Origin of the sequence: Roseateles aquatilis (assembly GCF_002205645.1) — a bacterium.
GTDB classification, from domain to species: domain Bacteria; phylum Pseudomonadota; class Gammaproteobacteria; order Burkholderiales; family Burkholderiaceae_C; genus Roseateles; species Roseateles aquatilis.
On record NZ_NIOF01000002.1, the window covers coordinates 113,429 to 169,183 of the forward strand.

Sequence of the window (55,755 nt, forward strand, 5' to 3'; positions counted from 1 at the left end):
CGCGGCGCGCCGATCCAGGCACACGAGAACACGCGCATGCCGACCGCCTTCCTGATGGAGCAGATGGAATGGCGCGAAGGGCTGGACGAGGCCCAGGGCGCCGCGGCGGTGATGAAGATCGACGACGAGGTCGCCGCCCGCGAGCGCGCGCTGCTGGCCCAGGCCGGCCGGCAGCTCGACGACGACCAGGATCCGGCCGCGGCGGCCGAGACGGTGCGGGCGCTGATGTTCATCCATCGCTTCCGCGAAGACCTCGACCGCCGGCTCGAAACAGAAACGTGAGCTGACGCGGCCCCGGCATCGCGCCGACCGCGTCACCGTCCGACAGAACAACCACAACGATCGTTGGTGCACCGACACCCCCCGACACCATGGCCCTGCTGCAGATCTCCGAACCCGGCGCCTCGCCTGATCCCCATCAGCGCCGCATTGCCGTGGGCATCGACCTGGGCACCACGCATTCGCTGGTCGCCGCGGTCCGCCACGGCATCGCCGAATGCCTGCCGGACGAGCAGGGCCGCGTGATCCTGCCGTCGGCGGTGCGGGTGATGCCCGAGGGCCGCCGCCAGTTCGGCTACGACGCGCTGGCCGCGCAGGCCGAGGATCCGGAGAACACCATCGTTTCGGTGAAGCGCTTCATGGGTCGCCGCGTCGCCGACATCGCGGGCCGCGAGAAGCTGCCCTACCGCTTCGAGGACACGCCCGGCATGCTCAGCCTGGCCACGCGCGAGGGGCCGAAGTCGCCGGTGGAGATCTCCGCCGAGATCCTGGCGACGCTGCGCCAGCGCGCCGAGGACACCTTCAACGACGACCTGTTCGGCGCCGTCATCACGGTGCCGGCCTACTTCGACGACGCCCAGCGCCAGGCGACCAAGGATGCCGCGCAACTGGCCGGCCTGAACGTGCTGCGCCTGATCAACGAGCCGACCGCCGCCGCCATCGCCTACGGCCTGGACAACGGCAGCGAGGGGCTCTACGCCGTCTACGACCTGGGCGGCGGCACCTTCGACATCTCGCTGCTGCGCCTGACGAAGGGCGTCTTCGAGGTCGTGGCGACCGGCGGTGACGCGCAGCTCGGTGGTGACGACTTCGACGGCCTGCTGGCCGACTGGGCGTTGCAGCAGGCCGGCCTGAACATCGACAGCGCGGCGGACAAGCGCCGCGTGCTGGTCGCCGCGCGCCAGGCCAAGGAAGCCTTGACGGACAACGCCAGCGTCACGCTGAGCGCCGCGCTGGACGGCGGCACGTTGAGCGTCGTGGTCACACGCGAGCAATTCGACGCGCTGGCCCAGCCGCTGGTGGCCAAGACGCTGCTGGCGGTGCGACGCGTGCTGCGCGACGCCAAGGTCGGCGCCGACGAGGTGCAAGGCACCGTGATGGTGGGCGGCTCGACCCGCATGCCGATCGTGCGTCGCGTCGTCGGCGAGCTGTTCGGTCGCGAGGTGCTGACCAACCTGAATCCCGACGAGGTGGTGGCGCTCGGCGCCGCCGTGCAGGCCAATCAACTGGCCGGCAACAGCTCGGACGGCGAGATCCTGCTGCTGGACGTGATCCCGCTGTCCCTGGGGCTGGAGACCATGGGGGGGCTGGTCGAGCGCATCATCGAGCGCAACGCCACCATCCCCGTGGCCAAGGCGCAGGACTTCACCACCTTCAAGGACGGCCAGACCGCGCTGGCGGTCCACGTGCTGCAGGGCGAGCGCGAGTTGGTGAGCGAGTGCCGCTCGCTGGCGCGCTTCGAGCTGCGCGGCATTCCGCCGATGGTCGCTGGCGCCGCGCGCATCCGCGTGGCCTTCCAGGTCGACGCGGACGGCCTGCTGAGCGTGTCGGCGCGCGAGCTGGGCTCGGGCGTCGAAGCGACGGTGCAGGTCAAGCCCAGCTACGGCCTGTCCGACGACCAGATCGCGACCATGCTGCGCGAGGGCTTCGCCAGCGCCGAGACCGACATGGTGACCCGCAAGCTGCGCGAGGCGCGCGTCGATGCCGAGCGCATGATCCTGGCGACCCAGTCCGCGCTGCGCGCCGACGGCGACCTGCTGAGCGACGCGGAACGCGCCGACATCGCCGCGTTGCAGACCGAGTTGCTGGCCCGGGCGCAGGCCGAGGATGGACTGGCCGACCCGGACGCGATCACCGCCGCCGTCGAGGCGCTGGCCAAGGGCACCGAAGCCTTCGCCGCCGCGCGCATGAACCGCGGCATCCAGCAGGCGTTGACCGGTCGCAGCATCGACCAGATCTGACCGCCCGCCGCCACGCACGCCCGACGACGCCCCAAGACTCCACAAGACGCCACCCGCGACGCTCCCCAGCCAGCCGCCGCCGCAAGCTCCAAGGACATCCCCATGCCTGTCATCAAGATCCTTCCCCATCCCGAGTACGCGCCCGAGGGCAAGACGATCCAGGCGCCGTCCGGCACCACGATCTGCGAGGCGCTGCTGGACAACCACATCGACATCGAGCACGCCTGCGATCAGGTCTGCGCCTGCACGACCTGCCACGTGATCGTGCGCGAGGGCTTCGCCTCGCTGTCGGAGATGGAAGAGAACGAAGAGGACATGCTGGACCGCGCCTGGGGCCTGGAGCCCAACTCGCGCCTGTCCTGCCAGGCCATCCTGGCCAACACCGACGTGACGGTCGAGATCCCGAAGTACTCGATCAACCACGCCAAAGAGAACCATTGAGGCGCGGCGCCCGGCGCGCCGCCCCGCATCGATTCGAGTCGGGCCGATTCGGATCGCATCGTCCAGTCATCGAGTCAACGGCCTGTTGATCGGCCCGCTCCGGAGTTCCTGAAGTCATGCGCGTCCTCGGCATCGAATCCTCCTGCGACGAGACCGGCGTGGCGCTGGTCGACGCCTCCGGCGACGGCGTGCCGACGCTGCTGGCGCACGCGTTGCACAGCCAGATCGCCATGCATCAGGCCTACGGCGGCGTGGTGCCCGAACTGGCCTCGCGCGACCACATCCGCCGCGTGCTGCCGCTGACGCGCGAGGTGCTGGCCACGGCCGGGCTGGCGCTGTCGGACATCGACGTCGTGGCCTACACGCAGGGACCGGGCCTGGCGGGGGCGCTGCTCGTCGGCGCCGGCGTGGCCGCGTCGCTGGGCGCGGCGCTGGACCGGCCGGTGATGGGCGTGCATCACCTGGAAGGCCATCTGCTGTCGCCCTTCCTGTCGGCGGATCCGCCGGAGTTCCCGTTCGTGGCGCTGCTGGTGTCCGGCGGTCACACGCAGCTGATGCGCGTCGACGACGTCGGTGCGTACGAGCTGCTCGGCGAGACCATCGACGACGCCGCCGGCGAGGCCTTCGACAAGTCGGCCAAGCTGCTCGGCCTGCCGTATCCCGGCGGCCCGCACCTGTCCCGGCTGGCGGAGCAGGGCAACCCCGAGGCCTTCGCGCTGCCGCGCCCGCTGCTGCACAGCGGCAAGCCGGACTTCAGCTTCGCCGGCCTCAAGACGGCGGTGCTGACGCAGGTCCGCAAGCTGGAGCAGCAGCCCGGCGGCATCACCGAGCCGCAACGCGCCGACCTGGCCGCATCCACGCAGGCGGCCATCGTCGACGTGCTGATCAAGAAGTCGCTGATGGCGCTGAAGGACACCGGCCTCAAGCGGCTGGTCGTCGCGGGCGGCGTCGGCGCCAACACGCGGCTGCGCGAGCAGTTGAACGCGGCCTGCGAGAAGCGCCGGGTCCGCGTCCACTATCCCGAGCTGCACCTGTGCACCGACAACGGCGCGATGATCGCGCTCGCCGCGGCGCTGCGACTGCAGCGCGACATGGCGAAGCTGGAGCGCGGCGGCGGCTTCGAGGTCAAGCCGCGCTGGGATCTGGCGCAGTTGTCCGAACCGTCGCGGCTGTGAAGGTCCGGTCGGGCGGGGCGGTGGCCGCGATGGCTGCCGCGATCGGCGTTGCCGCCGTCATGGGGGCGTCGATGGCCTGGGCGGCGCAGGCCGCTTCCTCATTCGCGGGAAGGGCAACAGCAGCGGCAACTGCCGCCACGGACCCAGTCCAGGCCACGGCCAAGGCCGTGGCAACGCCGGTGTCGTTGGCGAAGCCCGCCCCGACGGCGGGCGCGCCGATCCGGCTCGCGCTGATCGAGGGACTCTCCGGTCCGCTGGGCAACGGTGGCGAGGCGGTGTTCCGCAACCTCGTCTGGGCCACCGAGCGCGTCAACGCGCGCGGTGGCGTGAAGCTGCCCGGCGGCGCGCGGCCGCTGGAGATCGTGCGCTTCGACAGCAAGGGCTCCGTCGAGGAATCCCTGTCGCTGCTGCGTGGCGCCACCGACCAGGGCATCCGCGTCGTCCTGCAAGGCAACAGCTCGGCGGTGGCCGGCGCGCTGATCGCGGCGCTCGACAAGCACAACGCGCGGGAGCCGGGGCGTCGCGCGCTGTTCCTCAACTACGCCGCCGTCGATCCGGTGCTGACCGGAGCGCAGTGCAGCTTCTGGCACTTCCGTTTCGACGCCCACACCGACATGCGGCTGGCCGCGCTGGTCGAGGTGATCGCGCAGGACCGCCAGCTCAAGCGCCTTTACCTGATCGGCCAGGACTACAGCTTCGGCCAGCACCTGCGCGAGCAGGCGCGCGCGATGCTCGCGCGGCGGCGGCCGGACCTGCAGGTCGTCGGCGACGAGCTGCATCCGCTCGGCCGGGTGAAGGACTTCATGCCGTACGCGTCGAAGATCCGCGCCAGCGGCGCCCAGGCGGTGCTGACCGGCAACTGGGGCAACGACCTGACGCTGCTGATCAAGTCGGCCCGGGACCTGGGGCTGGACACGCGCTTCTACACCTTCTACGGCAACGCGCTGGGTGTGCCGGGCGTGCTCGGCGAGGCCGGCGTCGACCGCGTGCTGGCGGTGGCGGAATGGCATCCCAACGTCGGCACGGCCGATTCGGAGCGCTTCTACGCCGCCTTCCGCCAGCGCTTCCCCAGGCCGGAGCACGACTACCTGCATGCGCGCATGCAGTTGATGGTCGAGATGCTCGTCGCCGCGATGGAGAAGGCCGGCGGCGACGACCCGAAGGCGGTCGCCCTGGCGCTGGAGGGATTGAGGCTGGACGCTCGTCCGCTCGGCGTCGCGCACGAGGGCTGGATGCGCCCGGCCGATCATCAGCTGCAGCAGCCGCTGTATGTCAGCGTCATGCGCCGCGCCGGCGAGGCGGGCGTCGCGCATGACAACGAGGGGTCGGGCTACGGCTTCCGCACCTTGCGCTACCTGGACCCGGCCCGGGCGGAGCAGCCGTCGACCTGCCGGATGGCGCGGCCGGGCTGACCCGCCTCCCAAGGGCGCGACGCAGGCTCTGCCTGACGGCGGGGCAGGGCGTCCCTCGATCGTGGCGTTCGATTCCTGTATACTCCACCAGTTCTTCCGCTCGCACTTCCATGTGGGCGGGGAACTTCAAGCACGGCACGGGTCGGTTTCACCTGTGTCCGCAAGTCCACCTCGGAAACCGTCTGCGCAATCGCTGCCTTCATTGGCCATGCCGGCGGACCTTCCGAATCATTCCGGAACAAGGAACGCATCATGTCCAACTTCGACCAAAACAAGGCGGAGATCGTCAAGGCCAACGCCCGCAGCGCCAACGACACGGGATCCCCCGAAGTCCAGGTCGCCCTGCTGACCGCGCGCATCAACGAACTGACCCCCCACTTCAAGCTGCACGCCAAGGACCACCACGGCCGTCGCGGTCTGCTGAAGATGGTCAACGCGCGCAAGAGCCTGCTGGCCTACCTGAAGAAGAAGGATGCCGAGCGTTACACCGCCCTGATCCAGAAGCTGGGTCTGCGCAAGTAATCGGCGCATGAAAGCAAAGAGCCTGTCTGGTCTGATTCCAACAGGCTCTTTGTCGTTTCTGCACGGCCCGGTGTCATGCGATGCCGGGTCGATGTCACCGGCGGAATCGCTGGTGGGACAAGTACAACGGAGTCGGGCTGACGTGGCGCTGCTGTGTCATTCCAGGGCGCTTGCCGGCGAGGCAGGCGCGCTGGAATGGCATCCCGCCAAACCCAGCTTCACTCCCGGTTCCGGGCCGCACCGCAAGCGGCCGAACAACTGAGGGGATGCCATGAGCATGTTCAACAAGGTCGTCAAGAGCTTCCAATGGGGTCAGCATCAGGTCACGATGGAGACCGGCGAGATCGCCCGTCAAGCCAGCGGTGCCGTGCTGGTCAACATCGAGGACACCGTGGTGCTGGCCACCGTGGTCGCCAAGTCCGCGCCCAAGGCCGGCCAGGACTTCTTCCCGCTGACCGTCGACTACATCGAGAAGACCTACGCCGCCGGCAAGATCCCCGGCAGCTTCTTCAAGCGTGAAGGCCGTCCGAGCGAGCTCGAGACCCTGACCTCGCGCCTGATCGACCGCCCGATCCGCCCGCTGTTCCCGGAAGGCTTCTTCAACGAAGTCCAGGTCGTCATCCACACGCTGTCGCTGAACCCTGAAGTCCAGGCCGACATCGCCGCGATGATCGCCACCAGCGCCGCGCTGGCCATCTCGGGCATCCCGTTCAGCGGCCCGATCGGCGCCGCCCGCGTCGGTTACGTCAACGGCGAGTACGTGCTCAACCCGGGCAAGACGCAACTGCTCGACTCCAAGCTGGACCTGATCGTCGCCGGCACCGAAGCCGCCGTGCTGATGGTCGAGTCCGAAGCCGACCAACTCAGCGAAGACATCATGCTGGGCGGCGTGGTCTACGGCCACGACCAGGGCAAGATCGCCATCGCCGCGATCAACGAGCTGGTCCGCGAAGCCGGCAAGCCGGCCTGGGACTGGGTCGCCCCGGCCAAGGACGAGCCCTTCATCGCCAAGGTCACCGGCCTGGCCGAGGAAGCGCTGCGCGCCGCCTACCAGATCCGTTCCAAGCAAGCCCGCACGCAAGCCTGCCGTGACGCCTACGGCCAGGTGAAGGCCGCGCTGACGGCGGACGGCGTCGAGTTCGACGGCGTCGAAGTCGACGGTCTGCTGTTCGAGATCGAAGCCCGCATCGTCCGCAGCCAGATCCTGGCCGGCGAGCCGCGCATCGACGGTCGCGACACCCGCACCGTGCGCCCGATCGAGATCCGCAACAGCGTGCTGCCGCGCGCCCACGGCTCGTCGCTGTTCACGCGTGGCGAGACGCAGGCGCTGGTCGCCGCGACGCTGGGCACCGACCGTGACGCGCAGACCATCGACGCGCTGGCCGGCGAGTACTCCGAGCGCTTCATGCTGCACTACAACATGCCCCCGTTCGCCACCGGCGAAACCGGCCGCGTGGGTAGCCCCAAGCGCCGCGAGATCGGCCACGGCCGCCTGGCCAAGCGCGCGCTGGTCGCCGTGATGCCGAGCAAGGAAGACTTCCCGTACTCGGTGCGCGTGGTCTCCGAGATCACCGAATCCAACGGCTCGTCCTCGATGGCCTCGGTCTGCGGCGGCTGCCTGTCGCTGCTGGACGCCGGCGTGCCGCTGAAGGCGCACGTCGCCGGCATCGCCATGGGCCTGATCAAGGACGCCAACCGCTTCGCCGTGCTGACCGACATCCTGGGCGACGAGGACCACCTCGGCGACATGGACTTCAAGGTCGCGGGCACGACCACCGGCATCACCGCCCTGCAGATGGACATCAAGATCCAGGGCATCACCAAGGAAATCATGCAGGTCGCCCTGGCGCAAGCCAAGGAAGCCCGCCTGCACATCCTGGAAGTGATGGTCGGCGCGCAGGGCACGGCCAACGCCGAGATCTCGCAGTTCGCGCCGCGTCTGTACACGATGAAGATCAATCCGGAAAAGATCCGCGACGTGATCGGCAAGGGCGGCGCGACCATCCGCGCGCTGACCGAAGAGACCGGCACGCAGATCGACATCGGTGAAGACGGCACGATCACCATCGCGTCCACCGACGGCGCGAAGGCCGAGATCGCCAAGAAGCGCATCGCGGAAATCACCGCCGAGGCGGAAATCGGCAAGGTCTACGAAGGCCCGGTCACCAAGATCCTGGACTTCGGTGCCCTGGTCAACATCCTGCCCGGCAAGGACGGCCTGCTGCACATCAGCCAGATCGCGCACCAGCGCGTCGAGAAGGTCACCGACTTCCTGAGCGAAGGCCAGATCGTCAAGGTCAAGGTGCTCGAGACCGATGAGAAGGGCCGCATCAAGCTGTCGATGAAGGCGCTGCTGGATCGTGACGCGCCGGCTCCGGCCCCGCGTGGCGAGAGCGAAGGCTCGGCCGAGTAATCGGCGGTCCACGGGTCTCTGGAAGGCAGTCGCCATGAAGGCCATCGCCATCACGCAGCCTGGCGGACCGGAGGTCCTGCGGCTGATCGAGCGTCCCGACCCCGTCGCCGGGGTCGGTGAGTGCCTGATCCGCGTGCGGGCCTACGGCATCAATCGTCCGGATGTGCTGCAGCGCAAGGGCGCCTATCCGCCGCCGGCCGGGGCCAGCGATCTTCCAGGTCTGGAAGTCGCGGGCGAGGTCGTGGGCGGCGACGCGCAGGCCCTCGCGGCCGTCGGCCTGAAGGTCGGCGACGCGGTCTGCGCGCTGGTGCCCGGCGGCGGTTATGCCGAGCTTTGCGTCGCGCCGGTGGCCCAGTGCCTGCCGGTGCCGCGCGGCTGGCGCATGGCCGAGGCGGCGAGCCTGCCCGAGACCTTCTTCACCGTCTGGAGCAACGTCTTCGAGCGCGCCCGCCTGCAGCCCGGCGAAAGCCTGCTGGTGCACGGCGGCAGCAGCGGCATCGGCGTGACGGCGATCCAGCTGGCGAAGGCGCTGGGCTCGACGGTGCTGGTCACCGTTGGCAACGCGGACAAGGCGAAGGCTTGCGTGGCGCTGGGCGCCAGCGTCGCGATCAACTATCGCGAGCAGGACTTCGTCGCCGAGGTCAAGGCCGCGACGAATGGTCGCGGCGTCGACGTCATCCTCGACATGGTGGCCGGCGACTATGTCGCCCGCAATATTCAATGCCTGGCCGACGACGGTCGCGCCGTGATCATCGCGGTGCAGGGCGGCGTGAAGGCGGAGTTCGACGCGGGGCAGTTGCTGCGCCGTCGTCTGACGATCTCCGGCTCCACGCTGCGGCCGCGGTCGGTCGAGTTCAAGGCCGGCATTGCCCGCGCGCTGCGCGAGCGGGTCTGGCCGCTGCTCGAGTCGCGCGCAATCGAGCCGGTGATCTACAAGCAGTTGCCGGCGGCCGATGCCGCGGCGGCGCATGCGCTGATGGAATCGGGCGAGCACGTCGGCAAGATCGTGCTGAGCTGGTGATCCGCCAGCGCGGACACGAGAGTTTTCGGAATCAAGGGAGTTGATCTGATGCGCAAGAACCTGGTGGTCGGCAATTGGAAGATGCATGGCACCCGTGCATCCAATGCCGTGCTGCTGGCCGGTCTGAAAGACGCGGGCCCCTGGAACGCCCAGGTGGCCGTGTGCGTGCCGTTCCCGTACATCGCGGAAACGGCGCTCGCGCTGACCGGACAGCTGGTGGCCTATGGCGCGCAGGATTGCTCGTCGCACGAGCAGGGCGCATACACCGGCGAGGTGTCGTCGGCGATGCTGTCGGACCTGGGCTGCCGCTACGTGATCGTCGGCCACTCGGAGCGCCGCGCCTATCACGCCGAAAGCGACCAGTTGGTCGCCGACAAGGCCAAGGCCGCGCTGGCGCACGGCGTCACGCCGATCGTGTGTGTCGGCGAGACGCTCGCCGAGCGCGAGGCGGGTCGCACCGAGGAAGTCGTCAAGCGCCAACTGGCCGCGGTCGTGCACACGCTGACGCACTGCATCGGCGAGATCGTGCTGGCCTACGAGCCGGTCTGGGCGATCGGCACTGGCCTGACGGCGACGCCGGAGCAGGCGCAGCACGTGCATGCGCTGCTGCGCCAGCAACTGCGCGCCGCCACGCAGAAGGCGGACCAGATGCAGATCCTCTACGGTGGCAGCGTCAAGCCTGACAATGCCGCCCAACTGTTTGCGCAGCCTGACATCGACGGCGGCCTCATTGGAGGCGCCGCGCTGAAGGCGGCCGATTTCGCGGCGATCTGCCGCGCCGCCGGTTGATGTCCGGCGATCAAGGTTCCTGGAGAAAATAGCAATGCAAGTGATGATGAATCTGGTGTTGGTGCTGCAACTGGTCGCGGCGCTGACGATGATCGGGCTGGTGCTGGTGCAGCACGGCAAGGGTGCCGACATGGGCGCGTCCTTCGGCAGCGGCGCGTCGGGTAGCCTGTTCGGCGCGACCGGCAGCGCCAACTTCCTGTCGCGCAGCACCGCGGTCGCGGCGACGATCTTCTTCATCGCCACGCTGGCGCTGGCCTACATGGGCAGCCATCGCGAGGGCGGCATCGGATCGGGTCCGTCGGCGGGCGAGCAACTGCTCGAACGCGCGGCCTCGCCGGGTGCTTCGGCGGCCTCCGCGGCGGCACTGCCGGGCGCGTCGATCGCTCCCGCCGCGCCTGCCTCGGCCGCGTCGAACTAACATAGCTGGGCGGCTTGCGTAAGCTCCTCGACAAAAACGCATCAGTTCTCTATTGAGCTTCTGAAAGCTGTATAGAATTCGAGGCTGTCTTAAACGCGAGCCGTCAAGACAAGGTCACTGAGCAGGTGACAAAGCCGACGTGGTGAAATTGGTAGACACGCTATCTTGAGGGGGTAGTGGCGAAAGCTGTGCGAGTTCGAGTCTCGCCGTCGGCACCAAAATAAATCGGCCTGCCATGGTCTTCGCGATCTAGCCGGAAAGCCGGATCGATGATGATCGAGCAGGACGAAGGCCTCGGGAAAAATAGTCCACGTCATAGGCGTGTGCGAATATCCGGGGGCCAAGGCGGGCGCGGTCCGTGAGCGATTGGATAATCGCTGGCGGCGCGCCCGTTGCTTTTGCCGAATCGTTGGTCGGCCGCGGCCAATCATCGGCGACACGTTGGGAATTGGATTTGTCGGGCGAAAACGGCAATCTCCAAGCCCGGCATCAAACGAGAGCAAGTCGTGAGCCTGGAACAGTACCTCCCCGTCATCCTTTTCATCCTGGTCGGTTGCGGTGTGGGTATCGCCCCGCAAGTGCTCGGCTTCCTGGCCGGCCCGCGTCGCCCTGACGCGGCAAAGAACTCCCCCTACGAATGCGGCTTCGAGGCCTTCGAGGACGCGCGCATGAAGTTCGACGTGCGCTACTACCTCGTCGCGATCCTCTTCATCCTGTTCGACCTGGAAATCGCCTTCCTGTTCCCGTGGGCCGTCTCGCTGCGCGAGATCGGGCCGGCCGGCTTCTGGGCGATGATGATTTTCCTGGGCATCCTGGTCGTGGGCTTCGCCTACGAGTGGAAGAAGGGCGCCCTGGACTGGGAATGACAGGCCCCGGCGGTCTGTGAACGCATCAGGACACGGCGCCCGTTTCGGGCGCGTGTCCGTTAGGGAAGGGCGCTGGCGCAGGCGCGTGGCCCTTGCCCGCTGATCTCGAAAGATGGGAATTCGATATGGGTAACGAAGGCGTATTGAAGGAAGGCTTCATGACCACCCAGCTGGACAAGCTGGTGAACTGGTCCAAGACCGGTTCGTTGTGGCCGATGACCTTCGGTCTCGCCTGCTGTGCGGTCGAGATGATGCATGCGGGCGCGGCCCGCTACGACATCGACCGCTTCGGCATGCTGTTCCGCCCCAGCCCGCGTCAGTCCGACCTCATGATCGTGGCCGGCACGCTGTGCAACAAGATGGCGCCGGCGCTGCGCAAGGTCTACGACCAGATGGCCGAGCCGCGCTGGGTGCTCTCGATGGGCTCCTGCGCGAACGGTGGCGGCTACTACCACTACAGCTATTCGGTCGTGCGGGGCTGCGACCGCATCGTCCCGGTCGACGTCTATGTCCCGGGCTGTCCGCCGACCGCCGAGGCGCTGCTCTACGGCATCCTGCAACTGCAGGCCAAGATCCGCCGCGAAAACACCATCGCGCGCTAAGCAGAGTCCAGGCAAGCACCCCATGAGCATCAAACTCGACACCCTGCAGGCGGCGCTGGAGTCCGTCCTGGGCGGCCAGATCGTCGCGCTCAAGCGCGAGCTGGGCGAAATCACGATCACCGTCGCGGCGAAGGACTACTTCAACGTCGCCAAGATCCTGCGCGATCACTCGGAGCTGCGCTTCGAGCAACTGATCGATCTGTGCGGTCTCGACTACTCGGCCTACAAGGACGGCGCCCATGACGGCGCGCGTTTCGCCGTCGTGTCGCACCTGCTGTCGATCAACAAGAACTGGCGCCTGCGCCTGAAGGTGTTCGCGACCGACGACGACTTCCCGTCGGTGGCCGCCGTGACGCCGCTGTGGAACGCGGCCAACTGGTTCGAGCGCGAGGCGTTCGACCTGTACGGCATCATCTTCGAGGGCCATGAGGACCTGCGCCGCATCCTGACCGATTACGGCTTCATCGGCCATCCGATGCGCAAGGACTTCCCGGTGTCGGGCCATGTCGAGATGCGCTACGACCCCGAGCAGAAGCGCGTCATCTACCAGCCGGTGACGATCGAACCGCGCGAGATCACCCCGCGTGTGATCCGCGAAGACAACTACGGCGGGCTGTAAACCATGGCCGAAATCAAGAACTACACCCTGAACTTCGGGCCGCAGCATCCGGCCGCGCACGGCGTGCTGCGCCTGGTGCTGGAGCTGGACGGCGAAGTCATCCAGCGCGCCGACCCCCACATCGGCCTGCTGCACCGCGGCACCGAGAAGCTGGCCGAGTCCAAGACCTTCATCCAGTCGCTGCCCTACATGGACCGCCTGGACTACGTGTCCATGATGGCCAACGAGCATGCGTACTGCCTGGCCATCGAGAAGATGCTGGGCATCGAGGTGCCCGAGCGCGCGCAGTACATCCGCGTGATGTTCTCCGAGCTGACCCGCATCCTGAACCACCTGCTGTGGCTGGGCGCGCACGGGCTGGACTGCGGCGCGATGAACATCCTGATCTACTGCTTCCGCGAGCGGGAAGACATCTTCGACATGTACGAAGCGGTCTCCGGCGCGCGCATGCACGCGGCCTACTTCCGTCCGGGCGGCGTCTACCGCGACCTGCCGGACGCGATGCCGCAGTACAAGGTCAGCAAGATCAAGAACCAGAAGGCGATCGACAAGCTCAACGAGAACCGCCAGGGCTCGCTGCTCGATTTCATCGACGACTTCTGCAAGCGCTTCCCCAAGAACGTCGACGACTACGAGACGCTGCTGACCGACAACCGGATCTGGAAGCAGCGCACCGTGGGCATCGGCGTGGTGTCGCCCGAGCGCGCGCTGAACCTGGGCCTGACCGGCCCGATGCTGCGCGGCTCCGGCATCGCGTGGGACCTGCGCAAGACGCAGCCCTACGACGTGTACTCGAAGATGGACTTCGACATCCCCGTCGGCACCAACGGCGACACCTACGACCGCTACGTCGTGCGCGTCGAGGAAATGCGCCAGGCCTGCCGCATCGTCGAGCAGTGCGTGGCCTGGCTGCGCGCGAATCCCGCCGGCGCGGTCATCACGGACAACCACAAGGTGGCTCCGCCGTCGCGCGTCGCGATGAAGACCAGCATGGAAGAGCTGATCCACCACTTCAAGCTGTTCACCGAAGGTTTCCGCGTCCCCGAGGGCGAGGCCTATGCCGCGGTGGAGCACCCGAAGGGCGAGTTCGGCATCTACCTGGTCAGCGACGGCGCCAACAAGCCGTACCGCCTGAAGATCCGCGCGCCGGGCTACTCGCATCTGGCCGCGCTGGACGAGATGGCCCGCGGACACATGATTGCCGACGCCGTGGCCGTGATCGGCACGATGGACATCGTGTTCGGTGAAATTGACCGTTGAGTGGTGAAGCGATGAGCAGCACTGAATTTGTCTTGAGCGAGGCCACCCGGGCCCGCTTCGCCCGCGAGGTCGCCAAGTACCCGGCCGAGCAGGCGCAGTCGGCCGTGATGGCCTGCCTGTCCATCGTCCAGCAGGAGCAGGGCTTCGTGTCCCGCGACGCGGAGGATGCGATTGCCGTCTACCTCGGCATGCCGGCGATCGCCGTCTACGAGGTCACGACCTTCTACAACATGTACAACCAGCGCAAGCTGGGCCTGTTCAAGCTGAACGTCTGCACCAACCTGCCGTGCCAGCTGCGCGACGGCCAGAAGGCGCTGGACCACCTGTGCTCGAAGCTGGGCGTGGAAGAGGGCGGCACGACCGCCGACGGCCTGTTCACCGTGCAGAAGAGCGAGTGCCTGGGCGCCTGCGCCGACTCGCCGGTGATGCTGGTCAACGACCGCCAGATGGTGAGCTTCATGAGCAACCAGCGGATGGACGAACTGGTGGACGCGCTGAGGGCGCACCACGCCACGACCAACGCCGCCGGCAAGAACTGAGGGAACGCGACGATGAACATCGATCTCTCCAAGTGGCAGGCGACCGGCGTCGAGACCTGCTTCCACGACCGCAACATCACCCCGCAGATCTACGCGGGACTCGATGGCAAGAACTGGTCGCTGAAGGACTACGAGGCGCGCGGCGGCTATCAGGCGCTGCGCAAGATCCTGGCCAGCGACGGCGGTGAAGGCCTGACCCCCGACCAGGTCATCGCCGAGGTGAAGGCGTCCGCGCTGCGCGGCCGCGGCGGCGCCGGGTTCCCGACCGGCCTGAAGTGGAGCTTCATGCCCCGCCAATTCCCGGGGCCGAAGTACCTGGTCTGCAACTCGGACGAAGGCGAGCCGGGCACCTGCAAGGACCGCGACATCCTGATGTTCAACCCGCACATCGTCATCGAAGGCATGGCGATCGCGGCGTACGCCATGGGCATCCGCACTGGCTACAACTACATCCACGGCGAGATCTTCGAGGTGTACGAACGCTTCGAGGCCGCGCTGGAGGAAGCGCGCGCCGCCGGCCTGCTGGGCGACAACATCCTGGGCAGCAACTTCAGCTTCCAGCTGCACGGCCATCACGGCTTCGGCGCCTACATCTGCGGCGAGGAAACCGCGCTGCTGGAATCGCTCGAGGGCAAGAAGGGCCAGCCGCGCTTCAAGCCGCCGTTCCCGGCCTCGTTCGGCCTGTACGGCAAGCCCACGACGATCAACAACACCGAGACCTTCGCGGCGGTGCCCTGGATCATCCGCAACGGCGGCCAGGCCTACCTGGAGATCGGCAAGCCCAACAACGGCGGCACCAAGATCTTCTCGATCTCCGGCGACGTCGAGCGCCCGGGCAACTACGAGATCCCGCTGGGTACGTCGTTCGAGAAGCTGCTGGAGCTCGCCGGCGGCGTACGCGGCGGCCGCAAGCTCAAGGCGGTCATCCCCGGCGGCTCGTCCGCCCCGGTGCTGCCGGCCGACGTGATGATGCAGTGCACGATGGACTATGACTCCATCGCCAAGAACGGCTCGATGCTGGGCTCGGGCGCGGTCATCGTGATGGACGAGACCCGCTGCATGGTGACCAGCCTGCTGCGCCTGTCCTACTTCTACGCGCACGAGTCCTGCGGCCAGTGCACGCCGTGCCGCGAAGGCACCGGCTGGATGCACCGCGTGATCGAGCGCATCGCCCACGGCAAGGGCCGTGTCGAGGACATCGACCTGCTGAACTCCGTGGCCGACAACATCCAGGGCCGCACCATCTGCGCCCTGGGCGACGCCGCGGCGATGCCGGTGCGCGCGATGCTCAAGCACTTCAAGCACGAGTTCATCGCCATGATCGAACAGGCGCAGCAGAACAAATCGCAGGCTTCGCAGGCGCCCAAGTCGCCGGCGCTGGTCTGATCCGGAGCCGCTGAGAACAAGCTATGGTTGAAATCGAACTCGACGGCCAGAAGGTCGAAGTGCCCGAAGGCAGCATGGTGATGCATGCCGCCGAGAAGGCCGGCACCTACATCCCGCACTTCTGCTATCACAAGAAGCTGAGCATCGCGGCCAACTGCCGCATGTGCCTGGTGGACGTGGAGAAGGCGCCCAAGCCGCTGCCCGCCTGCGCCACACCGGTGACGCAGGGCATGATCGTCCGCACCAAGAGCGAGAAAGCCATCAAGGCCCAGCAGGGCGTGATGGAGTTCCTGCTGATCAATCACCCGCTGGACTGCCCCATCTGCGACCAGGGCGGCGAATGCCAGCTGCAGGATCTGGCCGTCGGCTACGGCGCCGGCCAATCGCGCTACTCGGAAGAGAAGCGCGTGGTGTTCCACAAGAACGTCGGCCCGCTGATCTCGATGGAAGAGATGAGCCGCTGCATCCACTGCACGCGCTGCGTCCGCTTCGGCCAGGAGATCGCCGGCCAGATGGAGCTGGGCATGGCCCACCGCGGCGAGCACAGCGAGATCCAGACCTTCGTCGGCCGCACCGTGGACTCGGAGCTGTCGGGCAACATGATCGACATCTGCCCGGTCGGCGCGTTGACCAGCAAGCCCTTCCGCTACAGCGCCCGTACCTGGGAGCTGTCGCGCCGCAAGAGCGTCAGCCCGCACGATTCGACCGGCGCCAACCTGGTGGTCCAGGTCAAGAACAACGAAGTGCTGCGCGTCGTCCCGCTGGAGAACGAAGCCGTCAACGAGTGCTGGATCGCCGACCGCGACCGCTTCTCGTATGAGGCGCTGAACAGCGACGAGCGCCTGACCACGCCGATGCTCAAGCAGGGCGGCACGTGGAAGCCGGTGGATTGGACCACCGCGCTGGAGTACGTCGCCAATGGCCTGAAGCAGATCAAGACCGAGAAGGGTGCCGCGTCCATCGCCGCGCTGGGCTCCGAGCACAGCACCGTCGAGGAACTGCACCTGCTGGCGCAGCTGGTGCGCGGCCTGGGCAGCGAGAACGTCGACACGCAGCTGCGCGTCGTCGATCCGGCGCTGCGCGCCGCCGACGGCAAGGCCTTCTGGCTGGGCACCTCGATCGCGTCCCTGTCGCAACTGGACCGCGCCTTCGTCGTCGGCTCCTTCCTGCGCAAGGACCACCCGCTGTTCGCGCAACGCCTGCGTCAGGCCGCCCGTCAAGGCGCCCGGATCGTGGCGCTGGGCGGCACGCAGGACGATTGGCTGATGCGCGTCGCCACGCGCATCACCGCCGCCCCGTCCGCCTGGGTCGCCGAACTGGCCAACGTGGCCGCCGCGATCGCCGCTTCCAAGGGCGTAGCCGCGCCGGCGCAGGGCGAGGCGACGGATGCCGCCAAGGCCGTCGCCGAGACGCTGCTGTCCGGCGAGCGCAAGGCGGTGCTGGTCGGCAATGCCGCGATCCAGCATCCGCAGGCCGCGACGCTGCTGTCGCTGGCGAACTGGATCGGCGAGCAGACCGGCGCCAGCGTCGGCGTGCTGTCCGCCGCGGCGAACACCGTCGGCGCGCAACTGGTCAAGGCCCAGCCGGGCCAGGGCGGCCGCGGCGCGGCCCAACTGCTGAACGACCAGCCCGCCAAGGCGCTGCTGCTGCTGAACACCGACCCGGTGCTGGACGGCGCGAACGCCGCCGCGGCCCGCAAGGCGATCAACGCGGCCGAGATGGTCGTCGTCCTGAGCCCGTTCAAGAGCGGTCTGGACTACGCCGACGTGCTGCTGCCGACGGCCCCGTTCACCGAGACCTCCGGCAGCTTCGTCAACGCGGAAGGCCGTCTGCAGAGCTTCGTCGGCGTGGCCAAGGCCCGCGGCGAGACCCGTCCGGGCTGGAAGATCCTGCGCGTGCTGGGCAACCTGCTGGGCTTGCAAGGCTTCGAGTTCGACAGCTCCGAGCAGGTGCGCACCGCCGCCCTGGGCTCGACGCTGGACCTGAGCGAGCGCCTGGGCAACGCCGTCGGCGCCATGTCGGCGGCCGCGGCTCCCGCGCAAGGCCTGGAGCGTCTCACCTCGGTGCCGGTCTACGCGACCGACGCGCTGGTGCGCCGCGCCACCTCGCTGCAGCTGACGCGCGACGGCCGCGACGCGGCCGTGGCCTACCTGCCGCAGGCGCTGTGGAACGAGCTCGGCCTGGCCGAGAAGGGCGCGCAGGTGCGCGTGTCGCAGGCCGGCGGCGACGCCGTGCTGTCCGCGCAGCTGGACGCCACGCTGCCCGCGACCGTGGTGCGCATCCCCGCCGGCGTGCCCGAGACCGCGGCGCTGGGCGCCCTGACCGGCGCGATCGCTGTGACCAAGGCCTGAGGACGAGACGACGATGGAAAACCTATACAACCTCGGCGCCACGCACCTGGGCGCCGTCTGGCCGGTGATCTGGAGCCTGCTCAAGATCGTCGCCGTGATCCTGCCGCTGCTGGGTTGCGTCGCCTACCTGACCCTGTGGGAGCGCAAGGCCATCGGCTGGTCGCAGATCCGTCCGGGCCCGAACCGCGTCGGTCCCTTCGGCCTGCTGACCCCGATCGCGGACGCGGTGAAGCTGATCTTCAAGGAGATCATCGTCCCGTCGGCCGCCAACAAGAGCCTGTTCTTCCTCGGCCCGGTCATGACCATCATGCCGGCGCTGGCCGCCTGGGCGGTCGTGCCCTTCGGCCCGGGCGCCGCGGTCGCCGACGTCAACGCCGGCCTGCTGTTCCTGATGGCCATCACCTCGCTGGAGGTCTACGGCGTGATCATCGCCGGCTGGGCGTCGAACTCGAAGTACGCCTTCCTGGGCGCGCTGCGCGCCTCGGCCCAGATGGTGTCCTACGAAATCGCGATGGGCTTCGCGCTGGTCATCGTGCTGATGGTCACCGGCTCGATGAACATGACCGACATCGTGGTGAGCCAGGAGACCGGCACCTTCGCGTCGCACGGCGTGAACTTCCTGTCCTGGAACTGGCTGCCGCTGCTGCCGGTGTTCATCGTGTACTTCATCTCCGGCCTGGCCGAGACCAACCGCCACCCGTTCGACGTCGTCGAAGGCGAGTCGGAAATCGTGGCCGGCCACATGATCGAGTACTCGGGCATGTCGTTCGCGATGTTCTTCCTGGCCGAGTACGCCAACATGATCCTCGTCTCGGCCCTGGCCGTGGTGATGTTCCTGGGCGGCTGGTCCGCGCCGGTGTCCTGGAGCCTGTTCGGCATGGAGACCCCGTCGTTCATCCAGCAATCGATGGCCTTCTGGAACTGGTTCTGGCTGTTCTTCAAGACCTTCTGCGTCGTGACCTGCTTCCTGTGGGTGCGCGCCACGTTCCCGCGCTTCCGCTATGACCAGATCATGCGTCTGGGCTGGAAGATCTTCATCCCGATCACGCTGATCTGGCTGGTGATCGTGGGTCTGTGGATCCAGTCCCCGTTCAATATCTGGAAGTAATCCGAGGTGTCCGCTGTGAGCTCCATCAAGGACCTAATCAAGAGCTTCATGCTCACCGAGCTGTTCAAGGGCATGGCCCTGACCGGCCGGCATTTCCTGTCGAAAAACATCACGGTGCAGTTCCCGGAAGAGAAGACGCCGTTGTCGCCTCGCTTCCGCGGCCTGCATGCGCTGCGCCGTTATGAGAACGGCGAGGAGCGCTGCATCGCCTGCAAGCTCTGCGAGGCCGTGTGCCCGGCGATGGCCATCACCATCGAGTCCGATGTCCGCGCCGACGGCTCGCGCCGCACGACGCGCTACGACATCGACCTGACCAAGTGCATCTTCTGCGGTTTCTGCGAGGAGAGCTGCCCGGTGGACTCGATCGTCGAGACCGACATCTTCGAATACCACGGCGAAAAGCGTGGCGACCTGTACTTCACCAAGGACATGCTCCTGGCGGTGGGCGATCGCTACGAACCCCACATCGCAGCCACCAAGGAGGCCGACGCCAAGTACCGCTGACCGGTCGGCGGCGTCGCGGTCAGCGTCCCCCGCTGACCGGATGTCGCGCGCCGGCGGCCTGCTTGCAGGAACCCGCATGGATATCACCACCGCGCTGTTTTACGTTTTCTCTTTCGTGCTGCTGGGCTCCGCGCTGCGAGTCATCACGGCACGCTCCACGGTCCACTCGGCCTTGTTCCTGATCCTGGCCTTCTTCAACGCGTCCTGCCTGTGGATGCTGCTGAAGGCCGAGTTCCTGGCCATCACCCTGGTGCTGGTCTACATCGGCGCCGTCATGGTGCTGTTCCTGTTCGTGGTCATGATGCTGGACTTCGAGTCCACGCAGGTCCGTGACAACATCTGGAAGCACATGCCGCTGGCCGGCCTGGTCGGCGCGCTGATCGCGCTGGAGATGGCCGCGGTGCTGATGGGCGGCTTCCGCCTGACCGACGCGCCGGTGCCCGACGCCGCCGCGCTCAAGCTGGGCAACGCCAAGCTGCTGGGCATCGCGCTGTACACCAACTACCTGTTCCCGCTGCAGATCGCGGCGGTGCTGCTGCTGGTGGCGATCATCGCGGCGATCGCGCTGACGCTGCGGGGCCGCAAGGACTCGCGTCACCAGGATCCGTCGCAACAGGTCAAGGTCAAGAAGGCCGATCGCCTGAAGATCGTCAAGGTCGCACCGACCGTGGAACAACCGGCCGCGCCGGTCGAGAAGAACGAAGGGGCCGCATGATGGGTGCTCTGACTCTGAGCCATTTCCTGACGCTGGGCGCGATCCTGTTCGCGTTGTCGGTGATCGGCATCTTCCTGAACCGCAAGAACCTGATCGTGCTGCTGATGGCCATCGAGCTGATGCTGCTGGCGGTCAACCTGAACTTCGTGGCCTTCTCCCACTATCTGGGCGACATGGCCGGCCAGGTGTTCGTGTTCTTCATCCTCACCGTGGCGGCCGCCGAGTCCGCCATCGGCCTGGCCATCCTCGTCGTGCTGTTCCGCAATCGCAGCAGCATCAACGTGGAAGAGCTGGACGCCCTGAAGGGCTGACGAGCGTCAGGAAGCGAGAAAAACAATGTCTGCAACACTCTCTCAGAACATGCTGCTGGCGGTGCCGCTGGCGCCGCTGGTCGGCGCCGTCGTGGCAGGCCTGTTCGGCAAGCAGGTCGGACGCCGCGGTGCCCACACCGTGACGATCCTGGGCGTGCTGATCGCGTTCGTCCTGTCCGCGATGACGCTCAGCGCCGTGCTGGACGGCGCCCGCTTCAACCAGACCGTCTACGAATGGATGGTGCTGGGCGGCCTGAAGATGGAAGTCGGCTTCATGATCGACGGCCTGTCCGCGATGATGATGTGCGTGGTGACCTTCGTGTCGCTGATGGTCCACATCTACACCATCGGCTACATGGAAGAGGACCCCGGCTACCAGCGCTTCTTCAGCTACATCTCGTTGTTCACCTTCAGCATGCTGATGCTGGTGATGGCCAACAACATGCTGCAGCTGTTCTTCGGCTGGGAAGCGGTGGGCCTGGTGTCCTACCTGCTGATCGGCTTCTGGTACACCAAGCCGACGGCGATCTTCGCCAACATGAAGGCCTTCCTGGTGAACCGGGTCGGCGACTTCGGCTTCATCCTGGGCATCGGCCTGCTGGTGGCCTACGGCGGCTCGCTGAACTACACCGAGACCTTCGCCAAGTCGGCCGAGCTGGCCAAGATCGGCTTCGTCAACCCGTTCGGCGGCGGCGAGTGGATGATGCTCAGCGTCGCCTGCATCTGCCTGTTCATCGGCGCGATGGGCAAGTCGGCGCAGTTCCCGCTGCACGTCTGGCTGCCGGACTCGATGGAAGGCCCGACCCCGATCTCGGCGCTGATCCACGCGGCGACGATGGTGACGGCCGGCATCTTCATGGTGTCGCGTTTCAGCCCGCTGTTCGAGCTGTCCGACACGGCGCTCAACTTCGTGCTGGTGATCGGCGCGATCACCGCGCTGTTCATGGGCTTCCTGGGCATCATCCAGAACGACATCAAGCGCGTCGTCGCGTACTCCACGCTGTCGCAGCTGGGTTACATGACGGTGGCGCTGGGCGCGTCGGCCTACTCGGTGGCGGTGTTCCACCTGATGACGCACGCGTTCTTCAAGGCGCTGCTGTTCCTGGGCGCGGGCTCGGTCATCATCGGCATGCACCACGACCAGGACATCCGCAACATGGGCGGCCTGCGCAAGTACATGCCCATCACGTGGCTGACCTCGCTGCTGGGCTCGCTGGCGCTGATCGGCACGCCGTTCTTCTCGGGCTTCTACTCGAAGGACTCGATCATCGAGGCGGTCCATGCGTCGCACCTGCCGGGCGCGGGCTTCGCGTACTTCGCGGTGGTGGCCGGCGTCTTCGTGACGGCGTTCTACAGCTTCCGGATGTACTTCCTGGTCTTCCACGGCAAGGAGAACTTCCATCACAAGCCGTTCCCGGGCGAGCACGACCATCACGACGACCACGGCCATGGTCACGACCACACGCCGCACGAGTCGCCGTGGGTGGTGACCGTGCCGCTGATCCTGCTGGCGATCCCGTCGGTGCTGATCGGCTACTTCACCATCGCGCCGATGCTGCATGGCGACTTCTTCAAGGACGCGATCTTCGTGAACCCGGAAGTCCACCACGCGATGCACGAGCTGGGCGAGGAGTTCCACGGCGCCTTCGCGATGGCGGTCCACAGCCTGCAGACGCTGCCGCTGTGGCTGGCGGTCGGCGGCGTGGTCACGGCCTACGTGTTCTACATGGTGGCCCCGTCGATCCCCGCGACCTTCGCGCGCGTGCTGCGTCCGGTCATCACGCTCCTCGAGAACAAGTACTACATGGACTGGTTCAACGAGAACGTGCTGGCGCGCGGTGCCCGCCTGCTCGGCGCCGGCCTGTGGAAGGCCGGCGACCAGGGTCTGATCGACGGCGTGCTGATCAACGGCTCGGCGCGCACGGTGGGCGGCGTCGCCGGCCTGGTGCGCCTGATCCAGACCGGCCACCTGTACTGGTATGCGCTGGTGATGATCCTGGGCGTGGTGGGTCTGATGACCTGGCAGCTGTGGCCTTACATGGGGCCCCAATTCAAGGCCCTGTTCGGCCTCTGACACGGGCGGAGAATAAGAATGTTGCTAAGTCTGTCCATTTGGCTGCCCATCGTCTGCGGTGGCCTGCTGCTCGCGCTCGGACGCGACAAGAATGCCGGCGCGGTGCGCTGGCTGGCGCTGATCGCGGCGATCGCGTCCTTCCTGGTGACGCTGCCGGTGATCACCGGTTTCGATACTTCCACCGCGGCGATGCAGTTCGTCGAGAACTTCGCCTGGATCGAGCGTTTCAACATCCACTACCACCTGGGCGTGGATGGCATCTCGATGTGGTTCGTGCCGCTGACGGCCTTCATCTCGATCATCGTGGTGATCGCGGCGTGGGAAGTGATCGAGACGCGCGTGCACCAGTACATGGGCGCGTTCCTGATCCTGTCGGGCCTGATGATCGGCGTGTTCTGCGCGCTCGACGGCATGCTGTTCTACGTGTTCTTCGAGGCCACGCTGATCCCGATGTACATCATCATCGGCGTCTGGGGCGGACCGCGCCGGGTGTACGCGGCCTTCAAGTTCTTCCTGTACACGTTGGCCGGCTCGCTGCTGATGCTGATCGCGCTGCTGTACCTGTACAGCCAGTCCGGCAGCTTCGAGATCCTGAACTGGCACAAGCTGCCGCTGGGCATGCCGGCGCAGACGCTGCTGTTCTTCGCCTTCTTCGCGGCCTTCGCGGTGAAGGTGCCGATGTGGCCGGTGCACACGTGGTTGCCCGACGCTCACGTGGAGGCGCCCACCGGCGGTTCCGTCGTGCTGGCGGCGATCATGCTGAAGCTGGGCGCCTACGGCTTCCTGCGCTTCTCGTTGCCGATCGCGCCGGACGCGGCCCGTCATTACGACTGGTTCATCATCGGCCTGTCGCTGATCGCGGTGATCTACATCGGCCTGGTGGCGATGGTCCAGCGCGACATGAAGAAGCTGGTGGCCTACTCGTCGGTCGCCCACATGGGCTTCGTGACGCTGGGTTTCTTCATCTTCAACGAGCTGGGCGTGGCCGGCGGCATCGTGCAGATGATCGCCCACGGCTTCGTGTCGGGCGCGATGTTCCTGTGCATCGGCGTGCTGTACGACCGCGTGCACTCGCGTGAGATCGCCGACTACGGCGGCGTCGTCAACACGATGCCCAAGTTCGCGGCCTTCGCGGTGTTCTTCGGCATGGCCAACTGCGGCCTGCCGGCGACGGCCGGTTTCGTCGGCGAGTGGATGGTGATCCTGGGCGCCGTGGCGCACAACTTCTGGATCGGCCTGCTGGCGGCCACGGCGCTGATCTTCGGCGCGGCCTACACGCTGTGGATGATCAAGCGCGTCTACTTCGGCCCGATCGCCAACGACAACGTCCGCAAGCTGACCGACATCAACGGTCGCGAGTTCGTGATGCTGGCCGTGCTGGCGGCCGCGGTGCTGTGGATGGGCGTCTATCCCAAGCCCTTCACCGACGTGATGCATCAATCCGTGGCCGAGCTGCTCAAGCACGTCGCGGTGTCCAAGCTTCAATAAGGGCCCAACACAATGAATGACATGAACTGGGTCGCGGTCTATCCCGAAATCCTCCTGCTCGTGATGGCTTGCGTCGTCGCGATGGTGGATCTGTTCGTCACCGATCCGCGCCGCACGCCGACCTACTGGCTGACGCAATGGACGCTGGTCGTCGTGGCCGGCATGCACTTCACCGCGATGGGCAATGTGTCGATCGACGCCATGCAGGGCATGCTGGTGGTCGATCCGATGAGCCACCTGCTCAGCGGCGTCTCCTGCATCGCGGTGATGGTCACGCTGGTCTATGCGCGTCCCTATGCCGAGACGCGCGAGCTGCTCAAGGGCGAGCTCTTCACGCTGAGCCTGTTCTCGCTGCTGGGCGTGACGGTGATGGTGGCGGCCAACAACTTCCTGATGATCTATCTGGGTCTGGAGTTGATGAGCCTGTCGCTGTACGCGCTGACCGCGCTGCGCCGCGACCACACGGTCTCGACCGAGGCCGCGATGAAGTACTTCGTGCTGGGCGCGCTGGCCTCCGGCTTCCTGCTGTACGGCCTGTCGATGATGTACGGCGCCACCGGCTCGCTGTCGATCCCGCGCGTCTTCGAGGTGATCTCCAAGGGCGAGGTGAACAAGGGCGTCATGGTCCTGGGCCTGGTGTTCATCGTCGCCGGCCTGGGCTTCAAGCTGGGCGCCGCGCCGTTCCACATGTGGGTGCCTGATGTCTACCAGGGGGCGCCGACCGCGGTGACGCTGCTGATCGGTGGCGCGCCCAAGCTGGCCGCGCTGGGCATCACGCTGCGCCTGCTGGTGGAAGGCATGCTGGGCCTGGCCAACGACTGGCAGCAGATGCTGCTGGTGATGGCGGTGGCGTCGCTGGTGGTGGGCAACCTGGCCGCCATCGCGCAGACCAACCTGAAGCGGATGCTGGCGTACTCGACGATCTCGCAGATGGGCTTCGTCGTGCTGGGCCTGGCCTCGGGCGTGGTGAACGGCCAGGCGGACAACCATGCGCTGAACGCCTACAGCTCGGCGATGTTCTACGCGATCACCTACGTGCTGACGACGCTGGGCAGCTTCGGCCTGCTGATGCTGCTGGCGCGCCAGGGCTTCGAGTCCGAGCAGATCAGCGACCTGGCCGGCCTGTTCAAGCGCAGCCCCTGGTATGCGCTGGTGATGGCGATCTACATGTTCTCGCTGACCGGCATCCCGCCGATGGTGGGCTTCTACGGCAAGCTGGCGGTGCTGCAGGCGATGGTCACGACCGGCGTGCCGCTGTACCTGTGGCTGGCCGTGATCGCGGTGCTGCTGTCGCTGGTGGGCGCGTTCTACTACCTGCGCGTCGTCAAGGTCATGTTCTTCGACGAGCCTGCCGACCACAGCCCGCTGACGGCCCCGGCCGACGCGCGCGTGGTGATGTCGCTGAACGGCATCCTGGTGCTGGTGTTCGGTCTGTTGCCCGGAGGCCTGCTGGCCCTGTGCGCGCACGCCGTGACCCGCGCGCTGGCGCACTGATCGACAGCCGCGGATGGAGCAGGGCGCTTCGGTCTGGGTGGTGCTGTTGGTCGCGCTGGTCGCGGCCAACGCGCCGTACCTGAGCTCCCGCATCCTGCTGGTCGGTCCGCGGCGTGAGCCCAAGGCCGCCGGCTGGCGCCTGCTGGAGCTGGTGTTGCTGGCGCTGATCACGCTGGGCGTGGGTTTCGGCCTGGAGGCGCGGCTGGGTCAGCGCTCGGTGCAGGGCTGGGAGTTCTACGCGGCGGCGCTGGCGCTGTTCGTCACCTTGGGTTTCCCCGGTTTCGTGTGGCGTTACCTGCGCCGCTCCCGTTCCAAGGTGCGCGAGTTCGATGACGAAGACGCTGCCTGAGGCCAACCCGCCAGCGGACGACGGCGTGATCGGCATCCCGCCGGCCGCCGGTTCGGACCCGCATCTGCGCGAGACCCCGCTGGCCTCCGACTGGATCCTGCGGGGCAATTTTCTTCAGGTGAAGCGCGACCGTGTCGCGCTGCCCGATGGCCGGGAGGCCACCCGCGAGTACATCCGCCATCCCGGCGCCGCGGTCGTGATCCCCTTGTTCGACGATGGCCGCGTGCTGCTGGAGCGCCAGTACCGCTATCCGCTGGGGCGCGTGGTGCTGGAGTTTCCCGCCGGCAAGCTGGACCCGAACGAATCCCCGCTGCGCTGCGCCATGCGCGAGCTGGTCGAGGAAACCGGCTACACCGCCCGCGAGTGGGCCTATGCCGGCGTCATGCACAACGCGATCGCGTATGCCGACGAGCGCATCGAGATCTTCTTCGCCCGCGGCCTGATCGAGGGTGAACGGCAACTGGACGAGGGCGAGTTCCTCGACCTGGTGCCGGTGGCGGAAGACGAGCTCGACCGCATGGCCTGCGACGGCCGTGTCACCGACGCCAAGACGCTGACCGGCCTGTTGTGGCTGCAGCGCTGGCGCGCCGGCGCATGGCCATTGACCTGGATGCCGGCGCGCGAGGCGGCGACCCGGTAGCATCGGCCACCTATGTTGGTACTCAACCTGGCCTGCGAGGCCGGACACGGCTTCGAGGGCTGGTTCGCGTCGTCCACCGATTTCGAGTCGCAGCAGCAGCGCGGTCTGCTGAGTTGCCCGCTGTGCAACAGCGTGCAGGTGCGTCGGATGCCCAGTGCGCCGCGCTTGAACCTGTCCGCCGCTGCAGAACCGGTCGCTCCTGCCGTTGCTGCTGCACCCGCCTCGGGCGCGAGGCCGTCGTCGGCGCCGCGCGCATCCAAGGGTTCGGGCCCGCCTTCGGGAGAGGGCGTGCCGGCGCTGGCGATCGAGCTGCAGCGGCAGGTGATGCAGGCGGTCCGCACGATGATGGCCAACACCGAGGACGTCGGCGACCGCTTCGCCACCGAGGCGCGCCGCATCCATTACGGCGAGACCGAGCAACGCGGCATCCGCGGCCAGGCCACGCCGGACGAGGCCCGCGAGCTGGCGGACGAAGGCATCGCCATCGTCGCACTGCCCATCCCCGACGCGCTGAAAGACCCGCTGCAGTAACGACCTGACGCGCGTTCGGGTTGCGTTCGCGGGGCCGTTGGGTGTCGAATCGGCCGATCCTTGGCTCGCGAGGAATCAGGCTCATGAAGACATTCCGTTTGTTGGTCTGTGCCGCGGCGGCTGGCGCGTCGCTGGCGTTCGCGCCCGTCGATCCTTCGTTCGCCGCCTCGGCCGCGCCGGTGGCCGCGGAGCACGGCATGGTGGTGGCCGCGCAGCATCTGGCGACGCGGGTCGGCGTGGACGTGCTCAAGCGCGGCGGCAACGCGGTCGACGCGGCGGTGGCGGTGGGTTACGCGCTGGCGGTGGTGTACCCGGCGGCGGGCAACCTGGGCGGCGGCGGCTTCATGACCATCCAGCTGGCGGACGGCCGCAAGACCTTTCTGGACTTCCGCGAGAAGGCGCCGCTGGCCGCGACGGCGGGCATGTACCTCGACAAGGACGGCAACGTCGTCAAGGGCCTGAGCACGTTCGGGCACCTGGCGGTGGGCGTGCCGGGCAGCGTCTCCGGCATGGAGTACGCGCGGGAGAAGTACGGCACGATGCAACGCGCCGCGTTGATCGCGCCGGCGATCGTGCTGGCGGAGCGCGGCTTCGTGCTGGACCAGGGTGACGTCGACATGTTCCGCACGGCGACCCAGGCCTTCGAGGCCGATCCCGCGTCGGGCGCGATCTTCCTCGACAAGGGCAAGCCCTTCCAGGCCGGCGACCGGTTGGTGCAGAAGGATCTGGCCAGGACCCTGCGCGAGATCAGCCGCAAGGGCACCGACGGCTTCTACAAGGGCTGGGTGGCGCGGGCGCTGGTGGCCTCCAGCCAGGCCGGCAAGGGCATCCTGACGCAGGCCGACCTGGACCAGTACAAGACGCGCGAGCTGGCGCCGATCGAATGCGACTACCGCGGCTACCGCGTGGTGTCGGCGCCGCCGCCGAGTTCGGGCGGTGTGATCATCTGCGAGATGCTCAACATCCTGGAGGGGTATCCAATCAGGCAACTGGGCTGGGGGTCGGCGCAAGCGGTGCATTACCAGATCGAGGCGATGCGCCATGCCTACGTGGACCGCAACAGCACGCTGGGCGATCCGGACTTCGTCAAGAACCCGCTGGGCCGGCTGCTGGACAAGGCCTACGCCGAGAAGATCCGCGCCGCGATCGACCCCGCCAGGGCGGCGGTGTCCTCGGACCTCAAGCCCGGCATGGCGCCGCATGAGGGCAGCAACACGACGCACTATTCGATCGCGGACCAGTGGGGCAACGCAGTGTCGGTGACTTACACGCTGAACGACTGGTTCGGCGCGAAGGTCACGGCGGCCGGGACCGGCGTGCTGCTGAACAACGAGATGGACGACTTCACCTCCAAGGTCGGCGTGCCCAACATGTACGGCCTGGTGCAGGGCGAGGCCAACGCCATCGCGCCCGGGAAGCGGCCGCTGTCGTCGATGAGCCCGACCATCGTGACCAGGGACGGCAAGCCGGTGATGGTGGTGGGCACGCCCGGCGGCAGCCGCATCATCACGGCGGTGCTGCTGACGATGATCAACGCGATCGACTACGACATGAACGTCCAGGAAGCGGTGGACGCGCCGCGTTTCCATCAGCAGTGGCGGCCGGACGTGACCAACGTCGAGCGGTATGCGCTGTCGCCCGACACGGTGAAGCTGCTGGAGGGCATGGGCCACAAGCTGGGCGTGCCGCAGGACGCCAACCACCTGGCGGCGATCATCGTCGGGGCGCCATCGCTGAACGGCAAGCCGGTGGGGAAGAACCGGTTCTATGGGGCGAATGATCCGCGTCGCAACACGGGGCTGGCGGCGGGATATTGATCGGACGCCGGCCGCCGCGGGCGAGCCCGATCGCCCCGTCACCATGGCGATGCCACAATCGCCGCGATGAATTCGCAGAGCCTGCGGGACGCGCCGCGCGTCCGCATTCAGACCGATGATTTCGACCTCGGCGTCGAGACGCTCGCGCTGCGCGCCGATGACGGCGGCGTGGGCGCGGTGGTCAGCTTCGTTGGCACGGTAAGAGACGGCGCCGACGGCACGCCGGTCTCATTGATGGAGCTGGAGCATTACCCCGGCATGACCGAGGCCTCGATCGAGGCCATGATCGACGAGGCGTCGCGGCGCTTCGAGATCCGCGGCGCGCGCGTGATCCATCGCGTTGGGCCGCTCAGGCCGCGCGATCAGATCGTGCTGGTGCTGGTCAGCGCGCGGCACCGCGGGCAGGCCTTCCAGGCCTGCGAGTTCCTGATGGACTACCTGAAGACGCAGGCGCCGTTCTGGAAGAAGGAGCACGGACCGGACGGCGCCCGCTGGGTGGACGCGCGGGTGGCCGATGACGAGGCGCTGGCGCGCTGGGGGATCGACGTGAGGGGGAATGGACGATGAGCTGGGCGCAAGTGGCGGCGGTGTCCGTCGGGGCTTCGGGCGGCGCGCTCGCGCGCTGGGGTGCGGGGGTGTGGTTGAACGCGAAGTGGCAGGGTTTTCCACTCGGGACGCTGCTCGTGAACCTGGTGGGCGGTTTCCTGATCGGCATGGCGCTCGAATGGTTCGGGCGTCATCCGGATGACCTCCTCAAGCTGCTGCTGGTCACCGGCTTCCTCGGCGGCCTGACGACCTTCTCGTCGTTCTCCGGCGAGTCGCTGTCGCTGCTGCAGCGCGGCGAGTACCTGATGGCGCTGTCCCATTCCGCGGCCCACGTGCTGGGCTCGCTGGCCGCGGCGGTGGCCGGCCTCAAGGTCATGCAGGCGCTGATCTCCGCCGCCTGAAGGGTCTTCGCCCGCCCCGGGGAGCAAGACCCCGAGAGGGACCCCATCACCGCGACCCGCGGTGGTTTCCTCCGCCCCTCGGTGGGCGCGGCAAGACCACGCGAGGGACACCGTCGGGGCGACCTCGGGTGTCTTGCTCCCGTCCCTTGCGGGCGGGCCGGAGTGGTGGCATCTGCCCTGTCCGCTTGGAGGGCGGGGATGGGGTGGGAGCGCACGGACGACAAGCGGGCGTCCCTCGCCGTCGCCACGTTGGGCACGGCCTTTGCCGCGAAAGACGACTTGATTTCCCGCCCCAAGCTCCCATTTCAGTCGGCAACGGAGGTTATCTACCCATGCGAGTCGACAAGCTCACCACCCGATTTCAGGAAGCGCTGGCCGAGGCCCAAAGCCTCGCTGTGACGCGCGACAACCCCTACATCGAACCCGTCCATGTGCTGATCTCGATGCTGGCGCAGGACGACGGTCCGCGTGCCTTGCTGGAGCGCGCCGGCGTGAAGGTGCCGGCGCTCAAGGGCGCGCTGGACGGCATCCTGGGCGGCCTGCCGCAGGTGCAGGGCGAGGGCCAGCAGGTCCAGCCCAGCCGCGACCTGATCGGCCTGCTGCAGAGCGCCGAGAAGGAGGCGTCCAAGCGGGGCGACCACTTCATCGCCAGCGAGATGTTCCTGCTGTCCCTGGCCGACGCCAAGTCCGACCTGGCCGGCGTCGTGCGCGGTCACGGCCTGACGCGCAAGGCACTGGAGGCCGCCGTCGAGGCGGTCCGCGGCGGTCAGAAGGTCGACAGCCAGGAGTCCGAAGGCAATCGCGAGGCGCTCAAGAAGTACACCCTCGACCTGACCGAGCGCGCTCGCGCCGGCAAGCTCGACCCGGTCATCGGCCGCGACGACGAGATCCGCCGCGCGATCCAGGTGCTGCAGCGGCGCAGCAAGAACAATCCGGTGCTGATCGGCGAGCCCGGCGTCGGCAAGACCGCCATCGTCGAAGGCCTGGCGCAGCGCATCGTCAACGGCGAGGTGCCCGAGTCGCTCAAGGACAAGCGCGTCCTGGTGCTGGACATGGCGGGCCTGCTGGCCGGCGCCAAGTTCCGCGGCGAATTCGAGGAACGGCTGAAGTCGGTGCTCAAGGAAGTCGCGGCCGACGAGGGCCGGATCATCCTGTTCATCGACGAGATCCACACCATGGTCGGCGCCGGCAAGGCCGAGGGCGCCATCGACGCCGGCAACATGCTCAAGCCCGCCCTGGCGCGGGGCGAGCTGCATTGCATCGGCGCCACCACGCTGAACGAGTACCGCAAGTACGTCGAGAAGGACGCCGCGCTCGAGCGTCGTTTCCAGAAGGTGCTGGTCGAGGAGCCCAGCGTCGAGGCCACCATCGCCATCCTGCGCGGCCTGCAGGAGAAATACGAAGTGCACCACGGCGTCGAGATCACCGACCCGGCGATCATCGCCGCGGCCGAGCTCAGCCATCGCTACATCACCGACCGCTTCCTGCCGGACAAGGCCATCGACCTGATCGACGAGGCCGCCGCCAAGATCAAGATCGAGATCGACTCCAAGCCCGAGGCGATGGACAAGCTCGACCGCCGCATGATCCAGCTCAAGATCGAGCGCGAGGCAGTGCGCAAGGAAACCGACGAGGGCTCGCAGCGCCGCTTCGCGCTGATCGAGGACGAGCTCCTCAAGCTCCAGCGCGAGTACAACGACCTGGAAGAGATCTGGACCGCCGAGAAGGCGCAGGCGCAGGGCTCGGCGCATGTGAAGGAAGAGATCGACCGGATCAAGTTCCAGATCGAGGAGCTCAAGCGCAAGGGCGACTTCAACAAGGTGGCCGAGCTGCAGTACGGCCAGCTGCCGGAGCTGGAGAAGCGCCTGGGCGAGGCGCAGGCCAAGGAGACCGGCAAGGCCAGGGACAAGACCGTGCCGCAGCTGCTGCGCACGATGGTCGGCGCGGAAGAGATCGCCGAAGTCGTGGCGCGCGCGACCGGCATTCCGGTCAGCAAGCTGATGCAGGGCGAGCGCGACAAGCTGCTGCAGATGGAAGACAAGCTGCACGAGCGCGTCGTCGGCCAGGACGAGGCGATCACCGCGGTCGCCGACGCGATTCGCCGCTCGCGTGCCGGGCTGTCCGACCCGGACAAGCCGCTGGGCAGCTTCCTGTTCCTGGGCCCCACCGGCGTCGGCAAGACCGAGCTGTGCAAGGCGCTGGCGGGTTTCCTGTTCGACAGCGAGGACCACATGGTCCGCATCGACATGAGCGAGTTCATGGAGAAGCACTCGGTCAGCCGCCTGATCGGCGCGCCGCCCGGGTATGTCGGCTATGACGAGGGCGGTTACCTGACCGAGGCCGTGCGCCGCAAGCCCTACAGCGTGCTGCTGCTGGACGAGGTCGAGAAGGCGCATCCGGACGTGTTCAACGTGCTGCTGCAGGTGCTCGACGACGGTCGTCTGACCGACGGGCAGGGCCGCACGGTCGACTTCAAGAACTGCGTGATCGTGATGACGTCCAACCTCGGCTCGCAGCACATCATGGCGCTGCAGGGCGAGCCCGACGAGGTCATCCGCGAGGCCGTGTGGGGCGAGGTCAAGGCGCATTTCCGGCCCGAATTCCTCAACCGCATCGACGAGACGGTGATCTTCCATGCGCTGGGCGCGTCGCAGATCCGCTCGATCGCGAAGATCCAGCTGCGCCAGTTGGAACAGCGGCTGGAGAAGCTGGAGATGAAGCTCGACGTCAGCGACGAGGCCTTCGACGAGCTGGCCAAGGTAGGCTTTGATCCAGTCTTCGGGGCGCGTCCGCTGAAGCGCGCGATCCAGCAGCGCATCGAGAACCCGCTGTCCAAGCTGATCCTGCAAGGACGCTTCGGGCCGAAGGACGTGATCCCGGTCGGCGTGGAGGCCGGTGGCAACGGCGAGCCGGGGACCTTCAGCTTCGGGCGCGTGGTGCATTGAACCCCACGGCTCCAAGCCAGAAGAACCCCGCCCCAGGCGGGGTTCTTCGGTTTCGCCCGCTCCTGCTCCGGGAGCACGGGAGCGCGGGAGCGCGGGTCAGGTCGAGTCGAGCAGACCTGCGGCGATCACGACTCGGCGTGGTCCGCCGATGGCGGTGCCGGATCCGGATCGCTCAGAATCCGCCGGATGAAATCATCCGACAGGGCGTGCTGGCAGGCCGCCCAAACATCGGCGGCCGTCGGTGAATGTGGGGTGGTGCTGGAGGCTGTAGTCGCAGGGGCGGTCGAGGAGGACGCTGAAGCCTCGCCCGCCCGCGACCACTGGTTGACGTCCTGGCGCGTCCGCTTGTGCGGCGGCATCATCGCCGCCGTTTCGCCGTCGTCCACCGGGCGGCTGTGGGCGGCCGCCAGCGTCGCCGCCGCGTCCTGTGAGGCGGTGGTGCGTTCCAGCCATTCCGCGATGCTCAGATTCAGCTTGTCCAGCAGCAGGGACATCGGGGCCTGCTCCGTCGTGCATCGGCTGTCGCCGGCCATCTCCGCGACGCAGCGCCGCCCGTAGTTTCCGAACCGATGGATCAGGGCGGCGGCGCAGGCGCATAGCAGCTGCCGGGAGCAGGCCGGCGTGTTGCGGAGCGTCAGGGGAGGCGAGATGCCGGGTGAAAACTGCCAGGATCCGTTGTCGAACCGCACCAGCAGCAGCGGTTCGCCGCGGGCGAAGGGCGAGGTCTGCGCGCCAAATCGCCTGATCGCGCAGGCCGTGCCCGGATTGCCCGGGTAGGCGCGCAGGAGGCTCAGGCCCGTGGGCCACCCCTTCAACTGCGTCAACACGCTGAGCTGGATGTCCTCAAGTTCCGCCGAGAGCGCTCTCCTGGTCTTCAACGCCTCGACGACACGGCGGAGGGTGGCGCGGTCGTCATCGACGAGCGGCTGACGCGAAGAGGGATCGGGCGCGGCCGCGAGAGCCTCCCGGCGCCACGAGGCGTGAATCAAACGTTGGACGGACAGCATCGGCGCTTCTGGGTTGAGAAAGCCCGGTCAGTCGCGCGCTCGACGCGCCCGTCGCTTCGTCCTGGCCTGAAGGCAGCGTCGCGCCGCCCTCAGGGTCGCAACGCGTCCAGCACCTCGGAGCGGAACTCGCGCTGGTAGAGCACGTAGATCACGCCCCCGGTCGCCACCAGGAAGACCCACGGCGAGAAGAACCAGGCCACCACCGGGAAGGCGAGGTAGTAGCCGCGCAGGCCGTCGTTGAAGGCCTCGGCCGCCATGCCGACGACGGCCCCGGCGCGGTCGGCGAAGGTCTCGCGAGCGCTCGGGGGCAGCTCCCGGAACTGGCCGGCCTCCGGCGCGGAGGCCACCAGCAGCGCGCCGAAGGTGTACTGGCGCATGCTCCAGGTGAAGCGGAAGAAGGCGTAGACGAAGATCCCCGTCAGCAGCCCCAGCTTCAGGTCGAAGACCAGCGCGCTGGTCTGCACCGTGAACGGCAGTTCGAGCACCAGCGCGCTGGTCTTCTCGCTGGCCCCGATCGCGGCCAGCAGGCCGCCGATGATCAGGATGGTCGTGGAGGCGAAGAAGGACGGGCTGGACAGCAACGCCTGACTCACCGCGCCGTCGAGCACCCGCATCTCGCGGTAGGTCAGCTGCAGCATCCACTGGCGCCGCACCCGGTTGGTCAGGGCCAGCAAGGAGCCGCGGGCCTCGGCATGGCGCTTGGCGAACTGCGCGTAGCCGACCCAGGCGGCGAAGTACAGCAGCAGGGCCAGCCAGTCGAGCGGCGGCAGCGCGGACAGCAGTTGACGGAGCGATTGCATCGCGCGAGTTTAGGGGGACGCCATGACGACGGCGTTCGGATGTTCACGCGCGCTCCTTGCGGCGGACGCGCGTGGCGCCGGGAATGCCCATCCGCTCTTCCGGGTCCGGCGCCGCCTCGACGGCCTCTTGCGCGAGCGCCCAGTTTTCCCAGGGCTCGATCAGGAACGGCGATGCCTGCAGCAGCGCCGTGGCGGTCGCTCCCGCGAGACCCTGCAACACGGCGCGCAGAAATCCGCCGTCGCTCGCGCTGCCTGGGGGCAACTCCAGAGGGACCGCCTGACAGCTCGTGCAGTCGAAGCGTCCGGTGGTGGGATTGAAGATGATCTCGATCAGGTGCCGGGGCGTGCGAACGCGGGCGTAGTGCAACGGCGCCTGACAGGGCACCGAGACCTGGATCGCCACGTCCTCGGGCCAGCCCAGCAGCCCGAGCAAGGCGTCGGCGATGCTCGCCACCGCAGCCGGCAATGGGTCCGGCAGATCGTGCCGCCGCGCGTCGACGGATGCGTCCGGCGGCGATTCATCCATGGCAGCCGGCGACGCAGGGCCAGGTCTTGCCAGGTCGGTCGAGGCGGGCGCGAGGGTCGATGGGGACCGCTGATGAGGGCGCGTCGCCGGCTTGCGCTGGTCCGCGGAGCGCGTCATCGTCGGGCTGTGAAAGAGGCCCGGCAGGCGGTCGGAGGTCGCTTGCGCCAGAGTCGGGGCCAGCGCCTCCGAGAGCGCGTCGATCGGGAGATTCGGCGGATCGGCCGAGGTCGTCCGCGCGCCGATGCTTCGCGAGGGGATCCCCTGGGTGACGGTCGGGGGCGCGCGCCACGTCGATGCCGTGCCGGAAGTTCCGGGGGTCTCGTTGCCGTGTGGCACCGATGAACCCTGGATAGCGTCGGAACGCTGGGGGGCCGTGTCGGCCGCGGCGAAAGGAGACTGCCAGAACACGCTGCGGGACACCATGGGCCAACTCCTGCGAACCGGCGGCCGCCGCGACATGCGGCGGGTCCGTCCCGGGACGCATTGCCAGTGGCGGACCCGTCGGCGCGGGTTCATGGCGAGCCGCCGGGGCGGGCGGCTCGGGTGCCTCAGGTCGGCAGGTCGAACACCAGCACTTCGGCATCCTCCCCACCTTCGATCACGAGGTGATCTTCCTTCGCGATCTGCAGCGCGTCCCCGGTCTCCAGCGCCTGGCCGTTGACGGTCAGCTTGCCGCGCACCAGATGCACGTAGCCGAGTCGTCCGGCGGCCAGCGGCAGCTCGGCCCGTTCATCGCCGTTGAACAGTCCGGCATACAGCCGGGCGTCCTGATGCAGGCTCACCGAATCCTGCGCGCCGTCCGGCGAGGCCACCAGGCGCAGCTGGCCGCGCTTGTCCGCGTCCGGGAAATGCTTCTGTTCATAACCCGGCTGCACGCCCTGGCGATCCGGCATGACCCAGATCTGCAGGAAGTGGGTCTGATCGTCCTTCGAGTGGTTGAACTCGCTGTGCATCACGCCGGTGCCGGCGCTCATGCGCTGCACGTCCCCGGGACGGATCACACCCGCGTTGGCGCCGCCCGGCTTGCCGTTGCCCATGCTGTCCTGGTGCGCCAGCTCGCCGCTCAGCACGTAGCTGATGATTTCCATGTCGCGGTGGCCGTGGGTGCCGAACCCGGTGCCACCGGCGATCCGGTCCTCGTTGATCACCCGCAGCGGTCCGAAGCCCATGCGGCGTGGGTTGTAGTAGTCGGCGAACGAGAAGCTGTGGAAGCTCTTGAGCCAGCCGTGATCGGCATAGCCGCGGTCCGAGGACTTGATGAGTTCATTCATGTCGTTGCTCCTTGTCTGCTTGCGATGGCTTCACTGTAGGGAACGGCGCCTCTCCCGAGGGGGCGGGGGCTTGAAGCCAGCGTTCAAATAAGATGAAGGGATGTCACAACAAGACAAACGACGGGTGCTGACGCCCGAGGCGCTGGCGATGATGGACAGCATCGCCCGCAGCGGCAGCTTCGCCGCGGCGGCGCGCGAGATGGGCAAGGTGCCGTCGGCGCTGACCTACTCGGTGCGGCAACTGGAGGACGCGCTGGACGTGCTGCTGTTCGATCGCAGTTCGCGCCAGGCCGTGCTGACGGCCGCCGGCCAGGAACTGCTGACCGAGGGGCGCCGGTTGCTGCAGGAGATGGACGCCGTCGCCAACCGCGTCAAGCGCGTGGCCACCGGCTGGGAGAGCGAGCTCACCATCGCCTTCGACGACGCCATCGCGCGGCGCGCGCTGTTCGATCTGATGGAGGCCTTCTATCAGCAGGCCGAGGACGGCAAGCCGCCGCCGACGCGCCTGAAGCTGCGTACCGAGGTGCTGTCCGGTACCTGGGAGGCGCTGATCTCGGGCCAGGCCGACCTGGCCATCGGCACCAGCGCGCAGCCGCCGGGCAGCTCGGTGGTGTGCGAGGTGCTGGGGCCGATGGAGATGGTGTTCTGCGTCGCGCCGCATCACGCGCTGGCGGATTTCGAGGGCACCTTGACCTCGGCGCAGATCGCGCGGCACCGCATCGTCGCGGTGGCCGACACGGCGCGCAGCCTGGCGCCGGTGACGGTGGGCGTGGTGCCCGGCCAGGAGGTGCTGACGGTGCCGTCGATGGCCATCAAGCTGGAGGCGCTGCTGCGCGGACTGGGCGTCGGATCGTTGCCTACGCCGATGGTGCGGCGCCACGTCGACGCCGGCCGGCTGGTCATGAAGCAGACCTTCCAGGGCAAGCGGGTCTCGCCGATGCATTACGCGTGGCGCAACACCGGCCACCCGCCCGCGAAGGCGTTGTCCTGGTGGCTGCGTCAACTGCAGAGCGAGACCACCCGCCGCGCGCTGCTGGAGCAGCACGAGGGCCTGGTGCTGTGAGCCTGCCGCCGGATCGACCCGCGGGGCGGTATGTCGGCCGCTTCGCGCCGTCGCCGACCGGGCCGCTGCACGAGGGCTCGCTGGTCGCGGCGCTGGCCAGCTGGCTCGATGCGCGCGCGCACGGCGGGCGCTGGCTGGTGCGGATCGAGGACGTCGACGGACCGCGCTGCCCGCCCGGCGCGGACGCGACCATCCTGTCGCAGCTGGCGCAGGCGCGGCTGCTGCCGGACGAGCCGCCGGTCTGGCAATCGAGGCGCGGCGCGGCCTACGGCCAGGCGTTGGAGCGCTTGCGCGCCGCCGGCTGGGCCTACCCCTGCGGCTGCTCGCGCAAGGACATCCTGGAGGCCGTGGCGGCCCGCGGCGATCAGCGCGAGCGGCACGGCGAGCTGGTGTACCCCGGCACCTGCCGGCACGGCCTGCGCGGCAAGCCGGCGCGCGCGTGGCGCCTGCGCAGCACGGCGGGGCGGGGCGCCGTCGACGGCATCGACGGCGATGTCGCTGTCGATGCGGGTGTCGACATCGATCCCGGCCCCGGCCGCAGGGCCGAAATCGATGCCGATGCGGACTTTCGCATCGACTGGCATGACCGCCGGCTCGGCGCGCAATCGCAGGACCTGACGGCCGAGGTCGGCGACTTCGTGCTCAAGCGCGCCGACGGCCTGTGGGCCTACCAGTTGGCGGTGGTCGTCGACGACGGGCTGCAGCAGGTCACCGACATCGTCCGCGGTGAAGACCTGGCGGACAACACGCCGCGCCAGATCCGGCTCCAGCAACTGCTGGGCCTGCCGCGCCCGCGCTACCTGCACACCCCGCTGGTGCTGGGCGAGAACGGCGAGAAGCTCTCCAAGCAGAACGGCGCCCGGGCGCTCGACTTGCGCGACCCGCTGGCGGCGTTGCGGCGGGCGGGAACGGCGCTCGGGCTGCCGGCGTTCGCGGCGCGGGAGGCGTCCAGCACGGCGGACTGGCTGGCGCAGGCCACCGCGCTGTGGCGCGCGCGCGAGGTCGATCGCGGTTCGCACGACCGCCGCTGATCCCCTGGACGGGGACCTCGGCAAACACCGAAGGGGCGTCGGCGGCTGGCATGATCGCGGTTTTGCACATGGGAGTCCGAACCGGACTTCCGCTTCGAGGAACCTGCGATGAAAACGACCGACAGCGGCCTGCAATACGACGACACCACGCCCGGCTCCGGCGCCACCGCGCGCGCCGGGCAGGACGTCCAGGTGCATTACACCGGCTGGCTCTACAAGGACGGCCAGAAGGGCGCCAAGTTCGACTCCAGCAAGGACCGCGGCGAGCCGTTCGAGTTCGAGCTCGACGGCGGCATGGTCATCAAGGGCTGGGACGAAGGCGTGCAGGGCATGCAGATCGGCGGCACCCGCGTGCTGGTGATTCCGCCGGAACTGGGCTACGGCGCCCGCGGCGCCGGTGGCGTGATCCCCCCGAACGCGACGCTGCTGTTCGAGGTGGAATTGCTGGGCGTGTCCGGCGGCGCGGAGCCGATCGCGCTGAACAACCTGGTCAAGACCGCCAGCGGCCTGCAGTACGAGGACACGACGACTGGCGAAGGCGCCGTCGCGGAAGCCGGCAAGCGCGTCACCGTGCATTACACCGGCTGGCTGTTCCAGAACGGCCAGCGCGGCCGCAAGTTCGACTCGTCCAAGGACCGTCGCGATCCGTTCCGCTTCCACCTGGGCGGCGGCGAGGTGATCAAGGGCTGGGACGAGGGCGTGCAAGGCATGAAGGTCGGCGGCACCCGCTTCCTGGTGATCCCGTCCGAGCTCGGCTACGGCCCCTACGGCGCCGGCGGCGTGATCCCCCCGCACGCCACGCTGCTGTTCGAGGTGGAGCTGGTCGCGGTCTGACCGGACCGACGCTCGCTCGCCCCTTCAACGCCCGCCGGGATCTCGCCTCGGCGGGCGTCTCCATTTCCGGACGCTCCACATGCCCGCATTGAGCCCCTCTCAAGCCGATATCGAACTCCGCAACCGCTGCACCCGCTGGTTGAACGGCCACCGGCCGATGCGCTCGATGCGCGAATCGCTCCAGGCCCTGCTGGCGTTGCCCGAGGCCGACCAGCCGCTGGATGTCTACGGCGACGGCGCCGTGTTGCAGACGCTGGAGGCGGACGTGGCGACGCTGCTCGGCAAGCCGTCCGGGCGCTTCTTCCACAAGGGCGTGGCCTGCCAACTGGCGGCGCTGCGCGTGTGGTGCGGCGAAGGCCAGGGCCCGGTGGCGCTGCATCCGCAGAGCCACATCGCGATCGACGAGGAAGAGGCCTTCGAGCGCCTGATGGGACTGCGCGGCTTGCGCGTCGGCGAGCCGGACACGCCGTTCACGGTGGTCGATCTGCAAGCGCTGGCCGAGAAGCCCGCGGTCGTGGTCGTCGAGCTGCCGCTGCGGCGCGGCGGTTTCCGGTTGCCCGATTGGGACGCGCTGGTCGCGATCAGCGCGTGGTGCCGCGCGAACGGCGTGAAGCTGCACTTCGATGGCGCCCGGCTGTGGGAATCGGCGCCGCATTACGGCCGCTCGCTGGCCGAGATCGCGGCGCTGGCGGACTCGGTCTACGTGTCGTTCTACAAGGGCCTGGGCGGGCTCGCCGGCAGCGTGCTCGCGGGGCCGGAGGACTTCATCGCCGCGCTCGCGCCGTGGAAGTCGCGGCTCGCCGGCAATGTCTTCTCGCTGTACCCGTTCGTGCTGAGCGCCATCGCCGGTCTGCGTCGGCAACTGCCGCTGATGGGCGGCTACCGGGAGCGGGCGAGGGCGCTCGCCCAGCGACTCTGCGCGGAGCGCGGCTGGCGCGTCGCGCCGGACTTGCCGCATACCAACTCGTTCCAGCTGCACCTGCCGGTCGACCCGGCGCGCCTGCCCGATGCGCTGCGCGCGATCGCCGCCGAGCGAGGTTTCTGGCTGGGTGCGCGGGCCGTGCCTTCGGTGCTGCTGGCCGATGGCGCGATGGTGGAAGTTGTCATCGGCGATGCGGCCGAGGGCTGGACCGACAATGAGGCGATCGAGGCGTTGCGCGCGGCGGTGAGCCAGGCTCATCGAGCGTCGGCCTGACGCCTCCATTCCCCTCCAAGGCTTGTTCATGATGCACATCTCCCCCGTCAAAGTCATCGCCGGCATCGCGGCCGTCATCCTGGCCGTGGCTGGCTTGTTCTTTGCGTCCCACGTGCGTCAGGCCGCGGTGGACATGCTCTCGGTCGTCCGTCTGGGCTCGTCGGGGAAGAGCGCCCAGACCACCCGTCAGGCCGAGGTCACGGCCACGCCCTCCGGCGTGCGCGTCATCCCCATCGGCGTGGCCGCTCCGCCGAGTTCGGGCAACGCCGGGCAGTCGACCGGCCGTTGACTCGCTTTGCGATGCGCAAGCCCCGTCGCTTCGACGATGCGCTGATGGAACCGCCTGACGCCCTCGGGGCGGTCGACGAGGCGTTGCTGGCCTCGCTTCGGACCTGGTGCGAAGAAGGGGCCTTCCCGGTGCTGACGGAGCCGCTGCGCGTGGCCAGCATCGCGCCGCACGCCGGTCTGGATGGCGCGGCTTGCGGGCTGGACGGCAGTCACGAACTGGCGCGCATGGGCCGCTCGCGAGGGCTGCTCTGGCGCGTGCGGATCCTGTGGCGCGAGTGTGTGACGCAGAGCGGCACGCAACGAGGAGATCCGTGGGATTGCGGGTGGTGGAGAGAGGGGCCGTTGGACGCCGCCGAAGCGTTCCGGCCGCGGCGGCCCACGCTGTTGATGGTGCGTGAAACGGACCCCGCTGTGGTCGCGGCGCTGCTGGCCGCGCTGCGCGCGAACACCCCGGCCTTTGGCAGGCCGGTGCGGGTGGTGGCGGTGTCGACGGCGGAAGCCGGACCTTCAAGGTCCGGCGTCTACGATGAGGGAAGGTCTGCCATCAGCGCGGACAGCCACGGTCCGGATGATCGAGGTAGTACGCAACCTCTTTGGCCCGCACGCTGAAGATGGGCCCCGCACCGCGCGCGACAACCTCGGCTTTGCACTGCTCCGTCGGTTGAACATCCGCCAGGAACTGGACGGTCCTCCCAAGCTTCCCATTGCCCCCTTTTGCGACGATGAACCCTTTTCCCGACGGCGTGACTTCTATCCAGTCGCCAGCATAGGGCCCCGAGGGAATCATGACGACGCCACCACCAGGCACCGTAGTGGCTTGATTCGTCGAGGCCATGGGACCGATGAACTGGCAGCCGCGCCAGCCGGCGCGCACCCGTTCGGCCGCTTCCTGGGGTTCGATCGCCATGCAGACGCGGATCGATTCGGCCTGTCCTGCGCGGAGTTCCTCGGGCGAGCGGCTCAGCAGGCCACCGCATGCGGTCAAGGTGACAGCGGCAAATGCGCTGAGGGCGAAAAGGCGTCTCATCGGTGTCCTTCTGGGCAGTCTCGCCCGGCCGTGGTAGAAGCGGAGGACGGCTACTGTAGTCGCCTCCTTCACGCTTGGATGCATGCCGTCAGGCAGGACCCTTCGAGAGGTCACCGCATGGGAGGCCGACAGTCATTCGCGCCCGGTCAGGCTCGTCTAGCTCGCCAGCGCGATCAACGCCCGCGCCACCCGCGCCGTCTCCACGTCCCCGCCATCCCGCAGCTCCACCCTCGGCGCCGTGACCAGCCGCGGAAAGTGATTCGTCAGCGACCGCTCGTACCCCGGGTCGTAATGCTCCCGCATCAGCTCGCCGAAGACCTGCGCCCACTGGCCCTCGCGCGCCAGGGCTTGCCACCGCTGCACGCGCTCCCGCCCGCGCAGCGCGATCAGGCCGTCGAGCAGGCGGTTGAACGCCTCCGGCGTCGCCATGAAGTGCGCGTAGTCCTCCAGCAGCAACTGCACGCGGCCAGCCTCGGCCATCTCGATCCACATGCAGCGGCCGGTCTCGCGCAGATGAAAGTGCAGCGAATCCGGCAACTGCACCGCGCCGATCTTGCGGCTCTCGCTTTCGACGAAAACGGGTCGCGCCGGATCCAGCGCCACCAGCGTCTGCCACAGCGCCGTGTCGAACGCCTTCTGGCCCGGCTGCGGCTGATCGGGCAGGGCGCCCAGCACCGAGCCGCGATGGCGCGCCAGCGCCTCCAGGTCCAGCACCTGCGCGCCCGCCGCCGACAGGGCGTGCAGCAAGCGCGTCTTGCCAGACCCGGTCTTGCCGCACAGCACCACGACCTCGAAGCGGGTCGGCAGGGACGCCAGCGTCTTCAGCACCTCGCCCCGGAACGCCTTGTAGCCGCCGACCAGTTGCAGCGACTTGAATCCGATCTGGTTGAGGAACCAGTTCATCGCGCCTGAACGCTGGCCGCCGCGCCAGCAGTACACCAGCGGGCGCCAGTGCTTGCGCATCAGCGCGCGGTTGGCGTCCAGGTGATCGGCGATGTTGCGGGCGACGAGCGCGGCGCCCAGCTTGCGCGCCTCCAGCGGATCCTCGCGGTAGAGCGTGCCGACGATGCGGCGCTCCTCGTCGTCCAGCACCGGCCAGTTGATGGCGCCAGGCAGATGGTCTTCGGCGAACTCGCCCGGCGAGCGCACGTCGATGACGGCGCCGAACTCGCCCAGCCGCGCGAAGGCCTCGGCGGAGGGGATGACGTGGTATTGGCTCATGAGCCGCCGCGCGCGCTCACTGGACCGCCAGCGCGTCGAGCAGCTCGCCTTCGATCTGCAACTGCAGCCGGCTTTGCTGCAGGGCCGCGCCGTCGAGCAGGAAGGTGTCTTCCACGCGCTCGCCCAGCGTCGAGACCTTGGCCAGCTGCAGGTTGATGCCGTGCCGCGCCAGCACGCGCGCGATGGCGTACAGCAGGCCGGCCCGGTCGGTGGCGCTGACCGACAGCAGCCAGCGCTGCGCCCGTTCGTCCGGTCGCAGCGCGATGCGCGGCGTGAACGGGAAGCTCTTCACCCGACGCGACAGCCGGCCCTTGCGCGGCTCCGGCAAGGGACCCTGCGCGACCAGTGCCTGACCGAGCTTGGACTCGACCAGCGCGGTCAGGTCGCGGTGGTGCAGGTCCAGCTCCGGCGCGATCACCTGGAAGGTGTCCAGCGCATAACCGGTGCGTGTCGTGTGCACCTTGGCGTCCAGGATGTTGAAGCCCGCGCCGTCGAAGTAACCGCAAGTGCGGGCGAACAGGTCCTGCTGGTCGCGCGCGTAGACGAGCACCTGCAGGCCTTCGCCGACCGGCGACGGGCGCGCCCGCACCACGGGCTCGGCGCTGTCCACGTGCCGCCACAGCGCGCGCGCGTGCCAGGCCAGGTCCTGCGCATCGTGCCGCGCGAAGTAGCTCAGCTCCAGCGTTTTCCACAAGGCGTCCTCGGTGCCCGGCAGTTGCGCCTTCAGCGCCAGCGCCTGCCGCGCCTCCTGCTTGCGGGCCTCGATCTCGGCCGCCATGTTCAGCCGCGCGCCGCCCAGGGCCCGCAGCGTCAGCCGGTACAGGTCCTCCAGCAGCTTGCCCTTCCACGCGTTCCAGACCTTGGGTCCGGTGCCGCGGATGTCCGCCACGGTCAGCAGGTAGAGCGCCGTCAGGTGGCGCTCGTCCTTGACCAGTTGCGCGAAGTGCTGGATGACCTCCGGGTCGGACAGGTCCTCCTTCTGCGCCACGCGGGACAGCGTCAGGTGATGCTCGACGAGGAACACCACCATGTCCGCGTCCGCCTTCGACAGCCCGTGCGCGCGGCAGAAGCGCCGTGCCTCGACGGCGCCCAGGTCCGAGTGGTCGCCGCCGCGGCCCTTGGCGATGTCGTGGAAGAGGGCCGCGATGTACAGCAGCGCCGGCCGGTCGAGCTGCGCCGCGAGCTGCGAGCAGAACGGGTACTCGTGCGTGTGCTCCGGAATGAAGAAGCGCCGGATGTTGCGCAGCACCATCAGGATGTGCTGGTCCACCGTGTAGACGTGGAACAGGTCGTGCTGCATCTGCCCGACGATGCGCCGGAACACCCACAGGTAGCGCCCCAGCACCGAGGTCTGGTTCATCAGCCTGAAGGCGTGGGTCTGGCCCTGCGGCTCCTCCAGGATGCGCATGAACATCGCCCGGTTCGCGGGATCGCGCCGGAACGCGCTGTTCATCAGGCCGCGCGCGTTGTACAGCGCGCGCAGCGTCTTGGCCGACAGGCCCTTGATGCCCGGCGTCTGCTGGTAGACGAGGAAGGTCTCCAGGATTGCATGCGGCTCGCGCTCATACAGGTCGTCGGTCGCGATCTCCAGCATGCCGGAGCGCTCCAGGAAACGATCGTCGACCCGCCGCAGCTCGTTGCCGCGGGTGCCGTTGATCTGCTCCTCCAGGTTCAACAGCGTGATCTGGTTGAGCTGCGTCACCGCCTTGGCCGCCCAGTAGTAGCGGCGCATCAGCTTTTCCGACGCGCGCAGCGACCGGGTCGATTCGTAGCCGAAGCTCTCGGCCACCGCCGTCTGCAGGTCGAAGACGAGACGGTCCTCGCGCCGCCTGGCCACCAGGTGCAGCTCGCAGCGGATCAGCTTCAGCACGCCTTCGTTGCGCTGCAACTGGCGGGCCTCGAAGGGCGTGATCAGGCCCTTGGCCGCCAGCTGGGGCCAGGTCTTGCCCAGCCCCGCGCCGCGCGCGATCCAGATCAGCACCTGCAGGTCGCGCAGGCCGCCCGGGCTCTCCTTGCAGTTGGGCTCCAGCGCGTAGGGCGTTTCTTCGTACTTCGTGTGGCGCTGGCGCATCTCCAGCGTCTTGGCGCGCATGAAGGCGCGCGCGTCCAGCGCCTGGCAGAACGCCTTGTCGAAGCGCTTGACCAGCGGCCCGGCGCCGGCCAGCCGGCGCGACTCCAGCAGCGCCGTCTGGATGGTCACGTCGCCAGCGGCCTCGTCCAGACATTCCGTCAATGTGCGGACCGAGGAGCCGATCTCCAGTCCGATGTCCCAGCACGCGGTGATGAAGGCCTCGATCGCGCCCTTGAGCGGGCCGGGCCGGTCCGGCGTCAGGCCGTCGGGCAGCAGCACCAGGACGTCGACGTCCGAGTGGGGGAAGAGCTCGCCGCGGCCGTAGCCGCCCACCGCCACCAGCGCCGCCTCGGGCGTCACGGCGGCCAGGCCGGATTGGGTCCAGAGCGCCTGCAGCGTGCCGTCGACGTGCCGTGCCAACTGGCGCATCAGCCGCGAGGCGGCCGACACGTTGGCCTTGGACTGGGCGAAGTCCTGCAGCAGCTGCTGCTTGCCGGCCTTGAAGCGCTGGCGCAGATCGGCGATCGACAGCGCGGCGGCCTCGCCGGACGGCACGACGGCATTCATGGCCGGACGGGCCTCAGGCCTGCGCGGCCACCGGCTGCACGAACGCGGGCACCGCGGGCGTGCCGGCCGACTGGGTCAGGATCTCGAAGCCGGTGTCGGTCACCAGCACCGTGTGTTCCCACTGCGCCGACAGCGAGCGGTCCTTGGTGACGATGGTCCAGCCGTCGCCCATCTCGCGGATCTCGCGCCGGCCGGCGTTGATCATCGGCTCGATGGTGAAGACCATGCCGGGGACCAGTTCCTCCAGCGTGCCGGGGCGGCCGTAGTGCAGCACTTGCGGGTCCTCGTGGAACTTCTGGCCGATGCCGTGGCCGCAGAACTCGCGCACGACGCTGAAGCCGGCGTTCTCCGCGAAGGTCTGGATGGCGTGGCCGATGTCGCCCAGGCGCGCGCCGGGCTTGACCTTCTGGATGCCCTTCCACATCGCGTCGTAGGTGAACGCGCACAGCCGCTTGGCCGCGATCGAGCCCTCGCCGACGACGAACATCCGGCTCGTGTCGCCGTGCCAGCCGTCCTTGATGACGGTGACGTCGATGTTGACGATGTCCCCGTTCTTCAGCGGGCGGTCGTTGGGAATGCCGTGGCAGACCTGATGGTTGATCGAGGTGCAGACCGACTTCGGATACGGCGTGTAGCCCGGCGGCTGGTAGTTCAGCGGGGCCGGGATGGCCTGCTGGACGTTGACGATGTAGTCGTGCGCCAGCTTGTCCAGGTGGTCGGTGGTGACGCCCGGCTTGACGTGCGGGGTCAGCATGTCCAGCACCTCGGAGGCGAGGCGGCCGGCGATGCGCATGGCGTCGATATCGGCGCCGGTCTTGATCGTGATGGTCATAGGGCCGGCATTTTAGGCGTTCGGTCATTCCCGCGCCGGCCCCGGGCCGGCGCGCTCAATCCGCCCAGGTCACGACGCCGGTGAAGGCGGTCACCAGGACCACGATGCCGAAGGCGATGCGGTACCAGGCGAAGGGCACGAAGCTGTGGCTGGCGATGTAGCGCAGCAGCCAGCGCACGCAGATCCACGCGCTGATGAAGGAGAACAGCAGACCCACCGCGAACAGCGGAATGTCCCCCGTCGACAGCACCGAGCGCTCCTTGTAGAGGCTGTACAGGCCGGCGCCGATCAGCGTCGGGATCGCCAGGAAGAAGCTGAAGTCCGTGGCCGCCTTGCGCGACAGGCCCAGCAGCATGCCGCCGATGATGGTCGCGCCGGAGCGGCTGGTGCCCGGCACCATCGCCAGGCATTGCACGAAGCCGACCTTCAGCGCGTCCATCGGCGACATCTGGTCGACGTCCTGGATGCGCACGGCGCTCTGCGGGCGGCGCTCGGCCCACAGGATGATCACGCCGCCGATGATGAAGGTGCTGGCCACGACGATGGGCGTGAACAGGTGCTCCTTGATGACCTTGCCGAACAGCAGGCCCAGCACGACGGCCGGCAGGAAGCCGATCAGCACGTTCAGCACGAAGCGGCGCGCGCGGGCGTCGTTGCCCAGACCGGCGGCGGTCTCGCGCAGGCGTTGCCAGTAGACGATGACGACGGCCAGGATGGCGCCGGTCTGGATGGCGATGTCGAAGACCTTGCCGCGGGCGTCCTCGAAGCCGCCGAGCAGCGAGCCCGCCAGGATGAGGTGGCCCGTCGACGAGATCGGCAGGAATTCGGTCAGGCCTTCCACGATCCCCATGATCGCGGCCTTGATCAGCAGCACAGTGTCCAAAACTTCGGCTCCATGAGCGGCGCCTCGCTCGGGTCCGGAGGCAGCCGGCCGCGATGATAGCCGCGCCGCGGGCCTCCTCTGGTGCGGTGCAGCACCCGGGCGAGGGGGCCCGTTTGTGAGGATCCCGTGAAGGTCTTCAGCGTCGCTTCAGGGCGCCTCGTCCCGGGTCTGGGATGGCGAGTCCGGCCGCAGCCGATGCCGCCTCGCGCCGACGCGGCAATCACCCCGGAACGATGCCGGCAGAGCCCCGGCATGGGCGTCGAACGCAGGCCGGCATGACTTCGGACATGACCCGGCTTGACCGGCCCGAAAGCCCGGGGCTACAGTACTGACCGGTTAGTCAGTTAGTTGCATCGCGCATCCGCCCATCGCCCATGCCTCGCGCATCCCGTTCATCGCCCCCCACGGCGCCCGCTCCGGCGTCCGTTTCCACGTCCGCCCCGGCACCGGCCGGCGCCTTCGCGTCGGCGTCCGATGCGGTCGGCGATCCGGTCTCTGATTCGACCGCCGAGTCGGTGGCGGCCCCGGCCTCCTCTAGGCAGCGCCGCAAGGAGGCCCGTCCGCAGGAACTGCTGGAGGCGGCGCTGGCGCTGTTCGTCGAGAAGGGTTTCGCGGCCACCCGTTCGGAGGAAGTGGCCAAGCGCGCGGGGGTGTCCAAGGGGACGCTTTACCTCTATTACCCGTCCAAGGAAGAGCTGTTCAAGGCCGTGGTGCGCGAAGCCATCGGCGCCAAGATCGCCGAGGGCGTCGAAGAACTGGGCAAGCACCAGGGCTCGATGGCGGAACTGCTGGGCTGGATGCTCTGGAGCTGGTGGGAGCGCATGGGACTGACGCCCGCCGGCGGCATCCACAAGATCATGATGAGCGAGGCCCGCAACTTCCCGGAACTGGCCGCGTTCTACCAGGACGAGGTCATCGAGCCCAGTTGCGGGCTGCTGGCCGAGGTGGTGCGCCGCGGCATCGCGTCGGGCGAGTTCCGCGACGTCGACCCCGAGACGACGGTGCTGGTGCTGATCGGCCCGGTGCTGCACTTGGTGCTGCACCAGCACTCGATGGGCGCGGCGGAGGTGGCGCACTCCCACAAGCCGCCGGCCGAGCAGGTCCTGGCGCTGCAGCTCGAATTGATGTTCGAGGGACTTCTCAACCGCCCGCGGGAGCCGTCCGCTCCCCGGTCACCCGCCTAGAATACCGGCCGCATCGGCACGCCATGGGGCCGCCGGAGGATTGAACATGAACTACGAACAAGCCCGCTTCAACATGATCGAACAGCAGATCCGCCCCTGGGACGTGCTGGATCCCACGGTGCTGGCGCTGCTGGCCGTCGTCAAGCGCGAGGACTTCGTGCCGGCCGCGTACCGCGACATGGCCTTCACCGATGTCGAGTTGCCGCTGGCCAACGGCCAGAAGATGCTGCCCCCGCGCGTCGAGGCCCGCTGGATGCAGGAGCTGCAGATCGAGCGCCACGAGAAGGTGCTGGAGATCGGCACCGGCAGCGGGTATCAGGCGGCGCTGCTGGGCCACAAGGCGCAGCAGGTGTTCAGCGTCGAGCGCGACGCGCAACTGGCCGGCGCCGCCCGCGACGCGCTGCGCCGCAACGGCGTGCTGAACGTGACCGTCGTCGAGGGCGACGGCACGAAGGGCCTGCCGGCCGAGGCGCCGTTCGACGTGATCCTGCTGTCGGGCTCGGTGCCGCAGGCGCCGCAGGTGTTGCTGGACCAGCTCAAGATCGGCGGCCGCATGGGCGTGATCGTCGGCGACGAGCCCGCGATGACGGCCCGCATCATCACCCGCGTCGGCGAGCGCGAGTTCAAGACCGAGATCCTCTTCGAGACCGTCGTGCAGCGCCTGGACGGCTTCGACACGCTCTCGCACTTCACGTTCTGATCCAGACCGGCGGCGCGTGATGCGGGAACTGGACGTCCATCAGGTGGCGGCGCTGGCCGGCGGTTCGCCGCGCGCGCTGCTGCTGGACGTGCGCGAACCGTGGGAGGTCGCGCTCGCCCGCATCGACGTGCCGGGTCTTGACTGGCGGCATGTGCCGATGGGGCAGGTGCCGCAGCGGGTGGAGGAACTCGAGCGCGATTTCGGCCTCGAGCAGCCCATCGCGGTTTATTGCCATCACGGGGTGCGAAGTCTGCAAGTCGTCGCATTTCTTTCGAGACAGGGGTTCGATGTGGTCTATAACCTCGCCGGCGGCATTGACGCCTGGTCGGAGGAGATCGACCCGTCGGTGCCAAGGTACTGATCGCATCGCCGCGGCGCGGACCGCCGACGGTGCGACGTTGAATCGATCCGAGAACATTACATAGATACGAGGATGCCTCATGGCCGCTGATCGCCGTACGTCTCCGACTTCCCGCCTGCCGCGGGTCACGCTCCTGGTCGCGGCGCTCGCCCTGACGGCCGGCGCGGCCCGGGCGCAAAGCCTGCAAGAGCTGTACGACGCGGCCCGCGCCTACGACGCCACCTACCTGGCCGCCCGCGCGACGGCGGACTCGGCCCAGTACCGCTACGGCCAGGCGCTCGCGCTGGCGCGTCCCTCGGTCGGCCTGGGCGTCAGCGCCACCCGCACCGAGCTGGATCCGCCGAACAACGTCGCCCCCGGCCGCATCGGCAACACCACCAGCAACGCCGGCCTGAGCGCCAAGTACGCTGTCTTCAACCGCCCCAACCAGGGCAGCATCGAGCAGGCCCGCCTGGGCGTGGACGTGGCCCAGTCCGACCTGGAGACGGCCGAGCAGGACCTGATCGTGCGCATCGCCCAGGCCTACTTCGACGTGCTGGCGGCGCAGGACGCGCTGGGCACCTCGCGCGCCAACAAGGCGGCGATCGCGGAGCAACTGGCCTCGGCCAAGCGCAATTTCGAGGTCGGCACCGCGACCATCACCGACACCCGCGAAGCGCAGGCCCGTTATGACCTCGCGACCGCGCAGGAACTGGCCGCTGACAACGACCTGCGGGTCAAGGGCGTGACGCTGGACCAACTGGTCGGCCGCGTCGGCGTGCAGCCCCGGCCGCTGGCCGTGCCGGTGGCGCTGCCGCCGGTGACGCCGTCCAGCGTCGACCCCTGGGTCACCCAGGCCGAGGGCGGCCACCCGGCCATCCGCAAGGCGCAACTGGGCCTGGACATCGCCAAGCAGGAGATCGAGCGCGCGAAGGGCTCGCGCCTGCCGACCGTCGACCTGAACGCCACGCTGGGCCTGCAACGCCAGACGGGGCAGGGCGTCAGCTACACCGGCAACACGACGCAGGGGTCGCTGGGCGTGGCGATCAACATGCCGATCTACAGCGGCGGCGCGATCACCAACCGCATCAAGGAAACCGTCGCGCTGGAAGAGAAGTCCCGCAACGACCTGGACTTCGCGCGTCGCAGCGTCGAGGAAGGCACCAAGCGCGCGTTCTTCGGCGTGCAGTCGCTGCAGGCGCAGGTGAAGGCGTACGAGGCGGCGGAGGCCTCCTCCAAACTGGCGCTGGAAGCGACGCAACTGGGCTACAAGGTCGGCGTGCGCGTCAACCTGGACGTGCTGAACGCGCAGACGCAGCTCTACACGACCCAGCGCGACCTGGCCAAGGCGCGCTACGACGTGGTGGTGAACAGCCTCAAGCTGCGCCAGGCCTCGGGCCAGTTGCGTCCCGAGGACGTGACGGCCGTCAACACGCTGCTGGCGAAGTAATCCGCCGCCAAGCGTCGATCGAAGGCCGCCTCCGGGCGGCCTTCGCGCATCTGGGGGCAGGTCTTGCTGCTGGTTCGCGCGACAATCGCGCCCCATGCTGTATGTGATTTCTCCCGCCAAGTCCCTCGACTACGACACCCCCGTGCCGGATGCCGTCGCCGCGCTGGCGGGGCGGCCGCAGTTCGTGCCGCGGGCGGCCGAGCTGATCGAGATCCTCAAGACCAAGAGCCAGGCCGACATCGGCGCGCTGATGGACATTTCCGATGCGCTGGCGTCGTTGAACCAGGCGCGCTACCGGGCCTGGTCGACGCGCTTCACGGACCGCAACAGCAAGCCGGCCGTGCTGGCCTTCAACGGCGACGTCTATGACGGCCTGCGCGCGTCGACGCTGTCGCTCGATGATCTGCAGTGGGCGCAGTGCCATCTGGCGATCCTGTCGGGCCTGTATGGCGTGCTGCGTCCGCTGGACCGGCTGCAGCCCTACCGCCTGGAGATGGGCACCGCGCTGAAGAACGAGCGTGGCGGCAATCTCTACGCGTACTGGGGCGACACCATCGCCGAGCACCTGAACGCCCAGTGCGCGCAGTTGCAGGCACCGGTGATCGTGAACCTGGCGTCGCAGGAGTACTTCAAGGCCGCCGCGCGCAAGGTGCTGAAGCCGCGCGTCATCGAATGCCAGTTCGAAGACTGGAAGAACGGCCGCTACAAGATCATCAGTTTCTTCGCCAAGCGGGCGCGCGGCCTGATGGCGCGATACGCCATCGACCACCGCATCGGCACGCCGGCTGGCCTGCTGGACTTCGCGGTCGACGGTTATGCGCATGCGCCGCAGGCCAGCGATCCCGACCGGCTGGTCTTCCGCCGCCGCGTCGCGGAGTGAGGCCGGATGGACGCCGGCCCGGGTCGAAACCCCGGCTGGCGGCCTGACTTTGGTTGTCCGATGCTTGACCGACCTTTGATACCGTCGTGACCATGAGCACCTCGCAATTCCTGACTCCCGAGCTGCGTGAATGGGTGGCCGCGCAGTTGCGCAACGGCATTTCGCGCGAAGCGCTGTACCAGGCGATGTTGTCCAGCGGCTGGCAGGCCGACATGGCGCAGCAGGCGCTGGCGGAGCATCGTCCGTTCGAGCCGCCGCTGTCCTTGCCCGACCTGCCGGAGCCGACCATCGCGCCGGGCTCGCTGCCCGAGCCCGACTTCGGCGACCAGCGCGGCGTGTTGCTGCCCGACGGCCATCGCGTGCAGATCGTGATGGCGCTGCAGCGTCCGCGGGTGATCGTGTTCGGCGGCCTGCTGAGCGAGGCGGAGTGCGACGCCATCGTCACCGCCGGACGGGCGCGCCTGGCGCGGTCGGAGACGGTGGCCGCGCAGCGCGAGGGCAGCGAGGTCAACTCGGCGCGCACCAGCGAAGGCATGTTCTTCGAGCGCGGCGAGAACGAGGTGGTCGCGCGCATCGAGCGCCGCATCGCCACGCTGCTGAACTGGCCGGTGCGCAACGGCGAGGGCCTGCAGGTGCTGCGATATCGCGCCGGCGCCGAGTACCAGCCGCACTACGACTACTTCGACCCGCGCCACGCCAGCAGCCACGCGATCCTGCAACGCGGCGGCCAGCGTGTCGCGACGCTGGTGATGTACCTGAACACGCCGGAGCGCGGCGGCGCGACGGTCTTCCCCGACATCAAGCTCGACGTGATGGCGCAGAAGGGCAACGCGGTGTTCTTCAGCTACGACCGCCCCGATCCCAGTACGCTGACCCTGCACGGCGGCGCGCCGGTCGTCGAGGGCGAGAAGTGGGTCGCCACGAAATGGTTACGCCAGGGCGAGTTCGTTTGAAGCCGAAGGCGGCGGTGGGGCGCTAGACTCGCGCACACCGCGCCGGCCCGCTCTCCGTTCATGGGCGGGCGCGTTTGTTGTCTCACAGAAGGAATCGTCATGAAGTCGTTGATCGCCGCCCTGAGCACCGCGTTGCTGGCCACCCTGGCCCAAGCCCAAGGCGCCCCGCTGCCGCCCGCCACGGCACCGATCCCGGCCGCTCACGCCGACATGGCCGCCCCGGCGGTCAAGCCGGCCGACAAGGCGGGCAAGCACAAGGCCGCGAAGGCCAAGCCGACGAAGAAGGGCAGCAAGCACGCCGCCAAGAAGTCGCACGCGAAGAAGCATCCGCAGCACGCGTCGTCGGACAAGTCCGGCTCGAAGAAGGTCGCGAACGCCAGCAAGAACAAGCGCAACAAGGCGCGTCACGCCGCGGCGTGATCGCCGACGGGGAAGGGCGGCGCGATGCCGCGCTTTCCCGCGTCGAGGCGTCGAGGGCATTGCGCGCCACCGTCGCGACGCCCCATGAAAAAAGCAGCCCGAGGGCTGCTTTTTCGTTGGCGGAGCCGGTGGGGCTCAGACGCGCTTGCGGTACTCGTGGGTACGCGTGTCGATTTCGATGTTGTCGCCTTGCGCCACGAAGATAGGCACGGGGATTTCGAAACCGGTAGCGATCTTGGCGGGCTTCAGGACCTTGCCCGAGGTGTCGCCCTTGACGGCCGGCTCGGTCCAGGTGACTTCGCGCACGACGCTGGTCGGCAGTTCGACGGAGATGGCCTTGCCGTCGTAGAACACCACTTCAACTTCCATGCTGTCCTGCAGGTAGTTGATCGCGTCGCCCATGTTCTCGGCTTCCACCTCGAACTGGTTGTACTCGGTGTCCATGAACACATACATCGGGTCGGCGAAGTAGGTGTAGGTGCACTCCTTCTTCTCCAGGATGATCTGGTCCATCTTGTCGTCGGCCTTGAACACGACTTCGGTGCCGGAGTTGTTCAGCAGGCTCTTCAGCTTCATGCGCACGGTCGCGGCATTGCGGCCGCCGCGGCTGTATTCCGTCTTCAGCACGACCATGGGGTCCTTGCCGTGCATGATCACGTTGCCGGCGCGAATTTCTTGAGCGATCTTCATGATGATTCCGGGAAAAGGGTCCGGTCACAGTCACATGGATGCTTGCATCGATCCGAACTGTTCCGGCGGTGTGGCGCGTCCCGTGAGCAGCGCCAGGTCGCCGCGAAGCGCCTTGGGTTGTCACGCGTTGTGGACGCGAAAAGCCGCATATTCTAGCTTGAAAGGCCTATGGCGCGGGACGCGAACGCTTGAAGCTGGGTGGCGAGATCCGGTTGCGCGCTCAATTCGTCCCGCCAGGCGCGGGCGAGCGCGGTGGCCTCGGGCAGCGCGCGCAGGGCGCCGGCGCTGGCCTCGTCCCAGGGCGCGAGGCCGTTCCAGGCGCGCGACAGCGCGCGCCATCCGGCCGCTTGCGCCGGTGGCGCGCCCGCCAGTTGGCGGTCGAGGAAGGCCTCCAGCTTGGGGCCGTGCGCCCCGTCGTGCTGGAAGTAGATCTGCCACAGCATCGGCCGGCCGGCCCATTGCGCGCGGACGAAGGAGTCCTCGCCGCGCACGAGGTTCAGGTCGCAGGACCAGAGCAGCCGGTCGTAGTCCGCCTGCGTCAGAGGGGGCAAGGCGATCGCGCGTTGGCCGGCGCGCAGCAGCGGCGGCAACTCGGTTTGCGGCGCGCCGGGGCACAGCAGCAACAGCCAGCCGGCGCCCAGCGCGTCCAGGAACCCGGCCAGCGGCGCATGCGGGTAGGCGAAGAGGCTCAGGACCCGCTCGCCGCCAGCCGGCGCCCAGCCGCGCTCGGCCAACCAGCGCGGGGCGTCGTGGCGGTCCGAGGCATCGACCAGGAGTGGCTCGCGCAGCAAGCCACCGGTCCGCGCGGTGAAGCCGGGGTAGAAGAACCATTTGTCCAGCCCCGCGCCGGGACCGGAGAACTGCGGTGACTTCAGGCCATGGCTGCGCTCGACGTAGCTCTCCGCGCTGAGGTATTCGAGGTTGATCCACGCCGGCTTGACCGCGCGCGCCGCCATCGCGGCCACGAAGGGCGCCGGCAGCTCGCAGCCGAAGGTCTCGATCACGACGTCGCCGGGCTCGGCGTGCTCGCTGCCTGGCCAGGGCAGGCAGGCGAGGCGCTCGACCGGCGTCGGCTGCATCCAGGCCAGCGGGCCGAGGTCGTCGCACCACAGCCGCACCTGCTCGCCACGGCCAACCAGGTCGCGCGCCAGGCGCAGGCAGACGCCGATGTCGCCATAGTTGTCGATGACGCGGCAGAAGAGGTCCCAGGTCGCGCCGGTTTTGGCAGCAGTCCGGAGCGCAGGGCGGGTGTCGGGCAGGGGAGTCGGGGTCGCGTCGGCCATCGAGGAATTATCCGGCGGCACAATCCCGCCCCATGAGCACGACCCAACCCGGCACCAGCGAAGTGCCGGAGACGAATCCTTCCGGCGACGTTCCGTCCATGCCGACTACTCCTGCCGCCCCCGCTGATCCTGCGGCGGCCGATCCCGCGCCGACCCCGTCGCACGCCGAGGCGTGGAACACGCAGAGCGCAGCCATCGAGGCCGCCGAGACCCGCCGCGTCGCCGACATGGAGCAGGCGGCCCGCGACGCCCGCGAGCGCGT

General features: G+C 68.3%; 57 protein-coding genes, 1 tRNA gene and 1 pseudogene (2 of these 59 only partly in view). 48 read left to right on the forward strand and 11 right to left on the reverse strand.

The window, feature by feature from the left end; all coding sequences use genetic code 11:
- From hscB to clpB, 33 genes are all read left to right on the forward strand, one after another.
- Nucleotides 1-282: the 3' portion of a Fe-S protein assembly co-chaperone HscB gene (gene hscB / locus CDN99_RS05950; RefSeq protein ID WP_088383629.1), read on the forward strand. Its footprint begins 234 nt before the window's first position; 282 of the gene's 516 nt are visible here — the last part of the coding sequence; its start codon lies off the left edge, out of view; the stop codon is at nt 280-282.
- Between the two features lie 89 nt (nt 283-371).
- Nucleotides 372-2,240 (forward strand): Fe-S protein assembly chaperone HscA, encoded by a 1,869-nt coding sequence (gene hscA, locus CDN99_RS05955; RefSeq protein WP_088383631.1) that lies wholly within the window; start codon nt 372-374, stop codon nt 2,238-2,240.
- A gap of 102 nt (nt 2,241-2,342) precedes the next feature.
- The gene (gene fdx / locus CDN99_RS05960; RefSeq protein ID WP_088383633.1) at nt 2,343-2,681 is read left to right on the forward strand and encodes an ISC system 2Fe-2S type ferredoxin; all 339 of its coding nucleotides are present in this window, start codon (nt 2,343-2,345) and stop codon (nt 2,679-2,681) included.
- Nucleotides 2,682-2,797: 116 nt separating this feature from the next.
- Entirely contained in the window at nt 2,798-3,856 is a 1,059-nt protein-coding gene (tsaD, locus tag CDN99_RS05965; RefSeq protein WP_088383635.1) for a tRNA (adenosine(37)-N6)-threonylcarbamoyltransferase complex transferase subunit TsaD, read from the forward strand.
- 29 nt (nt 3,857-3,885) lie between these two features.
- Entirely contained in the window at nt 3,886-5,268 is a 1,383-nt protein-coding gene (locus CDN99_RS05970; RefSeq protein ID WP_238139398.1) for a branched-chain amino acid ABC transporter substrate-binding protein, read from the forward strand.
- Nucleotides 5,269-5,520: 252 nt separating this feature from the next.
- Nucleotides 5,521-5,790 (forward strand): 30S ribosomal protein S15, encoded by a 270-nt coding sequence (rpsO, locus tag CDN99_RS05975; RefSeq protein ID WP_088383637.1) that lies wholly within the window; start codon nt 5,521-5,523, stop codon nt 5,788-5,790.
- 7 nt (nt 5,791-5,797) lie between these two features.
- A complete protein-coding gene (locus CDN99_RS28115) occupies nt 5,798-6,052 on the forward strand; it encodes a hypothetical protein (RefSeq protein WP_141100664.1) in 255 nt (84 codons plus the stop codon).
- A gap of 9 nt (nt 6,053-6,061) precedes the next feature.
- Complete coding sequence (gene pnp, locus CDN99_RS05980; RefSeq protein ID WP_088383639.1) at nt 6,062-8,203, forward strand: polyribonucleotide nucleotidyltransferase; 2,142 nt, start codon at nt 6,062-6,064, stop codon at nt 8,201-8,203.
- Nucleotides 8,204-8,237: 34 nt separating this feature from the next.
- On the forward strand, nt 8,238-9,224 hold the full coding sequence (locus CDN99_RS05985) for an NAD(P)H-quinone oxidoreductase (protein ID WP_088383641.1): 987 nt from the start codon (nt 8,238-8,240) through the stop codon (nt 9,222-9,224).
- Between the two features lie 48 nt (nt 9,225-9,272).
- Nucleotides 9,273-10,013, forward strand: coding sequence for a triose-phosphate isomerase (gene tpiA / locus CDN99_RS05990; RefSeq protein WP_088383643.1), 741 nt, complete (start codon nt 9,273-9,275; stop codon nt 10,011-10,013).
- Nucleotides 10,014-10,047: 34 nt separating this feature from the next.
- On the forward strand, nt 10,048-10,431 hold the full coding sequence (secG, locus tag CDN99_RS05995; RefSeq protein ID WP_088383645.1) for a preprotein translocase subunit SecG: 384 nt from the start codon (nt 10,048-10,050) through the stop codon (nt 10,429-10,431).
- A 133-nt stretch (nt 10,432-10,564) separates the two neighbouring features.
- Nucleotides 10,565-10,649: transfer RNA gene (locus CDN99_RS06000), tRNA-Leu, on the forward strand.
- 288 nt (nt 10,650-10,937) lie between these two features.
- A complete protein-coding gene (locus CDN99_RS06005) occupies nt 10,938-11,297 on the forward strand; it encodes an NADH-quinone oxidoreductase subunit A (RefSeq protein WP_067067100.1) in 360 nt (119 codons plus the stop codon).
- A gap of 125 nt (nt 11,298-11,422) precedes the next feature.
- Nucleotides 11,423-11,899 carry a NuoB/complex I 20 kDa subunit family protein gene (locus CDN99_RS06010; RefSeq protein WP_067067101.1) on the forward strand — a complete coding sequence of 159 codons (477 nt, stop codon included), beginning with the start codon at nt 11,423-11,425 and terminating at the stop codon, nt 11,897-11,899.
- Nucleotides 11,900-11,921: 22 nt separating this feature from the next.
- Complete coding sequence (locus CDN99_RS06015) at nt 11,922-12,518, forward strand: NADH-quinone oxidoreductase subunit C (protein ID WP_088383647.1); 597 nt, start codon at nt 11,922-11,924, stop codon at nt 12,516-12,518.
- A gap of 3 nt (nt 12,519-12,521) precedes the next feature.
- Nucleotides 12,522-13,778: an NADH-quinone oxidoreductase subunit D gene (locus CDN99_RS06020; protein ID WP_088383649.1), complete on the forward strand. Its 1,257-nt coding sequence runs from the start codon at nt 12,522-12,524 to the stop codon at nt 13,776-13,778.
- Between the two features lie 11 nt (nt 13,779-13,789).
- Complete coding sequence (locus CDN99_RS06025) at nt 13,790-14,317, forward strand: NADH-quinone oxidoreductase subunit NuoE family protein (protein ID WP_088383651.1); 528 nt, start codon at nt 13,790-13,792, stop codon at nt 14,315-14,317.
- A 12-nt stretch (nt 14,318-14,329) separates the two neighbouring features.
- Nucleotides 14,330-15,703, forward strand: a complete 1,374-nt coding sequence (gene nuoF, locus CDN99_RS06030; RefSeq protein WP_088383653.1) for an NADH-quinone oxidoreductase subunit NuoF — start codon at nt 14,330-14,332, stop codon at nt 15,701-15,703.
- Between the two features lie 23 nt (nt 15,704-15,726).
- A complete protein-coding gene (nuoG, locus tag CDN99_RS06035; protein WP_088383655.1) occupies nt 15,727-18,054 on the forward strand; it encodes an NADH-quinone oxidoreductase subunit NuoG in 2,328 nt (775 codons plus the stop codon).
- Between the two features lie 13 nt (nt 18,055-18,067).
- A complete protein-coding gene (gene nuoH / locus CDN99_RS06040) occupies nt 18,068-19,162 on the forward strand; it encodes an NADH-quinone oxidoreductase subunit NuoH (RefSeq protein ID WP_088383657.1) in 1,095 nt (364 codons plus the stop codon).
- Between the two features lie 6 nt (nt 19,163-19,168).
- Nucleotides 19,169-19,666, forward strand: coding sequence for an NADH-quinone oxidoreductase subunit NuoI (gene nuoI / locus CDN99_RS06045; RefSeq protein WP_088383659.1), 498 nt, complete (start codon nt 19,169-19,171; stop codon nt 19,664-19,666).
- A 76-nt stretch (nt 19,667-19,742) separates the two neighbouring features.
- The gene (locus tag CDN99_RS06050) at nt 19,743-20,381 is read left to right on the forward strand and encodes an NADH-quinone oxidoreductase subunit J (RefSeq protein ID WP_088383661.1); all 639 of its coding nucleotides are present in this window, start codon (nt 19,743-19,745) and stop codon (nt 20,379-20,381) included.
- The gene (nuoK, locus tag CDN99_RS06055) at nt 20,381-20,692 is read left to right on the forward strand and encodes an NADH-quinone oxidoreductase subunit NuoK (protein WP_088384400.1); all 312 of its coding nucleotides are present in this window, start codon (nt 20,381-20,383) and stop codon (nt 20,690-20,692) included. Before CDN99_RS06050 ends, nuoK begins: the two co-directional genes overlap by 1 nt.
- A gap of 25 nt (nt 20,693-20,717) precedes the next feature.
- Nucleotides 20,718-22,766, forward strand: a complete 2,049-nt coding sequence (nuoL, locus tag CDN99_RS06060; protein WP_088383663.1) for an NADH-quinone oxidoreductase subunit L — start codon at nt 20,718-20,720, stop codon at nt 22,764-22,766.
- Nucleotides 22,767-22,784: 18 nt separating this feature from the next.
- The gene (locus CDN99_RS06065) at nt 22,785-24,254 is read left to right on the forward strand and encodes an NADH-quinone oxidoreductase subunit M (protein ID WP_088383665.1); all 1,470 of its coding nucleotides are present in this window, start codon (nt 22,785-22,787) and stop codon (nt 24,252-24,254) included.
- 12 nt (nt 24,255-24,266) lie between these two features.
- Nucleotides 24,267-25,748 (forward strand): NADH-quinone oxidoreductase subunit NuoN, encoded by a 1,482-nt coding sequence (gene nuoN, locus CDN99_RS06070; RefSeq protein ID WP_088383667.1) that lies wholly within the window; start codon nt 24,267-24,269, stop codon nt 25,746-25,748.
- Between the two features lie 13 nt (nt 25,749-25,761).
- Nucleotides 25,762-26,097 (forward strand): DUF2818 family protein, encoded by a 336-nt coding sequence (locus CDN99_RS06075; RefSeq protein ID WP_088383669.1) that lies wholly within the window; start codon nt 25,762-25,764, stop codon nt 26,095-26,097.
- The gene (locus CDN99_RS06080; RefSeq protein WP_088383671.1) at nt 26,078-26,737 is read left to right on the forward strand and encodes an NUDIX domain-containing protein; all 660 of its coding nucleotides are present in this window, start codon (nt 26,078-26,080) and stop codon (nt 26,735-26,737) included. The genes CDN99_RS06075 and CDN99_RS06080 overlap by 20 nt, the downstream gene beginning before the upstream one ends.
- A gap of 12 nt (nt 26,738-26,749) precedes the next feature.
- Entirely contained in the window at nt 26,750-27,268 is a 519-nt protein-coding gene (locus CDN99_RS06085; protein ID WP_088383673.1) for a DUF1178 family protein, read from the forward strand.
- A gap of 197 nt (nt 27,269-27,465) precedes the next feature.
- On the forward strand, nt 27,466-29,085 hold the full coding sequence (ggt, locus tag CDN99_RS06090) for a gamma-glutamyltransferase (RefSeq protein ID WP_238139419.1): 1,620 nt from the start codon (nt 27,466-27,468) through the stop codon (nt 29,083-29,085).
- Between the two features lie 66 nt (nt 29,086-29,151).
- Nucleotides 29,152-29,652 carry a molybdenum cofactor biosynthesis protein MoaE gene (locus tag CDN99_RS06095; RefSeq protein ID WP_088383677.1) on the forward strand — a complete coding sequence of 167 codons (501 nt, stop codon included), beginning with the start codon at nt 29,152-29,154 and terminating at the stop codon, nt 29,650-29,652.
- Nucleotides 29,649-30,032, forward strand: a complete 384-nt coding sequence (gene crcB / locus CDN99_RS06100; protein WP_088383679.1) for a fluoride efflux transporter CrcB — start codon at nt 29,649-29,651, stop codon at nt 30,030-30,032. Before CDN99_RS06095 ends, crcB begins: the two co-directional genes overlap by 4 nt.
- 332 nt (nt 30,033-30,364) lie before the next feature.
- Nucleotides 30,365-32,977, forward strand: a complete 2,613-nt coding sequence (gene clpB, locus CDN99_RS06105; RefSeq protein WP_088383681.1) for an ATP-dependent chaperone ClpB — start codon at nt 30,365-30,367, stop codon at nt 32,975-32,977.
- A gap of 125 nt (nt 32,978-33,102) precedes the next feature.
- Here clpB and CDN99_RS06110 read toward each other — a convergent pair whose 3' ends face one another.
- From CDN99_RS06110 to CDN99_RS06125, 4 genes are all read right to left on the reverse strand, one after another.
- A complete protein-coding gene (locus tag CDN99_RS06110) occupies nt 33,103-33,984 on the reverse strand; it encodes a hypothetical protein (protein WP_088383683.1) in 882 nt (293 codons plus the stop codon).
- 89 nt (nt 33,985-34,073) lie between these two features.
- Nucleotides 34,074-34,784, reverse strand: coding sequence for a DUF599 domain-containing protein (locus CDN99_RS06115; RefSeq protein ID WP_088383685.1), 711 nt, complete (start codon nt 34,782-34,784; stop codon nt 34,074-34,076).
- Between the two features lie 43 nt (nt 34,785-34,827).
- Nucleotides 34,828-35,733 carry a hypothetical protein gene (locus tag CDN99_RS28120; RefSeq protein ID WP_141100665.1) on the reverse strand — a complete coding sequence of 302 codons (906 nt, stop codon included), beginning with the start codon at nt 35,731-35,733 and terminating at the stop codon, nt 34,828-34,830.
- Between the two features lie 125 nt (nt 35,734-35,858).
- Complete coding sequence (locus CDN99_RS06125) at nt 35,859-36,581, reverse strand: pirin family protein (protein ID WP_088383689.1); 723 nt, start codon at nt 36,579-36,581, stop codon at nt 35,859-35,861.
- Nucleotides 36,582-36,681: 100 nt separating this feature from the next.
- On the opposite strand from CDN99_RS06125, the gene CDN99_RS06130 reads away from it, so the two are divergent.
- The 7 genes and pseudogenes from CDN99_RS06130 to CDN99_RS06155 all read left to right on the forward strand — a co-directional run bounded on the left by CDN99_RS06130 (nt 36,682) and on the right by CDN99_RS06155 (nt 41,601).
- Nucleotides 36,682-37,644 (forward strand): LysR substrate-binding domain-containing protein, encoded by a 963-nt coding sequence (locus tag CDN99_RS06130; RefSeq protein WP_088383691.1) that lies wholly within the window; start codon nt 36,682-36,684, stop codon nt 37,642-37,644.
- Nucleotides 37,641-38,675, forward strand: a complete 1,035-nt coding sequence (gene gluQRS / locus CDN99_RS06135) for a tRNA glutamyl-Q(34) synthetase GluQRS (RefSeq protein ID WP_088383693.1) — start codon at nt 37,641-37,643, stop codon at nt 38,673-38,675. The genes CDN99_RS06130 and gluQRS overlap by 4 nt, the downstream gene beginning before the upstream one ends.
- A gap of 108 nt (nt 38,676-38,783) precedes the next feature.
- Nucleotides 38,784-39,128, forward strand: a pseudogene (locus CDN99_RS29150) (FKBP-type peptidyl-prolyl cis-trans isomerase); the annotation flags it as partial.
- 33 nt (nt 39,129-39,161) lie between these two features.
- Entirely contained in the window at nt 39,162-39,509 is a 348-nt protein-coding gene (locus CDN99_RS29155; protein ID WP_238139420.1) for an FKBP-type peptidyl-prolyl cis-trans isomerase, read from the forward strand.
- A gap of 79 nt (nt 39,510-39,588) precedes the next feature.
- Nucleotides 39,589-40,704, forward strand: coding sequence for a threonine aldolase family protein (locus CDN99_RS06145; protein ID WP_088383697.1), 1,116 nt, complete (start codon nt 39,589-39,591; stop codon nt 40,702-40,704).
- A 28-nt stretch (nt 40,705-40,732) separates the two neighbouring features.
- Nucleotides 40,733-40,993, forward strand: a complete 261-nt coding sequence (locus CDN99_RS06150) for a hypothetical protein (protein ID WP_141100666.1) — start codon at nt 40,733-40,735, stop codon at nt 40,991-40,993.
- An 11-nt stretch (nt 40,994-41,004) separates the two neighbouring features.
- Nucleotides 41,005-41,601 carry a hypothetical protein gene (locus tag CDN99_RS06155; protein WP_088383701.1) on the forward strand — a complete coding sequence of 199 codons (597 nt, stop codon included), beginning with the start codon at nt 41,005-41,007 and terminating at the stop codon, nt 41,599-41,601.
- Here CDN99_RS06155 and CDN99_RS28125 read toward each other — a convergent pair.
- The 5 genes from CDN99_RS28125 to CDN99_RS06175 form a co-directional block, all read right to left on the reverse strand.
- Nucleotides 41,537-42,019 (reverse strand): hypothetical protein, encoded by a 483-nt coding sequence (locus CDN99_RS28125; protein ID WP_141100667.1) that lies wholly within the window; start codon nt 42,017-42,019, stop codon nt 41,537-41,539. The two genes, CDN99_RS06155 and CDN99_RS28125, sit on opposite strands and share 65 nt — an antisense overlap.
- Before the next feature lie 156 nt (nt 42,020-42,175).
- Nucleotides 42,176-43,240 (reverse strand): tRNA 2-selenouridine(34) synthase MnmH, encoded by a 1,065-nt coding sequence (mnmH, locus tag CDN99_RS06160; protein WP_088383703.1) that lies wholly within the window; start codon nt 43,238-43,240, stop codon nt 42,176-42,178.
- A 16-nt stretch (nt 43,241-43,256) separates the two neighbouring features.
- A complete protein-coding gene (locus CDN99_RS06165; protein ID WP_088383705.1) occupies nt 43,257-45,878 on the reverse strand; it encodes a [protein-PII] uridylyltransferase in 2,622 nt (873 codons plus the stop codon).
- A gap of 13 nt (nt 45,879-45,891) precedes the next feature.
- Entirely contained in the window at nt 45,892-46,710 is an 819-nt protein-coding gene (map, locus tag CDN99_RS06170; RefSeq protein WP_088383707.1) for a type I methionyl aminopeptidase, read from the reverse strand.
- A 55-nt stretch (nt 46,711-46,765) separates the two neighbouring features.
- Complete coding sequence (locus CDN99_RS06175) at nt 46,766-47,593, reverse strand: undecaprenyl-diphosphate phosphatase (protein WP_088383709.1); 828 nt, start codon at nt 47,591-47,593, stop codon at nt 46,766-46,768.
- Nucleotides 47,594-47,967: 374 nt separating this feature from the next.
- On the opposite strand from CDN99_RS06175, the gene CDN99_RS06180 reads away from it, so the two are divergent.
- The 7 genes from CDN99_RS06180 (at nt 47,968) to CDN99_RS06210 (ending at nt 53,520) form a co-directional block, all read left to right on the forward strand.
- Entirely contained in the window at nt 47,968-48,777 is an 810-nt protein-coding gene (locus CDN99_RS06180) for a TetR/AcrR family transcriptional regulator (protein WP_088383711.1), read from the forward strand.
- 46 nt (nt 48,778-48,823) lie between these two features.
- Nucleotides 48,824-49,477 (forward strand): protein-L-isoaspartate O-methyltransferase family protein, encoded by a 654-nt coding sequence (locus CDN99_RS06185; RefSeq protein ID WP_088383713.1) that lies wholly within the window; start codon nt 48,824-48,826, stop codon nt 49,475-49,477.
- A 19-nt stretch (nt 49,478-49,496) separates the two neighbouring features.
- Nucleotides 49,497-49,838 carry a rhodanese-like domain-containing protein gene (locus CDN99_RS06190; RefSeq protein WP_088383715.1) on the forward strand — a complete coding sequence of 114 codons (342 nt, stop codon included), beginning with the start codon at nt 49,497-49,499 and terminating at the stop codon, nt 49,836-49,838.
- Nucleotides 49,839-49,917: 79 nt separating this feature from the next.
- On the forward strand, nt 49,918-51,267 hold the full coding sequence (locus CDN99_RS06195; RefSeq protein WP_088383717.1) for a TolC family outer membrane protein: 1,350 nt from the start codon (nt 49,918-49,920) through the stop codon (nt 51,265-51,267).
- 94 nt (nt 51,268-51,361) lie between these two features.
- On the forward strand, nt 51,362-52,147 hold the full coding sequence (yaaA, locus tag CDN99_RS06200) for a peroxide stress protein YaaA (protein ID WP_088383719.1): 786 nt from the start codon (nt 51,362-51,364) through the stop codon (nt 52,145-52,147).
- 92 nt (nt 52,148-52,239) lie between these two features.
- Nucleotides 52,240-53,100 (forward strand): 2OG-Fe(II) oxygenase, encoded by an 861-nt coding sequence (locus CDN99_RS06205; RefSeq protein WP_088383721.1) that lies wholly within the window; start codon nt 52,240-52,242, stop codon nt 53,098-53,100.
- 99 nt (nt 53,101-53,199) lie between these two features.
- Nucleotides 53,200-53,520 carry a hypothetical protein gene (locus tag CDN99_RS06210; RefSeq protein ID WP_088383723.1) on the forward strand — a complete coding sequence of 107 codons (321 nt, stop codon included), beginning with the start codon at nt 53,200-53,202 and terminating at the stop codon, nt 53,518-53,520.
- Between the two features lie 135 nt (nt 53,521-53,655).
- Here the strand turns inward: CDN99_RS06210 and efp are convergent, their stop codons facing one another.
- Together efp and earP are read right to left on the reverse strand one after the other, a co-directional pair.
- Nucleotides 53,656-54,210 (reverse strand): elongation factor P, encoded by a 555-nt coding sequence (gene efp, locus CDN99_RS06215; protein ID WP_088383725.1) that lies wholly within the window; start codon nt 54,208-54,210, stop codon nt 53,656-53,658.
- A gap of 152 nt (nt 54,211-54,362) precedes the next feature.
- A complete protein-coding gene (gene earP / locus CDN99_RS06220; protein WP_088383727.1) occupies nt 54,363-55,493 on the reverse strand; it encodes an elongation factor P maturation arginine rhamnosyltransferase EarP in 1,131 nt (376 codons plus the stop codon).
- A 227-nt stretch (nt 55,494-55,720) separates the two neighbouring features.
- Here earP and uvrC point away from each other — a divergent pair, with 227 nt between their 5' ends.
- Nucleotides 55,721-55,755 carry the 5' end (the start) of an excinuclease ABC subunit UvrC gene (gene uvrC, locus CDN99_RS06225; RefSeq protein ID WP_238139421.1) on the forward strand. Its footprint extends 1,894 nt past the window's final position, so 35 of the gene's 1,929 nt are visible here — the first part of the coding sequence; it begins with the start codon at nt 55,721-55,723; its stop codon lies off the right edge, out of view.

Coding starts and splice junctions, on each gene's coding strand:
- hscA (WP_088383631.1), top strand. CDS start 372: ATGGCCCTGCTGCAGATCTCCGAACCCGGCGCCTCGCCTGATCCCCAT.
- fdx (WP_088383633.1), top strand. CDS start 2,343: ATGCCTGTCATCAAGATCCTTCCCCATCCCGAGTACGCGCCCGAGGGC.
- tsaD (WP_088383635.1), top strand. CDS start 2,798: ATGCGCGTCCTCGGCATCGAATCCTCCTGCGACGAGACCGGCGTGGCG.
- CDN99_RS05970 (WP_238139398.1), top strand. CDS start 3,886: ATGGCTGCCGCGATCGGCGTTGCCGCCGTCATGGGGGCGTCGATGGCC.
- rpsO (WP_088383637.1), top strand. CDS start 5,521: ATGTCCAACTTCGACCAAAACAAGGCGGAGATCGTCAAGGCCAACGCC.
- CDN99_RS28115 (WP_141100664.1), top strand. CDS start 5,798: ATGAAAGCAAAGAGCCTGTCTGGTCTGATTCCAACAGGCTCTTTGTCG.
- pnp (WP_088383639.1), top strand. CDS start 6,062: ATGAGCATGTTCAACAAGGTCGTCAAGAGCTTCCAATGGGGTCAGCAT.
- CDN99_RS05985 (WP_088383641.1), top strand. CDS start 8,238: ATGAAGGCCATCGCCATCACGCAGCCTGGCGGACCGGAGGTCCTGCGG.
- tpiA (WP_088383643.1), top strand. CDS start 9,273: ATGCGCAAGAACCTGGTGGTCGGCAATTGGAAGATGCATGGCACCCGT.
- secG (WP_088383645.1), top strand. CDS start 10,048: ATGCAAGTGATGATGAATCTGGTGTTGGTGCTGCAACTGGTCGCGGCG.
- CDN99_RS06010 (WP_067067101.1), top strand. CDS start 11,423: ATGGGTAACGAAGGCGTATTGAAGGAAGGCTTCATGACCACCCAGCTG.
- CDN99_RS06015 (WP_088383647.1), top strand. CDS start 11,922: ATGAGCATCAAACTCGACACCCTGCAGGCGGCGCTGGAGTCCGTCCTG.
- CDN99_RS06020 (WP_088383649.1), top strand. CDS start 12,522: ATGGCCGAAATCAAGAACTACACCCTGAACTTCGGGCCGCAGCATCCG.
- CDN99_RS06025 (WP_088383651.1), top strand. CDS start 13,790: ATGAGCAGCACTGAATTTGTCTTGAGCGAGGCCACCCGGGCCCGCTTC.
- nuoF (WP_088383653.1), top strand. CDS start 14,330: ATGAACATCGATCTCTCCAAGTGGCAGGCGACCGGCGTCGAGACCTGC.
- nuoG (WP_088383655.1), top strand. CDS start 15,727: ATGGTTGAAATCGAACTCGACGGCCAGAAGGTCGAAGTGCCCGAAGGC.
- nuoH (WP_088383657.1), top strand. CDS start 18,068: ATGGAAAACCTATACAACCTCGGCGCCACGCACCTGGGCGCCGTCTGG.
- CDN99_RS06050 (WP_088383661.1), top strand. CDS start 19,743: ATGGATATCACCACCGCGCTGTTTTACGTTTTCTCTTTCGTGCTGCTG.
- nuoK (WP_088384400.1), top strand. CDS start 20,381: ATGGGTGCTCTGACTCTGAGCCATTTCCTGACGCTGGGCGCGATCCTG.
- nuoL (WP_088383663.1), top strand. CDS start 20,718: ATGTCTGCAACACTCTCTCAGAACATGCTGCTGGCGGTGCCGCTGGCG.
- CDN99_RS06065 (WP_088383665.1), top strand. CDS start 22,785: ATGTTGCTAAGTCTGTCCATTTGGCTGCCCATCGTCTGCGGTGGCCTG.
- nuoN (WP_088383667.1), top strand. CDS start 24,267: ATGAATGACATGAACTGGGTCGCGGTCTATCCCGAAATCCTCCTGCTC.
- CDN99_RS06075 (WP_088383669.1), top strand. CDS start 25,762: ATGGAGCAGGGCGCTTCGGTCTGGGTGGTGCTGTTGGTCGCGCTGGTC.
- CDN99_RS06080 (WP_088383671.1), top strand. CDS start 26,078: ATGACGAAGACGCTGCCTGAGGCCAACCCGCCAGCGGACGACGGCGTG.
- CDN99_RS06085 (WP_088383673.1), top strand. CDS start 26,750: ATGTTGGTACTCAACCTGGCCTGCGAGGCCGGACACGGCTTCGAGGGC.
- ggt (WP_238139419.1), top strand. CDS start 27,466: ATGGTGGTGGCCGCGCAGCATCTGGCGACGCGGGTCGGCGTGGACGTG.
- CDN99_RS06095 (WP_088383677.1), top strand. CDS start 29,152: ATGAATTCGCAGAGCCTGCGGGACGCGCCGCGCGTCCGCATTCAGACC.
- crcB (WP_088383679.1), top strand. CDS start 29,649: ATGAGCTGGGCGCAAGTGGCGGCGGTGTCCGTCGGGGCTTCGGGCGGC.
- clpB (WP_088383681.1), top strand. CDS start 30,365: ATGCGAGTCGACAAGCTCACCACCCGATTTCAGGAAGCGCTGGCCGAG.
- CDN99_RS06110 (WP_088383683.1), bottom strand. CDS start 33,984: ATGCTGTCCGTCCAACGTTTGATTCACGCCTCGTGGCGCCGGGAGGCT.
- CDN99_RS06115 (WP_088383685.1), bottom strand. CDS start 34,784: ATGCAATCGCTCCGTCAACTGCTGTCCGCGCTGCCGCCGCTCGACTGG.
- CDN99_RS28120 (WP_141100665.1), bottom strand. CDS start 35,733: ATGGTGTCCCGCAGCGTGTTCTGGCAGTCTCCTTTCGCCGCGGCCGAC.
- CDN99_RS06125 (WP_088383689.1), bottom strand. CDS start 36,581: ATGAATGAACTCATCAAGTCCTCGGACCGCGGCTATGCCGATCACGGC.
- CDN99_RS06130 (WP_088383691.1), top strand. CDS start 36,682: ATGTCACAACAAGACAAACGACGGGTGCTGACGCCCGAGGCGCTGGCG.
- CDN99_RS06145 (WP_088383697.1), top strand. CDS start 39,589: ATGCCCGCATTGAGCCCCTCTCAAGCCGATATCGAACTCCGCAACCGC.
- CDN99_RS06150 (WP_141100666.1), top strand. CDS start 40,733: ATGATGCACATCTCCCCCGTCAAAGTCATCGCCGGCATCGCGGCCGTC.
- CDN99_RS06155 (WP_088383701.1), top strand. CDS start 41,005: ATGCGCAAGCCCCGTCGCTTCGACGATGCGCTGATGGAACCGCCTGAC.
- CDN99_RS28125 (WP_141100667.1), bottom strand. CDS start 42,019: ATGAGACGCCTTTTCGCCCTCAGCGCATTTGCCGCTGTCACCTTGACC.
- mnmH (WP_088383703.1), bottom strand. CDS start 43,240: ATGAGCCAATACCACGTCATCCCCTCCGCCGAGGCCTTCGCGCGGCTG.
- CDN99_RS06165 (WP_088383705.1), bottom strand. CDS start 45,878: ATGAATGCCGTCGTGCCGTCCGGCGAGGCCGCCGCGCTGTCGATCGCC.
- map (WP_088383707.1), bottom strand. CDS start 46,710: ATGACCATCACGATCAAGACCGGCGCCGATATCGACGCCATGCGCATC.
- CDN99_RS06180 (WP_088383711.1), top strand. CDS start 47,968: ATGCCTCGCGCATCCCGTTCATCGCCCCCCACGGCGCCCGCTCCGGCG.
- CDN99_RS06185 (WP_088383713.1), top strand. CDS start 48,824: ATGAACTACGAACAAGCCCGCTTCAACATGATCGAACAGCAGATCCGC.
- CDN99_RS06190 (WP_088383715.1), top strand. CDS start 49,497: ATGCGGGAACTGGACGTCCATCAGGTGGCGGCGCTGGCCGGCGGTTCG.
- CDN99_RS06195 (WP_088383717.1), top strand. CDS start 49,918: ATGGCCGCTGATCGCCGTACGTCTCCGACTTCCCGCCTGCCGCGGGTC.
- yaaA (WP_088383719.1), top strand. CDS start 51,362: ATGCTGTATGTGATTTCTCCCGCCAAGTCCCTCGACTACGACACCCCC.
- CDN99_RS06205 (WP_088383721.1), top strand. CDS start 52,240: ATGAGCACCTCGCAATTCCTGACTCCCGAGCTGCGTGAATGGGTGGCC.
- CDN99_RS06210 (WP_088383723.1), top strand. CDS start 53,200: ATGAAGTCGTTGATCGCCGCCCTGAGCACCGCGTTGCTGGCCACCCTG.
- efp (WP_088383725.1), bottom strand. CDS start 54,210: ATGAAGATCGCTCAAGAAATTCGCGCCGGCAACGTGATCATGCACGGC.
- earP (WP_088383727.1), bottom strand. CDS start 55,493: ATGGCCGACGCGACCCCGACTCCCCTGCCCGACACCCGCCCTGCGCTC.